The organism is Actinotalea endophytica (assembly GCF_025717005.1).
Lineage (GTDB): Bacteria > Actinomycetota > Actinomycetes > Actinomycetales > Cellulomonadaceae > Actinotalea.
The window spans coordinates 1-57,516 of the sequence record NZ_JAOVZU010000005.1 but is presented as its reverse complement, the minus strand read 5'-3'; the positions used below and the strand labels follow the sequence as shown (position 1 = coordinate 57,516).

Sequence of the window (57,516 nt, the reverse complement as noted above, 5' to 3'; positions counted from 1 at the left end):
TTGCCGACCTCGTCGATGTCCGGCGTGCGGACGCACTTCTGCACGCTCGTCGCGCGCGGCCACGGCGGGGTCTCCCGACCGAGCATGTACGGGATGAACGGGACCATGCCGGCGATCGTGAAGAGCGTCGACGGGTCGGGCGAGACGAGCGAGGCGGACGGGACCACGGTGTGTCCGCGCTGCTCGAAGAACGCCAGCCAGCGACGTCGGATCTCGGAGGTGAGCATGGTGTCCTCGTTGTCGGTGCGTGGGTGGCTCGTCGCCTCCCACCTGGGTCGGGGGTCGCGATCGCCGGTCGGGGCCCGGCCCGACCCGGCGGTCAGAAGTCGTACAACGGCTCGTCCGGGTCGACGCGGCCTGCGGGCCGCGCGCGCTCGGCCGCGGGATCCGTGGGCGCCGACGGCTGCGCGGCCGGCTTGCCCGTCCGGTGGAACACGGCGGACGGGTCGCCGCCCTCAGGAGTCACGAGGAGCTGGGCGGTGAGGTCGCGCTCGCGGGTCCGGAACGCCTGGACGAAGGTGTCCAGCGCGCTACGACCCGCCGCGACGGCCGACTCCCCTGCCTGCTCGACCTGCTCGGCGACACCCTCGGGCGTGTACTTGCGCCACGCGGTGCGCAGGCGCTGCGCGACCGCCACGGTGGCCGCCGCGCCGACGCCCATCCAGAAGAGCCGACGCATCAGCGGCGCACCTTCGCCGCCAGGTCCGACATCGCCCGGCGCACGCCGTAGCTGAACGCCGCGACCTTGATCAGCGGACCACCGACCGTCGCCGAGACGAGCGCCGTCAGCGCCGACACGTTCTGCGTGATCTCGGCCGCCGACGTGGTCATCTGGTCGACCTTGGCCAGCTGGACGTTGGTGGTCGCGATGGTCGTCGCCGCCTCGTCGATCACGGGCAGGGTGTGCTCGGTCATCTCCTTGACGGCGATCCGGGCCTCGTCGAACACCTGCGACAGGCGGATCAGCGGCAACGCGAGGAATCCCACCAGGAGCAGGAAGACGAGTGCGCCGATCAGACCGGCGACGTCACCGAGAGACACCGACATCGGAGGATCCTTCCTGGACGGGGACGACCCCCCGACCCTACTCGGGAGCGGCTCGCGCCGAGAACGCGACAGACGGGGGGAACGACGACGCCCCGCCTCCGGCACGCGGAGGCGGGGCGTCGGTTCGCGGACTCAGCGCGAGTAGTACTCGACGACCAGCTGCACGTCGCAGGTCACCGGCACCTCGGCGCGCTTCGGGCGCCGGGTCAGGACCGCGGAGAGCTTCTCGAGCTGGACGTCCAGGTAGCCGGGCACGGCGGGCAGCACGTCGCGGTGCGCGCCGGCGGCGGCGATCTGGAACGGGACGGTGGTCTGGCTGCGCGGCTTGACCTGGATGGTCTGGCCGATCTTCACCTGGGCCGACGGGCGGTCGACGATCTTGCCGTCCACCAGGATGTGGCGGTGCACCACGGCCTGGCGCGCCTGGAGGATCGTCCGGGCGAAGCCGGCGCGCAGCACGAGCGCGTCGAGACGGGTCTCGAGGTTCTCGACCAGCGCCTCACCGGTCAGACCGGAGTGCTTCTTGGCCTCCTCGAACGCACGGGCCAGCTGCTTCTCGCGCAGGCCGTACTGGGCGCGGAGCCGCTGCTTCTCACGCAGCCGGACCGCGTAGTCCGACTCGGTGCGGCGACGGGCGCGGCCGTGCTCGCCGGGCGGGTAGGGCCGCTTCTCGAAGTGCTTGACGGCCTTGGGGGTGAGCGCCAGGCCCAGGGCGCGAGAGAGGCGCACCTGACGGCGCGCGCGGGTCACCTTGGTCATGCGGTGTTCGTCCTGTCGTTGTCGTGGCACATCCCGCGACGGGCGGATTCCCGGCGGGAGTGGGACCGACCTTCGTGATGCGGCTGAGGTCCCCAGGGCGTGCCCGTGAGCGGGCAACCTCGCAATCATACCGGAACGCCGGGCGGGCGGTGCACCGGCGCCGGGTCAGCCCTGGTCGAGAACCTCGCGGATCCGGGCGAGCCGCTCGGCGACCTGGCGCTCGTAGCCACGGTCCGAGGGAGCGTAGTACCGCGCACCGCGCAGCTCGTCGGGCAGGTACTGCTGCGCCGCGACCGCGTGCGGCTCGTCGTGCGCGTACCGGTACCCCGCGCCGTGGCCGATCCGCTCGGCGCCGGCGTAGTGGGCGTCCCGCAGGTGCGCCGGGACGGCACCGATCCGGCCGGCCCGGACGTCGGCGATCGCGGCGTCGATCGCCGCGTACGACGCGTTGGACTTCGGCGCCGTCGCGACGTGCACGACCGCCTCGGCGAGCACGATCCGCGCCTCCGGCATGCCGATCAGCTGGACCGCCTGTGCCGCGGCGACGGCCGTCTGCAGCGCCGACGGGTCGGCCATCCCGACCTCCTCGGAGGCAGCGATCACGATCCGACGGGCGATGAACCGCGGGTCCTCTCCCGCGACCACCATCCGGGCGAGGTAGTGCAGCGCGGCGTCCACGTCGGAACCGCGCATCGACTTGATGAACGCGCTCGCGACGTCGTAGTGCTGGTCCCCGGCACGGTCGTAGCGCACCGCAGCCGTGTCCACCGCACGCTCGACGGTCGCCAGGTCGACCGCGGCCGGCCCCGGGTCGCGGTGGCCGTCCAGTGCGGCACCGGCCGCCGCCTCGAGGATCGTCAGGGCCTTGCGCGCATCGCCACCAGCGAGCCGGAGCAGGTGCTCCTCGGCGTCCTCGTCCAGCGTCACGGCACCGGCCAGCCCCCGGTCGTCGTCGACGGCGCGGCGGACCAGCATCCGCACGTCCTCGGTGCCGAGCGGGCGCAGCGTGAGCAGCAAGGACCGCGAGAGCAACGGCGAGACGACCGAGAAGCTCGGGTTCTCGGTGGTCGCCGCGACCAGCGTCACCCACCGGTTCTCCACGCTCGGCAGCAGCGCGTCCTGCTGGGTCGAGGAGAACCGGTGCACCTCGTCGATGAAGAGCACGGTCTCCGGCCCGCCGGTCGCCAGCACCCGACGGGCGTCCTCCACCACCGCACGGACGTCCTTGACCCCGGACGTCACGCCCGACAGCTCGACGAACCGCCGCCCGGCGACGGCCGCCACGAGGTACGCGAGCGTGGTCTTCCCGGTCCCCGGCGGGCCCCAGAGCACGACGGAGGACGGGGCGGCGCGACGGGCCTCCTCGCCAGGTGCGACGAGCCGCCTCAGCGGCGAGCCCGGCGCCAGGAGGTGACCCTGCCCGGCGACCTCGTCCAAGGTTCGCGGACGCATCCGGACGGCCAGCGGCGCTCCGTCACCGGCCGCGGGAAGACCGGCGTCGGTCGTCACCGCCGCATCGAACAGGTCCACGGGCGAAGCCTACGCACCGCCACCCACCCGCCCGCGCACGCACCCGGCCGCGCCCCGGGGACGCGGCGCAGCGCAACGGGCCGGACGCACCGCACCCCAACCGGACACGCAGTGACGTGCGCCACCTCCCCCGGACCTGGAATGCTGGCGACGTGTTCGACCGGCTGGGCGCACAGATCGCGCGTCACCCCAAGACGGTGATCCTCGTCTGGCTCGTCCTGACGCTCGGGTGCTTCGCCGTGACCCTCACCGACGTGACCGGCGAGACGCTCTTCGACCGCCTGCACACCGGTGCCCCGGGCGTCCCGGGCTCGGAGAGCGCGATCGCCAACGAGATCATCGACACCGAGACCACCACGGGCCCCTCGCTGAGCCTCGCGGTGGACGGCGTGGACCCGGCGGACCCGGCGCTCCCGGACGCGATGGCCGCGGCGCGCACCGACCTGGCGGCGATCGACGGCGTCGCCTCGGTGATCGACCCGTACGTGGTCCCGGACGGGCCCGCCAACCCCGCGGTCGCCGGCCTCCTGGCCCAGGACGGGCAGGGCTTCCTGGTCGTCGTCGAGCTCGAGCACGGCCTGGATGCGACCGTCGAGGAGACAGCGCTCGCCGCCGTCGAGGAGCAGCTGGCGGCCATCCCCGGCGAGCTGAGCGACGCCGTCGGCACCACGGTGACCGGGCAGGTCGGCGGCGAGACGCTGATCGTCAAGGAGATCACCGACCAGGTCGAGAAGGACCTGCAGACCGGCGAGCGGATCGCCCTGCCGGTCGCGCTGTTCGTCATGGTGCTCGTCTTCGGCGGTCTGCTGTCCGCGAGCATGCCGCTGATCGGCGCCATCGCCTCGATCGCAGGCGGCCTCGGCAGCGTGCTCGCACTGTCCTACTGGCTCGAGATGGACGCGTCGGTGGTCAACGTGGTGACCATCCTCGGGCTCGGCCTGTCGATCGACTACGGCCTGCTCATCGTGTCGCGGTACCGCGAGGAGCTGCACGCCCTGGTCGACGACGACGGCGGCCGGGCCGTGCGCCGACGTCGCGGGGACGGCGCCGTGCAACGCGCGATGCGCACCACGATGCACACCGCCGGCCGCACCGTGACCTTCTCCGCGCTCACCGTCGCCATCGCGATCAGCGGCCTGCTCGTGTTCAAGCCGTCGATCCTGCGCGCGGTCTCCGCCGCGGGCGTCGCGGTGATCGTGGTCGCGATCCTCTCCGCGACGACCCTGGTCCCGGCGCTGCTGGTGCTCTCCGGTCGCCGCCTGATCAAGCCCGGGCTGATCGGCCGGGTGCCCGGGCTGCGCGGGCTCATCCGCCGCACGGGCGACGTCACCTCGGAGGAAGGCGTCTTCTCCCGCCTCGCCGGCTGGGTGCAGCGCCGCCCCTGGCTCGTCATGATCGGCACGCTCGGCGTCCTCGCCGTGCTCGCCCTCCCGCTCGGGCACCTGCAGCTGCGCAACTCCTCGGTCGAGCTCCTGCCCCGCGGCTCCGACCAGAGCGAGTACCTGCAGACCATCGCGGACCAGTACCCGGCGTCGGAGTCGGCGACGGCGTGGGTCGTCGCCGAGGCGCCGCTCGAGGACGTGACCGACTGGAGCTCGGAGGTCGCCGCCCTCCCCGAGATCGCGTCGGTCGACCCGCCCCAGGCGATCGGCGGCTACGTGGTCCTCCCGGTACGGGTCGACACCGACGACCCGGGCGGTCCGGACGCGGTCGACGCCGTCCGCGCGCTGCGCGCGCTCGATGCTCCGTTCCCGACCTGGGTCACCGGTCAGGCCGCCACGCAGATCGACTTCCTCGACGCGCTGCTCGACCGCGTGTGGTGGGCGGTCGCGATCGTCGTCGTCGCGACGCTCGTGCTGCTGTTCCTGATGACCCGCTCGCTGGTGATCCCGGTCAAGGCGCTGCTCACCAACGTGCTCTCGCTCTCGGCGTCGCTCGGCGTGCTGGTGTGGGCGTTCCAGGACGGGCACCTGCAGGACCTGCTCGGTTTCACCTCGACCGGTGGGATCGAGACGTACGTGCTCGCGATGGTCGTCGCGTTCGCGTTCGGGCTGGCGATGGACTACGAGGTCTTCCTGCTCTCCCGGATCAAGGAGGCGTGGGACAAGGGCGCCGGCAACGACGAGGCCGTCCGCCGAGGCCTGCAGCGGTCCGGCCGGATCATCACCTCGGCGGCGGTGATCATCGTCGTGGTGTTCACGGGCTTCGTGTTCGGCAAGCTGCTGATCATCAAGGAGGTCGGCTTCTCGCTGGCCGTCGCGGTGATCATCGACGCCACCCTCGTGCGCATGCTGCTCGTCCCCGCGACCATGACGGTGCTCGGCCGGGCGAACTGGTGGGCGCCCGCGTGGCTGCTCCGGGCGACCCGCCGGATCGCGATCGAGCACTGACGTGCCCCAGCTGACCGGCGTCGGCGGCCTCGTGCTCTGGCTCGTCCAGATCACGGTCCCGCTGCTGGTGGTGACGTCCGTCGTCCTCGCCCTGCGGCCGCGGCCGCGCCGGACGCCCCGCGAGGCCACCCTCGGCCGGGCCCAGTGGCTGACCGTGGCCGTCGGGCTCGTGGTCGGCTACCTCGTCGCCGCCATGGTGATCCGCCACCGGGAGGGGAGCCCACTGGCGCTGCTCGTCTTCCTCACGCTGTGCGCGACCGTCGCCGCGGGCGGTGCGCTCCTGCGGTGGGCCTGGCGGGTGCACGCCACGGCGGTGCTGGACGAGCAACCCGCCGACGAGCCTCCCCCACCCCGCCCGCACGAGGGCCTGTCCGGCGGCGTGGAGCCGCCGCGGCGCTGGTGACCCCGTGGACCCTCAGTGCACGGACGGCGTGCCGACGGCGGGGGCGACCGCCCGGTAGGAGGTGAACCGCCCCTCGACCTGGAATCCCAGTCGTTCGTAGACCCGCCGTGCGACCGCGTTCGAGGCATACATGCCGAGCGACACCCAGTCGGCGCCGGAGGCGAGACCTGCACGGGTCGCAGCGCCCGTGAGGGCGCGGCCGAGACCGCCGCGGCGACCGTGCGGGCGCACCCCAAGTCCGTGGAGGTGCCACGACAGGTCGGCGCCCGCGGGGTCGCCGGCCCTGGCCCCCGCGCCGATCACGCCGATGAGCAGGTCGCCGTCGCGCACGCCGAACCACGCCGCCTCGCCCGGTGCACCGGGGTCGGCGGACGTGTCCGGGTTCGCCTGGCGCAGGCAGTCGCGGATGGCGTCACCGTCCTCGGCCGCGTCGAGGCGGACCACGTCGGCCTCGCCCGGCGCAGCAGCGGGGCGTTCGGCCGTCGCGAGCCAGTCCCAGGCGGAGACGGGCTCGAGTCCGAGCCGCCGGCGGGTCTGCGCGGGCAGGTCGTCCTCCGGCTCGACGGCGGGGCCCTCATCGTCCGGCGCGCCCTGCACCCCCGCCGGGCCCGCACCGAGCCGGGGAAGGCTCGCCCACCCGGGCGCGGCCGCGTGCACGCGGGCAGCGACCAGGCGTCGAACGAGCACCGGGTCCCCGCGGCCCAGGAGCGACGTACGGCCGTCGACGCCGAGCTCCACCAGCAGCGCCCCGTCGCAGGACGCCACGTCCTGGACGCTCCAGCGCCCTCGGTCGCCGAGCAGGAGACGGTCCGCCCGCCAGGCCTCGGGCAGGCGCTCGAGACCCGACGGTGTCACAGATCCTCGGACGCGGGCTTCTCCGGCTTGGTGTCGACGCCGGTCTCCTTGCGCTGCTCGGCGCTGATCGGCGCCGGTGCTCCGGTCAGCGGGTCGTAGCCGCCGCCCGACTTCGGGAAGGCGATCACGTCCCGGATCGACTCGCTTCCGGTCAGCAGCATGACGATCCGGTCCCAGCCGAACGCGATGCCGCCGTGCGGCGGGGCGCCGTACTGGAACGCGTCGAGCAGGAACCCGAACTTCTCCTGGGCCTCCTCGTGCCCGATGCCCATGACCGAGAAGACGCGCTCCTGCACGTCGCGCCGGTGGATACGGATCGACCCGCCACCGATCTCGTTGCCGTTGCAGACGATGTCGTACGCGTAGGCCAGCGCGCTGCCCGGGTCGGACTCGAACCGGTCGATCCAGTCCGGGTTGGGCGAGGTGAACGCGTGGTGCACGGCGGTCCACTGCCCACCGCCGACGGCGACGTCGTCGTCCTCACCGGTCGGCTTGAAGAGCGGCGCGTCGACCACCCACACGAAGGACCAGGCGGACTCGTCGACCAGACCGACGCGGCGGGCGATCTCCTCGCGGGTCGCCGCGAGCAGCCCGCGGGACTCGCTAGCCTTGCCGGCCGCGAAGAACACGCAGTCCCCCGGCTTCGCGCCGACCGCCGCGACGAGCCCGTCGCGCTCGGCGTCGGACAGGTTCTTCGCGACCGGGCCGCCGAGCTCGCCGTCCTCGCTCACGGTCACGTAGGCGAGGCCACGGGCACCGCGCTGCTTCGCCCACTCCTGCCACGCGTCGAACGTGCGCCGCGGCTGGGAGCCGCCGCCCGGCATCACGATCGCTCCGACGTACGGGGCCTGGAAGACCCGGAAGGGAGTGTTCGCGAAGTACTCGGTCAGCTCGGTCAGCTCGAGGTCGTAGCGCAGGTCGGGCTTGTCGGAGCCGTAGCGCCGCATGGCCTCGGCGTAGGTGATCCGCAGGATCGGCGTCGGGATCTCGTAGCCGATCAGCTTCCACAGCTCGACCAGGATCTCCTCGGAGACGGCGATCACGTCGTCCTGGTCGACGAAGCTCATCTCGACGTCGAGCTGGGTGAACTCCGGCTGCCGGTCGGCGCGGAAGTCCTCGTCGCGGTAGCAACGGGCGATCTGGTAGTACCGCTCGAGCCCGCCGACCATGAGCAGCTGCTTGAACAGCTGGGGCGACTGCGGCAGGGCGTACCACGAGCCGGGTGCCAGCCGTGCGGGCACGACGAAGTCGCGCGCGCCCTCGGGCGTCGAGCGGGTCAGCGTCGGGGTCTCGACCTCGACGAACCGGTGGGCGTCGAGCACCCGCCGAGCCGCCGAGCTCACCTGCGCCCGCAGACGCAGGGCCCGGGCGGTGGCCGGCCGGCGCAGGTCGAGGTATCGATGACGGAGCCGCGCCTCCTCGCCCACCTGCTCGTCCAGAGCGCTCGAGACCTGGAACGGCAGCGGCGCGGCCTCGTTGAGCACGTCGACGCCGGTCGCGACGACCTCGATCTCGCCCGTGGCCAGGTGGTCGTTCTCGTTGCCCTCCGGCCGGCGACCGACAGTTCCGGTCACTCGCAGCACGTACTCGTTGCGCAGGCCGTGGGCCACCGCCTCGTCCCGGATCACGACCTGCGCGATCCCGGAGGCGTCCCGCAGGTCGATGAACGCCACGCCGCCGTGATCGCGCCGCCGGTCCACCCAGCCGGTGAGCGTGACGGTCTGGCCGGTGTGCTCGGCTCGCAGTGAGCCGGCGTCGTGGGTGCGCAGCACGGATCGGGTCCTTCGGTTCGGGAGACGCCCGGTCGGGCGCGTCGATCCTAGTTGGCCTGCGCAACCGGTGCGGACGCGTGCAGCGCCGCTCAGCGGCGCGTCACGGGCTCCCGAGGTTCAGCGAGTCCGCGACCTGGCGGGTCAACGCCTCGAGGTCGAGCGTGATGTCGCGCCCACGGGCACCTGCACCGAGCTGGACCTCGATCGCATAGGAGCCCCAGATGACCCCGGACGACGCCCCGAGCGACGCGGTGTCGGTCGCCGGGACGACGTCACCCCACACGCCACCGTCGAGGTCCGGGAAGGTCCGGTCCGGGGGGTTGTGCCCGTCGCCGTCGATCCGAGCCCGGAGGTCGGTGCCCTCCGCGGACTGGACGGTGTCGACGCGCACCGCCGCGACGGGCGAGACCAGCGTCTCGCCGCGCAGCACGCACCAGCCTCCGCCGACGTCACCGGCCTCGGCCAGCGTGCCGTCGATGCTGTCGACGGCGTGCCCGGTCGCGAGCTCGACCGACGCGACATCGACTCCGCACTGCACCTCGGCGTCGGCGGGCGCCGAAGTGGCGAGGGCGAGGTCACCCGAGGTCGTCGGGCCCGGCTCGGGGCTCCCGTGTGCGGTGCAAGCCGCCAGGGAGACAAGGACCAGCGCCGCCGTCCCGGCCCGGATCGCGCGCCTCATGAGCCCGGCCCCGCCCACGCGGCCGCGATCGGGCCGACCACCGAGTCCTTCATCGCCGCCACGAACCCGGAGCCGTTCAACCAGCTGCGGACCGCCGGGTCGGAGTAGTCCAGCCCGACCGGGTTGCCCTGGGCGTCGGTGATGACGCCCGAGGCCGGCGGCGGCTCGACGGTCACGTGGTAGAGCTCCTGGGCCGAGGCCAGCGAGTCCTCCGTGAAGTACCCGGCCCGCACGGCCGAGTCGAGTGTCTGGTGCAGCAGGTTGCTCCGCGCGTAGTCGTCCCACGCGGCATACGCGGCCTGCGGGTCGTCGTCGCCGGCCAGGCCGTCCTCCACGGCCGAGAACGCTCGGCTCTCCGCCTCGCCGAGCGCGAGCTGCACCCACTCGTTCTTCACCTCCGGGATGAACGGCAACGACGAGGCGAGACTGAGCGCCTCCGCGACGGCGGCCGCACGTTCGGCCTTCAGGTCCGCGTCGCTCTGGTCACCGCTGTAGGCGTTCTGCATCACCCACGCCAAGGCCTCGGACGTGTTGACCACCGACGACGTCGCGTCGTCCACGGACAAGCCCGCCAGCATCGCGCCCGCGGCGGACTCCTGGGTCTCGGCGGCCGTGCTGAACCCGTAGTCCACCGCGACCGTCCCGGCCTGCATCAGGCCGGCCATCACCGGGGTGATCGTCGCCTCGTCCTCACCGAGCGTGCCGAGGACCTTCGCGAGCAGCCCCTGATCCATCCGGACCCCGTACGCGCTGCCGTCCGGGAAGAGGTACCCGCTCCCCGGTCCGGCCAGGCCGCCGGAGAGGTCGTCGCCCTCGAGAGCGACGCGGTAGACGTCGGTGCCGTAGGAGGCCAGCACGTCGGCGATGTGGGGGCGCATGCCGTCCCACATCTGCCATCCGGCGTCCTTCCACGGCCCCCAGCCGCCCGCGCCGTCCCCGGTCGTCTCGCCGATCAGGGCGAGAGTCTGGCCGGCGAGGTCGGCCGAGACGCGCCCGGACTCCTGGTTGTTCCGGTACGTGGTCGTCGCGGCCTCCAGTGCCGCACCCAGCGCGTCGCCGTTGTCCGGCAGACCCGCCCAGGTGCGCTCGGTGATCAGATAGGCCAGCCGGTCCGAGACCACCTGGTCGCTCCCTGCGATCGTCACGGTGACCTGGTCCCCGCCCGCGAAGAACTCCTGCGCCGCCGCGGGGTTGTGCCCCAGCGCCGCCAGCACGCCGACCATCGGGTCACGGAACCTGGCCCCGGTCGCGTCCGCGACGAAGAAGGCGCTTGCGGCGTCGCTCGACCGCGGGCCCCAGACCGCGCCGTTCTCCGCGCCGAACTCCCGTTCGTAGTCGTACACGCCCGTGGCCACGGTGGTGGTGAAGTCCTCGGAGAACGTTCCGGACATCAACAGCACGCCCAGCGCGTTCGCGCGGTCGGCGAACCCGGAGGCGTCGGGGTCGGCGCCGATCTGGTAGGGCACCTCCTCGGTGATCGCCTCGACCCAGCCGTCGGCATACCCGGCAGGCAGGGCGAGGTCGCCGGTGGCCCGGGTCGCCGTGCCCAGCGTGGCCGACATCGCCGTGACCAGCCGCCCGTACCAGGCGTTGGCGGCGTCGATCTCCTCGGCGGTGTGCACGTTGTCGTACTGGGTGCGGTGGTACGACAGCGCCACGGTCAGCTCGGCCAGCTCGTCGGGGCTCAGCTCGCCCGCGAAGCCCGAGGCGAAGTACGGGTCGTCCTGGTTCGCCTCGATCAGCGCGATCAGGTCCTCGTCCGGCACCCCGTCGCAGTCCCGCAGGCGTTCGGCGGCCTCGCGACCGTTCGTCACGGCTGTCTCGGGAGCCACCTGGCTGAGCAGGTCCTCGTCGATCACCGCCGTCCCCACCGGCCACTCGGGCCGTGAGCTCTCCAACGCCTCGGCCATCGCCAGGCGCCGACGCAGACCCGGGATCTGGTCCTGCGTCCAGGTGATCGGCCCCCACAGCCGAGACGGCGAACCGGTCCACACGCGGTACCCGTGCAGGGTGGACGAGAACCAGTCCTTGGCCGTGTGCAGGTCGTCCAGCGCGCACTCCATGCCCCGGACGACCTGCCGCATCCCCACCACATCGATGCTCGACGTCGCCATGTCAGCCCCAGTACGCGCGTGAGTCGGTCGCGGGCACCGTCACGGGCTCGCCGTCCCGGCGCGCGCGAAGATCCGCGACGCAGTCACCGCCGGCGTTCGCCGCCGCCGTGTCGTGCGTCGCGCAGCCGCTCGCGAAGTCGTCGGCGGCGTGGCTGGTGCTCGTCCACGCACCCTGTCGCATCGCCGCCTGCACGTCGTCGAACACCGCGGCGACGTCGTCGGCGCGACGTTCCACACTCGGCAGCGCCCGTGACATCGCCGTCCGGTAGCGGTTCTCCACCTGCTCCGGCTCGTCCTCCGCCAATCCCGTTCTCCCCCCGCATCAGCGCCGTGCGGCGCGCGTCGAAACCCTATCGGGCGTCCGGTCCGTCGATCCGGGCAACCGTCCGCCCCGCACCGTCACGGCGCGACGACCGCTTCGATCTCCGCCACCGGGACCTCCAGGGTCTGCCACCCCGAGGTCAGGGTGTCGGGCACGCCGGCCACGTCCAGGGTGGTGCCGCCCTGCGTGAACCGGACGTCGTAGACCAACCGCATCCGGGCCGTGTAGGCCGGCAGCCCGTCGGCACCGACGGGTTGACCCGCCGACGACCTCTCGTACGCGACCGCGCAGGCCGGGCCGTCCGAGACCGACCACGCACAGGTACGAGGGCCCGAACCGTCCCCGGGGTCGACCTCCAGACTCGCCGGCGTGCCGATCGCGACCACGCCCAGCGCCGCCGACCCGGTGATCTCGCCGCCGTCGGGCCCCGCCGCCCAGAACCACGTGTCCAACCCCACGACGGCACGCCGCACGGGGCTCATCCCGATCGAGAACGCCGGGGTGCGCAAGGCACCGTAGGCCTGCCGCGCCGCCTGGCCGACCGTGATCTCCGGAGGCGTGTACCAGGACCAACCTGTCAGCGTCCCGGTCGGGTCCGGAGTGCACGACTGGTACGTGTAGATCGCGTCCGGCGACGGCTGGGACTCCCACGGCCAGGAGTCCTCGGGCAGCGCCGACGGCACGTTCGCCCAGCACGCACTCGCTCCGATGCAGTACTCGGCGATCCCCGAGAGGTCGCACGTCGGCGCGTCTCCTCCCCCGTCCCCCGGGGTCGTCTCGTCGCCGTCGCCGGGGCAGACGACCTCGTACCGGATGCCGCCCTCGCCGTGCCCGGCGACCGGGACGAGCCGGCACCCCGGCGGAGTCTCCGCCCACGCGAGGCCGGCCGGCCACGCCGCCACCCAGAGGCCCACGGCCACGGCCGCACCGACGAGGCGACGACGACGGCTCAGCATGTGAAGCCCTCCGGCGCCGGCGTGGAGTCGGTCGCCAGCCAGGTGCCGTCGATCCGCTCGAGGACGAGGCCACCCGCCTGCACCGGCTCGATCTCGCCCGTGACCTCACCCTCGGCCGGAACCCACGCGGAGTTGTCCACGCAGGCGAGGACCGTGGCCCGGTCGCCGTCGATCGTCACGGTCTCGTTCGAGAACGTCGGCGCACCGGTGAGGACCAGGTCGTACTCCTCGTAGTAGCGGGCCTGGGAGAGGTTCTCCTCGACGATCGCCCCCTGCGCGACGCCGTCGTAGACCGCCGCGTCGTGGTTGCCCGCGAAGAGCGCGACGGTCGCGGCCCAGTAGGCCCGGTACGCGGCCAGGACCTCCGCCTCGGCGTCCTCGGTCGGGTCGACGGTGGCCGTCTCGGAAGGTGTCTCCACGGGACTCGTGGCCGTGCTCGTCGGCTCCGGCGCGGTGCCCGAGCACCCGGTGACCCCCAGCCCGACCACCAGTCCGACAACCATCGCGACCATCCCTGCGCGCGCAGCTCTCCGCACCGCGCTCCCCCTTCCGATCGTTCCTGCACACGGCCTCATGACGACGCTCCCGTGGGGAGCGGAACCTGCACCAGGTGCATCGCACCTGCGGCGACCAGGACGCCTCGACCGGGCACCGTGGCACCGAGCGCCGACCGCGGTAGGCGCACACCGAGCACGTCACCCTCGTTCGGGGTGCTCGGGGACAGGAAGAGCCCGCACCGCGACCGCTTGAGCGCGGGCACCGGGCCGCGGTACGCGCCGGAGAGGTCGTCGACCGACCCCGCCGCCACCACGAGGCCCGGCCGGTCTCGCACGGCGCCGAGGTGGTTCACGACGGCGTCGGCCAGCGGCCCGTCCGTACCCACGAGCTCGAGGTCGTCGACCAGGAGCAGGGTCGGCCGCGAGTCGGGAGCGAGCCTCGACAGGACCGCGCCGACCGCGTCCTTCGGCGAGTCGAGGTCGAGCACGCCCACGACCCCGCGCTCGCGCTCCAGGTCCTGAAGCGGGCTGCGGCGCGGAGTCACCAGACCGACCGCCCAGCCGCGGTCGAGGGCCGAGCGCGCCATCGTGGCCAGGGTGGTGCTCCGGCCCGAGCGTCGCGGACCGACCACCAGGACGCCTGGACCGTGCTCCTCGGCGTCCAGGCCCATCAGCCGCAGCGCGTCACCACCCACACCCGCCGGGACCGCGGTCCCGCCGAGCGGCGGCCCGCCGAGCCGTCCGGCCTCGGCCAGCGTGATCCTGGCCGGCAGCACGTCGACCCGGAACGGCACCTGGTCCGCGGACGGCGGCAGATCGACCCGCTCCGCCGCCCATCGCTGCTCCGCCAGACGCCCGAGCGACTGCAGCGCGGCGACCTGCGCCGCACCCTGCACGTCGGCGTCGAGCACCCTGACCTGGAGCTCTTCGGCGTCCGGCCCACGGAAGGCACGGCCGTCCGGCACGCGCTCGGGCACCTCGCGCGGCAGGAGGCCGACGGCGCCGTACTCCGAGCGATCGTTCATCCGCAGCATCACGCGGTCCTCGGTGAGGGTCGACACGCGGCCGGCGAGCAGCGAGCGGTCGCCACTGACCACGACCTTCACGCCCGCCCCCGGCCCTTCCTGGAGGATCTGGGTCCAGGTCTCGACCAGAGCGCCGCCGTCGTACTCCTCGAAGGCCTGGAGGAACCCCTCCCACCGGTCGAGCAGCACGAGCAGGTACGGGAGCCGGTCGCCCTCGGTCGCCCGCGCCCGCTGCTCGGTGACGTCGGCGCAGGCCAGCTCCGCGAGGAGCTGCTGGCGGCGGGAGATCTCCGCCCGCAGGCGTCGGCTCAGTCGCGCGAGCCGGTCGGGCTGGTCCCGCGGCACCACGGCACCGGTGTGCGGCAGGCCGACCAGCGGCAGCAGGGCGTTGTTGCCGCAGTCGACCCCGTACAGGTGCACGTCCCGCGGCGAGGTCCGCTCCGCGACGGCCGCTGCCAGCGCCCGCAGGACGGTCGACCGGCCGGACCGCGCGCTGCCCACCACGGCGAGCGACCCGCAGGTCTCCAGGTCGAGCACCGCGAGGTCGCGGGCCTGCTGCGCAGGCAGGTCGACCAGGCCGTACGGCAGGAGGAGCGGCCCGTCGACCGCGGGCAGCTCGACCACCACGTCCGGCAACGCGGGCAGCCACGGCGGGGGCGGCGCCGTCACACCGACGTCCAGGCAGGCAGCCTCGACCGCCCGGACCAACGACGCGAGATCGGTGGGCACATCGACGTCCTTCTCGTCGACGGCACCCACGACCACGGCCGGTCGCCCGAGCGATCGCCACGTCAGCGGCAGCACCCGGACCGCGTCTCCGGGGTCCGCGCCGGGCGGGCGACCGCCGACCCGGGACGCCTGGAACGGGACCAGGTTCTGGTGCCCCAGGCGGGCATAGGCGCGACCCGGCAGACCCTGCGGGATCTCGGCCGCGTCGGGGACCTCGATCACGTCCTGCGAGTCCTGCTTGTCGGTCACCCGCAGTGCGATCCGGAGGTTCGTGTTCGAGCGGATCTCCGCGCTCACCACGCCGGCGGGTCGCTGTGTCGCCAGCAGGAGGTGCACCCCGAGCGAGCGGCCCCGACGTGCGACGTCCACGAGACCCGTGACGAAGTCGGGCAGCTCGGAGACCAGCGCCGCGAACTCGTCGATCACGATCAGCAGGCGGGGCATCGGCGCGTCCGCCGCCCCGCGCATCGCGACGTAGTCCTCGATGTCCTTGGCGCCCAGCCGCGCGAGCTGGTGCTCCCTTCGGCGCAGCTCCGCACGCAACGACTCGAGCGCCCGGGACGTCAGGTGGGCGTCGAGGTCGGTGACCATCCCGACGGTGTGCGGCAGACGATCACAGTCCTTGAACGCGGCGCCGCCCTTGTAGTCGATGAGGACGAAGGTCATCTCGTCCGGGCGGTTCGCGACCGCGAGCGAGGCGATCAACGTCTGCAGGAGCTCGGACTTGCCCGAGCCCGTCGTCCCGGCGACGAGGCCGTGCGGTCCGTCGCCGCGCAGGTCGACCTCGAACGGCCCTTCGCCGGTCTCCCCGATGACTGCCCTGGTGGTGCGTCCGCCGCCCGCCCATCGGGCGACCACGGCCGCCCCGGAGGGGGGGTCCATCCGTAGCACCTCGAGCAGGCGGGACGCGGTCGGCAGGGTCTGCCCGAGGTCCTCGGTCGAGATGTCGCGCAGGGGCGCGAGCGCCCGCCCGAGCCGCTCGAACCAGGCGGGGTCGGGCAGGTCGGGCCGGATCCCGTCGACCGGATCGCGACCGGCGACGGTGACCGACGCCGTGCTGCCGAGCGTCACGACGGCCCGGCACTCCTCCGGGAGCTGACGCTCGTCCTCGTCAAGGCAGACGAACAGCACGCCCACACCGGGGCCGTCCCGGAGCAGGGTCACCAGGCCCTGGAGAAGGCGGATCCGCCGCGCGCCGTCGAGCACGACCACGACGGGCGCGGGAGCCACAGCCGTCCTGCCTTCGCGCTCCGCGGCTCGTCGCCGTTCGACCAGGTCCAGGAGCTCGGCGACCCGGCGCTGCGTCGTCTCGTCGTCCGTCCCCACCGACGCGAGGGCCCCGGTCTCGCGTCGCACGTGCGGCAGCCACCGCAGCCAGTGCCACCCCTGCCCGGCACCGTCGCCGAGCAGCACCACCGACACATCGGCCGGGGAGTGCTCCGCCGCCACCTGCGCGACGACCCACCCGGCCAGCCTGGTGCGCTCCTCGGCGGGCCCGGCGATGCCGGTGACGCCGACGTCGGCCAGCGGCACCGCCACCGGGACGTCGGGTGCGGTCCAGCGGAGGTCGCGCTCGTGGTCGAGGCGTGCCGGGTCGATCAGGCGGACCTCGCTCGGCAGGTCGGCCGTGCCGATCCGGCCGAGCAGCCAGTCCGGGTCGGTGCGGCGCCGCTCCCAGAGCCGGACCCGCGGACCGGTCGCTGCGAGCAGCACCGTCGCGGGGTCGGGGAGGTCGTGGCGCCGGGCGCTGCTCTCCTCCCCGAGCGCGGCGTACGCGGCCGCGGTGACCCGCGCGCTGCGCTCGGCCCAGGACCTCACCGCATCGACGTGCTGCCCGCGTCGGCTGCGTCGGTTCCCGGCCCAGTTCGCCACCGCCATCACGGGCGACAGGAGCATCAGGAGCAGGAAGCTCGGGTTGTGGAAGATCAGGAACGTCCCCGCGCCGAGGGCGACCGGCGCCAGGAGCATCACGACCGGGAACCGCACCGCGTCCGGCCGCTGGGGCTCGGCCGGCAGCCGGAAGTCCGTGGTCCGCCGGGGCGGCAGGATCCTCGGCGGCCGGTTGTAGTCGAGCGTCGCGCCACCTCGGCCCGGGGACAGCGACGCGTCCGGCGCGGTGACGGCCGAGAGCTCGAGCATCGTGTCCCCGACCACGAGCGCGGCCCCGGGGGACCACGGGGTCGGTCCGTCGAGCGGCGCGCGGTCCAGGTGGACGACCGGGCGATCGCTCTCCGGGTCGACCTCGCGCAGGGCCCCGCGCGCCGACGTGGCGCGGGCCAGGCGTGCGGCGTAGGTGCGTCCCGCCGGGCCGGGCTCGGGGTCGCCCGGCAGGACGATCGGTCCGTCCAGGGGCTTGCGGCGCGACGGTGGCGCGACCGACCCGCTCGCGGCGTCGTCGGGGTGCACCGTCACGCCGGCGTCGATGCCGATCTCGAGCACCACCGCGTGCGCCGGGCCGTCCTCGAGGAGGATCGACGCGCTCGGCCCGGAACCGACCACGTGACGACCGGCGGCCAGGCGATGCACCCGCCCGGCGCCCCGGCCGGACGAGATCCGCACCTCGACCACGCCGGTGGGCTCGGCCCACTCGCCACCGGCGTCCGCGCCGATGCCCAGCACCGCACCGTGCCGCACCGGCGAGTCCGCGACGGGCTGGTCCGGGTCCAAGGCACGTCCCTGGAACCACAGCGCGGGCGCGGGACCGGCGCCGGGTCCCACCTGCACGACGCCCAGGTGCCCGCGCCCCCGCGGCGTCACGTGCGGCGCGACCGTCGCGAGCCCGGACGCGAGGTCACGGACCAGTGCACCGGGCGCGCACTCGACGAGCACGTCGAGGTTCTGGTCGCCCGTCGCGACGCTCAGCACGAGCCGCACGTGTTCTCCTTCTCCCGGCACGGCGCGAGGCCCGCTCCAGCTGGGCGGGCCGCGCGCCGCACGCCTCAGATGCGGTCCGGCTCGCCGGTCGCGGCAGCGATGTTGTTGTGGTTGGTCTGCACGTCCTTGGCGGCACCGGTCAGGGCGTCGGCGAGGTTGTTGAGGTTCTTCTTGTACTCGACCCAGGCCGAGCGGAAGTCCTCGGAGTACTTGCCCGTCCACTGGGCGCCGTCAAGCGCGCTCTGCACCTGGGTCTGGATCTGGAGCGCCTCGTCGGCCTTCGCGACGAAGGTCTTGTGAAGGTCCTGAAGCGTGCTGAGTTCTGCACCAACGGCCACGTTCTGTCTCCCTGCTTCGTGTCGGTCCCGCCGCGCTGGTCAGCCCGGCGATCGGCCCCGGGGCCACCAGGGCCCCGGGAGTTCTGTCCGGTCGGTCATGCCTCCCGGCGACGTTCGCGCACCGTGCCCGGCACGAGGTGGTCGAGCAGCGCTGCGGTCTGGGCGTCGACCTCCACCACACCCGCGCGGTGCAGCGTCCGCTCGAGCTCGGCGGCGACCGGGAGGACGGCGTCGGTTCCCCCCTCGGCGGCCGACGCACGCAGGAGGTCACGCCACAGCAGGCCCGACAGGGGTGCCGAGCGCAGGCCGTCGCGCGCCGCACGTGCCGCACCCACGGGGTCGCCGTCCGCGAGGCAGACCGCCCCGAGCCGGTGCGCGGCGTCCTCGAGCAGCTCCTCGGAAGCGCGCTCGTCCCTGGCGCGCGCGAGCCAGGAGTACCGCCCCGGCGGCCGCTGCGACAGCACCGCCGCGGGGCTCAGGTCGAGCGCGTCGGCCAGGTCCTCTCGCTCCTGGCGTGGGTCGGCCGTGCGTCGCGACCGCTCGAGCAACCCCAGCACCACGTGCCAGTCGGTGACCACCTCGGGGCTCAAGGTCCATCGACCGTCCGCATCGGGCCGCAGACGCGGCCGCCCGTCCGCGCCCGATCCCAGCCACACCGCGACCCGCGCGAGGGTGGAGTCCACGACATCAGGGGTGACGCCGCGCGGCCACAGGTCGGCCCCGAGCACCGCCGGGTGGACCCCCTCCGGATGCATCGCGACGTGCACCACCACCTCGGTCGCCAGTGCGAGGCGCTCCACGTCGATCGGCCCCGCACCGGTGATCTCGGGCGCGCCCATCACCCGCACGGCGACCGGGGCCGCGAAGAACGCGTCGAGCGTGACCGTGCGCGGCGGCAGGGGTACGGCGGGCCGGGCCGGATCGCCGGGCCGCTCCGCAACGAGCGCCGGCGCCTCGTCGAGAAGCCCGGCGATCCCGGCGGCATCGTCCGCGCGCAACCGGTTCGCGCGCACGCTCAGGCCCAGTGCCGGGACCCGGAGCCGTTCCCCCTCGACCTCGAGCTGCCACCGCGCGCCCGGGAGGTCACCCGCGCACACGACGCCCCAGGGGGTGCGCCCGCCGCTGTGCCCCAGGGCACCGAGCGCCTCGGCCTCCGCGGCACCCGGCAACGCGCCGAGCATCAGGTAGCGGCCGGTGAGCGAGCCGCCCCCGTACGACACTCGCCCGGTCAGGACGTCGCGGTCCTCCGGGACCCGGCGCCACGCGGCCACGACGGCTGCGACCTCCGCCCGGTGCAGCCGGTCCCCGAGCTGCTCGAGTGCCGGCGGGAGGTCGACCGCGTGCACCTCGAGCTCGGCGGACCACAGGTTGGTGGCCAGCTCGGCGGCCAGCGCCGTGACCACGTCGTGCGCGCCCGCACCGACGACGGCGACCGGGCCCTGGGCAGCCTCGAGGTCGATCAGGACGTCGGCGCCCGTGTCGTCACGGCCCAGCGAGACCAGGCCCGGGAAGGCCACCCCCGCCCGCGCGCCGGCCACCACGTGGTCCAGCTCGGAGGACAGCACCCAGCGCCGCCCACCGTCCGCCTCCGTCCACGGCGACGGCGGCGCCGGCGCCGGCGGGGAGCACCACAGCTCGACCTGCTCGTCGTCGACCCGTGCGGCGTACACCGGCGGCAACGGGCGGCGCTCGGCCTGGTGCGCTGCGGCGAGGCCACGCAGAGCGGCGTCGAGGCGACGGGCGCGGGACGGGTCCGCGCCGATCCGGAGCGCGACCTCCAGCTCGGCCTCCGCCGGTTCGGGCGCCCGTCTGCGCCGCCGTCGTCGCGCACCTTCGAGGGTGGCGAGCAGACCCGCGGCGAGCAGACCGGCGCCGACCAGGCCCTCGTGCCGGGCCGCGGCCGGCGTGACCTGGACGTCAGCGGCGGCGGTGCGGTCGGCGGTGCGGTCCAGGCCGACCGGCACCGCGACGGCGCCTGCTTCGCTGAGGCTCGGCGCGGCTTCCTCGGGCTCCGCCTGCGGTGCCTGCGCAACCTGGCGGACCTCGACCCGCTCCACCCCGGTCGCGTCCTCCGGCACCGCGATCAGCCACCCCGGGTAGATCAGCCGGGCGAGGGAGAGCTCCTGACCATCGGGCTGGGCACGGCCGCGGTTCAGGTCGAAGATCTCCTGGTAGCGGCGGCCGTCACCGACCGTCCGCTCCGCGATGTCCCAGAGGTTGTCGTGGTAGCGCCCCTCGGGTGGCTGCACCACGTAGACCTTCCGACCGGCGAGGGCCTCGCCCTCCTCGGGGTCGAGCTGCAGGTCGCCGAGCCAGTACGTGGTCCGGGTCTCCTGGGCAGCGGCTTCGTCCGCGACGGCGCTCGGCTCACGACCCTCGTCCGTGCTCGCCACGGTCTGCACGACGGCCACCGGGGCGCCCGCTTGCGCGCCCTGGCCCGGCTCGAGCGCAGTGGCCTGGCCGGCCACCGTGACCAGCAGCAGGGCCGAGGCGACCAGCGTCCTGGCGAGTCGTTGACTCGCGCCGGCGAGCGGGACCCTGGGCGGCAACCCCACCCCGGACAACGCACTGCGCAGCTCGACCAGCACGCTGATCGTGAACTGCAGCCACGCGAGCCAGACCACCCACAGCAGCGCCGACATGAGCTGCGGCACGCCGATCGTCCCGGTCAGCTGGGCTCTGGTGGGCAGGCCGGTCGGGAGCCCGGGCACCCCACCGAGCGAGATCAGCAGCGCCGGGACCCCGACCACGAGCAGGACCAGCAGCAGCGCGGCCCCCAGCGGAGCCAGGCGCCGCCCGTCGGAGTCCTCGGCGACCGATCGCTGGAAGCGCTCGGGCCCGATCCGGGCGGCGTGCGGGCTGGGCGTCGGCGTCGTCATGGTCCCCCCGGGAGCGAGATCTCGTCGACGATGCCGAGCGCCGCACGGGCGCTCGCGCCACCGGACACGGCCATCGTCGGGATGAAGATCAGCTGGAGCAACGAGGTGGGCACCTCGTCGCGCACGGTCACGTGCACCGCCGTCGTGTCGGCGGCCACCGAGGCCGTCGTCGCGTCGTACCCCTGGCTCACGAGGTACGCCGCGGCCGCCGAGCGAGCGGCCGTCGGGTCGAGCGCCAGGGACCCGTTCGACCGCAGCTCGTCGACGTCGACCTGCATCGCGCCCGCCCTGGCGGCCTGCTCGGCGACGTCCGCCGCGGCGACCCGTGCGTTGAGCGCGCGGCCCCCGTCGACCACGAGACCCGCGACCACGAACAGGGCCACCACCAGGCCGATCACGAACGCCGATGCTGTGCCCTCGTCGCGGGCCGCCGGGCGCCTCACGGCGCGGTCCTTCGGTACACGTCGATCGGGGCCGAGCTGGTCCCGGTCACCCGCACCGAGCCGGGCAGACCGATGAACCCGAGCTGGTCCCAGGACACGCGGCAGTCGAGCACCACGGTGACCACCCCACCGGCGGCGAACGCGCCGTCCAGCTCCGCGGGCGAACAGGTCAACCCGCCGGGAGCGGCTGCGGCGGTCCGACGGGCGACGTCGAGTGCGCTGTCCGCATCCCGCTCGAGGCTCGCGGCCCGGACCGCGTCCCGGGCCAACGAGGTCGCGACACCCTGTGCCGACACGAACCGACCCATCGCCACGACGAGCAGCAGGAGTCCGAGCATCACCGGGACCAGGACGACGACCTCGACGGCCATCGACCCGGTGTCACGAGACGTGCGTTCACTCATCGGGGCGGAAGACCTCCACCGGCCCTTGGACCGAAGCGCTCACCCTCGGCGCGAGGCCGGCGACGATCTCGACCGAGCGACCGGTCACCGTCGCGCGAACCTCCTGGGAGAGCGGTAGCGCCACCACCTCGACCTCGACGTCGGTGAGGCCGTTGCCCCCGACGTTGGTGGCGAGTGCTGCACCGGCCGCCTCGGCGTCCGCGATCGCGGACGGCGTGCCGCCACCCACCCTGGCCACCCGCGCCGCCTCGCGTGCCGCCGCGCCGGCCACCTCGTTCCCGTACCAGGACAGGGCGAACTGGACGATCACGAAGATCGTCAGCATCAGCAGCGGCGTGTACATCACCAGCTCGACCGTGCTCGCCCCGGTGTCGCCGCGCAGCCGCCCGTGCAGCCGTCCCTGCCGGCAGGTCACGGGTTGCCGCCGCCCCCACCGCTACCGCCCCCGCCAGGGGCGTCCGGGATCGCGATCTCGCTCGCCCGGTCCCGGACGAGGTTGTAGATGATCACGCCGACCGCCGCCGCGAGGGCGACGAGCACACCGGTGATGATCACCCACTCGATCGCGGAGGCGCCGAGGTCGCCGGTGCTCCGGGCCCGGTCCAGCCGGACCCTGGCTCGGAGCCACAGGTACCCGAGCGGGTTGTCGAGTCCGAGTTCCATGCTGTTCCTTCCACTCACACCGGGCCCGCCGTCGGCGGGCCAGAACCTAGGCACCATGGAGCACCGTCACCATCGCCGGGTACACCAGGAAGACCAGGAAGCCGACCGCGAGCAGCAGCTGCGCGACGAGCATCGACTGCGACTTCTCCCCCGCCCGCCCCTCGGCCTCGGCGAGCTCGCGGCGGCGCATCGAGGCGGCCCGCGCCCTCAGCGAGTCGCGGACCTTCGCCCCGTCCTCCGCGACCAGGGCGAGCGCTGCCGAGAGATCGCGCAGCTCGTCGACGCGCAGGTCCTCCCCGAGCTGTCCGAGCGCCGTCCAGGGCGTGACGCCTCGGAGCCGCGCGGCGATCAGGGTGTCGCGGATCCGCACCATCGCCCACCCGTTGCTCAGCTCGGACGCGCTCTGCAGCGCCTCCGGCACCCCGCGGCCGCCGGCGAGGCTCATCGCCACCAGGTCCAGGAACGACCCGACGACGTGCCGGAAGTCCCGGCGGCGCTGCGCGGCGCGATGGCGGACCACGAGGCTCGGTGCGAGGCCGGCCAGCACGCCGAGGCCCACAGCGAGGACCACCGGCACCGCGGGCGCGACACCCGCGCCGACCAGCGTCCACGGCACGACCAGCACCATCGGGCTCAGGAACCCGACGAGCGCGGCCAGCGTGCTCGTCGCCAGGTGTCGCTCGTAGGAGCTGCCGGTGATCGCCAGGTCGCCACGCAGGGTCGTGAGCGGGAGCCCCAGGCCCGCCAGCAGGCTCGCGACGCGTCGGCCGAGCCGGTCGCCGGACCTCGGCGCCGCTCCCACGTCCGCCCGGCGCCGCGCAGCGCGCTCGAGGTCGAGCCGGGCCAGGGCCGAGCCGGGCTGGACCCGCGGCGGCGCAAGCACCACCGCGAGCAGGAGGGCGCCCAGCCCGGCGACCGCCCCGGCGACCAGGATCGGCGTCATCGCGAGACCTCCGGGGTCCGCACCGGGACGCCGCCCCGGTCGGTGGTCGCCACCAGGAACCGGCCCGGCAGCTCGATCCCCGACAGGCGCTTCATCCACCAGAACCCCGCCGCGAACAGCCCCGCCACGACCACGAGCACGAGCTGCCCCGTCAGGCTCTGGTACGGGGCGACGTAGGCCCGGTTCGCGACGCTCAGGCCGAGGATCACGACCAGGGAGAACACCATGACGATCTGCGCGGAGCGGCGTGTCGAGGACCTCCCGGCCGCGACCCGCTGGCGCATGTCGAGCTCCGCGCGCGCCGCCTCCGACAGCGAGCCGAGGACCTGCCGGAGCCCGGGCCCGCGGAGCTTCGCGTTCAGGATCAGCGCTGCGACGACCAGGTCGGCAGACGGGTCGTCGAGATCGTCCGCGAACCGCTGCAACGCCACGGCGAGCGGGACACGCACGCGCAGGCGGTCGACGAGCAGGCGCAGCTGCGGCCGGATCGCCGGGGACGAGGCGTAGACGGTCGCCGGGATGGCCTGCTCGAGGCCGACGGCACCGGCGATGGTGTCCCGGAGCGACTCGGTCCACGCGGCGAGCCCCTCGACGCGTGCGATGGCCTCCCGCTCGAGCCGCGCGCCGCCGAACAACGCCGGACCGGCGAGGGCAAGGGCCACCGTCCCGACCGCGGCCACCGGCCACCGGGTCGCCACGAGCACGACGAGGCCGGCCGCCAGGGCCAGGATCGCGCGCCGGCCCACCCTCGGTGCGGTGCGGCGTGGGCGCTGCTCGCGCGCCCCGGCCGGTCGGCCGACCAGCGCCAGGACGAGCAGGAACCCGCCGAGACCGATCACCAGCCCGGCGAGGACGATGCCGATCGTCGTGGCACTCACAGGTGCCCCCGAGCCATCGCGTAGCCGGGGCGGTACCCGACCGCCACGAGGTCGTCGATGCACGCGATCGGGGCCGCCGGCATCGCGACGCCGTCCGGTCCGGGCGCGAACACCTCGCTGGACAGCACACGACCGTCCACCCCGTTGACCTCACGCACCGAGGCGACGAACCGCCGCAGACGGCCGCCCTCGAGGTAGTCGTTGTGCTTCTGCACGAAGACCACGAAGTCGATCGCTCCCGCGATCAGCATCATCGTCGCGTCGACCGGCAGCCGTTCGACGGACTGGATCGCGTAGGTCGAGATCCGGTTGAACACCTCGATCGAGCTGTTGGCGTGGATGGTCGAGAGGGAGCCGTCGTTGCCCTGGCTCATCGCGTTCAGCATCGTGACGATCTCGTCGCCGAGCACCTCGCCGACGATCACCCGGCTGGGGTTCATCCGCAGCGAGCGGCGCACGAGCTCGGCCATCGTGATCGCGCCGCTGCCCTCGGAGTTCGGCAGCCGCTCCTCGAACGCCACGACGTTGGGGTGCAGGTCCGCGAACTCCCCGAGCCCGAGCTCCAGTGCCCGTTCCACCGTGATCAGGCGCTCGTGCGCGGGGATCTCGTTCGCGAGAGCGCGGAGCAGGGTCGTCTTCCCGGCGTTCGTCGCGCCTGCGATCATGATGTTCTTCCGTGCCGCGACCGCGGCCGACAGGAACGCGGCGAGGTCCGGCGTGATCGAGCCGAACCGCACCAGGTCGTCCAGGTGCACGCGCGCCAGGCGGGCACGTCGCACGGACACCGCAGGCCGAGCGCACACGTCCATCACGGCCGACAGCCGGCTGCCGTCCGGCAGACGCAGGTCCAGCTGCGGGTTCGCCGAGTCGAACGGCCGGCTCGTCAGCCCCGAGTAGGCACCGAGGATCTGGACGAGCTCCACGAGCTCGTCGTCGCTGTCCGCGACCGGCGGCATCCTGAGCTCGCGCCCGTCGGCGTACTGCACGAAGACGTGGTCGAAGCCGTTGATGTCGATGTTCTCGACGTCGCGGTCGTCGAGCAGCGGCTGGAGCCGTCCGACGCCGAACAGGGCGGCGTGGATGCCCGACGAGACCTCTTCCTCCTCCACCGGGCTCAGGGGCGTGCGACCGGCGCTCACCTCCGCCCTCGCGTGCCCGTCCAGCACGCGGTTGATCACCGCCCGGGCGAACTGCCGCTCGTCCTCCCCGGACATCGGCGGGTTCCCCGCGGCGGCGTCGTCCCGACGCTGGCGCGCGAGGACGTCCGCGACCTCCTCGCGGAGCCTGCGGACGAGGGCCTGGTCGATCGCCATGGTCACACCTGTGCGTGGGCGAACCCACGAGTGTCGGCCAGCGCCCGCAGCGAGGGCACCAGGGAGCGGACGGAACGGACCAGGAGCGAGCGGGAGAGGCCCCGGTCGAGGCGCCCCTGCACGACGTCGGCCGCGTGCCGGTCGAGCGCGATCGTGCCGAGCACCGGCACCGTGATCCCGGAGCTCGCGAGCAGCCGCTGGAGGTCGGTCGCCGAGCGTCGGTCGCTGCTCTCGGTCACGACGAGCACGCCGACGGCCGGTGCGCCGCCGGGCAGCTGCTCGAGCGACGCGAGCCACCGCAGTCGCTCGCGCAGGTGGCCGAAGGCCTCGACGCTCGGGCGCACGATCATGACCAGCGCGTCGCACGCCTGCACCAGCGGCAGCACCGGCGTGTCCGGCACCAGGCGCCCGAGGTCGGCGACGACGTTGGCCGTCGGGAGCCGATGCAGCAGCTGCGCAAGGGTCGGCCACATCGGGCCCAGACCTGTCATCTGCTCGGGCGCTCCGATCCCGCACAGCACGGCCGTACCGCCGTCGACGTGCTGCAGGTGCGCCGCCACGTCACGCGCCCCTACGCCACGCCGGGCGTCCGCGGCCAGCGAGAGGAGCCCACGGTCGGGGTCGAGCACCTCGCCGGCCGGTGTCCGCGCCAGCAGGGCCAGGTCTCCCCCGGCGGGGTCGCAGTCCGCCAGGACCACCTCCGTCGGCCAGACCGCTGCGAGCACACGGGCGGTTGTCGTGACCCCTGGCGCCCCCTTCGCCGACGCCACCCCTAGCAGCACGTCAACCCCTCGCGTCGCCGCGCGAGACGAGGACGGCGGCCAGCGACCCGTCGGCCGCCACCGCGGCCACCTCCGCACCCTCGGACTCGTCGACGATGAACGTCACGACCGTGCCACCGGAGCCGAGCTGGTCCTCGCTGCCGGTGGACGACGACGAGACGTACGCGTCCGGCACGAGCACCGTTCCGGTGCCGTCACCGACCCGGACGAGCTCGACCACGTCGCCCGGCTGCAGCCCCGAGGCCGGCATCCTCCCGGCCGCGAGGCCGGCCCCCACGGCCACCAGCCCGGGCTGCAGCGCGCCGCTCGCGGACAGCATCGTGGTGTCCAGCAGCTGCCCCGCGGCGATCGGCACCCGCGCGTACTGCCCGACGACCTGGTCGAGCTGCCCTGCCGGGATGAGGAGCGTGCCCTCCGAGGCGACAGCCGTCGTGGTGAAGTCGTCGGCGGTGAGCTGCGACCCGTTGGCGATGTCGTGCGCGGCGACGACCACCTGGACGCGCTCGTCGAGACGCAGCGCCAGCAGGCCCGCGACCGCGGCACCGCCGACGATGAGCAGGACGGCGAGGGCGGCGAGCAACGGGCGCCGCTCACGCGGTGGTGGCGGCAGACGATCGCCTCTGGGCGCGGACGCCCCGGCCACATCACGCCCGTCGCGCGCCCGACGCCGATCGAGCACGCCGACGGCAGAACTCTCCCCCATGGCCCCCTGCTTCCCCCCTGACAACGGGGTCGACTATAGGGCCGAAGATGGGATGAGTCGGACAAAACCGGAGGGAAAGACCCGAAAGAGGTCTTCTCAGCTCGTCGGGACGACCCGGGGCCGGAGGTCGTCGGCAGGCGGGTCCCAGCTGTCCGGGTCGGCCGGGACCTGCTCGCCGGACCGGATGTCCTTGACCTCGCCGGAGTCGGGGAACCACACGAACGGGATGCCCCGCCGGTCGGCGTGCCGGATCTGCTTGCCGAACTTCGCGGCGGTCGGCGCCACCTCCGTCGGGATCCCCCGTGCCCGCAGCGCCGCGGCGATGCGATCGGAGTCGGCGCGGCCGGCCTCGTCGGTCACCGCGACGAGCACGGCGCTGGGCACGGTGCGCGTCACCGTGACGAGCTCGGCCGAGAGCAGGCGGGACACCAGCCGGGACACACCCACCGAGATGCCCACACCCGGATAGGTCGTCGCGCCGTCGCTCGCGAGCGAGTCGTACCGCCCTCCGGAGCAGATCGAACCCAGGTGCTCGTGCCCCACGAGCACCGTCTCGTAGACCGATCCCGTGTAGTAGTCGAGGCCCCGGGCGATCTTCAGGTCGGCGACGAGCGTGCCGGGCGCGGTCACCGCAGCCGCCTCGAGCAGCTGCGCGAGCTCCGCGAGCCCGACCTCGAGCAGCTCGGACCCCGCACCGTGAGCCGCCGCGAGGGCGCGCACGTCGTCGACCACGGCCGTGTCGGACCCTCGGACCGCGGCCAGCGCGAGCACCGCCTCGGCCTGGACGGTGGTCGCGTCGGCCTCGGCGGCAAGGAGTTCCGCGACGACCTCGGGGCCGACCTTGTCCAGCTTGTCGACCGACCTGAGCACGGCGTCCACGTCGTCCAGGCCGAGACCGCGCGCGAAGCCCTCGACGACCTTGCGGTTGTTCACCAGCACCTGGACCGGCGGCATGCCGATCGACCGCAGCCGGCCGAACGCCTCGGCCACGACGAGCGGCACCTCGACCTCGTAGTGGTACGGCAGGTCGCCCAGGCCGACCACGTCGATGTCGGCCTGGGCGAACTCGCGGAACCGACCGTCCTGGGGCCGCTCGCCGCGCCAGACCTTCTGGATCTGGTAGCGCTTGAAGGGGAAGGTGAGTCGGCCGGCGTTCTCCAGCACGTAGCGCGCGAACGGCACGGTGAGGTCGAAGTGCAGGCCGAGCCCTTGCTCGGTCTCGCGGTGCCCGCGGTCGGCCGGCCGCTCGTCGTCCTCCTGGAGGCGGCGCAGCAGGTAGATCTCCTTCGAGGTCTCGCCCTTGCGCAGCAGCTGGTCGAGCGGCTCGACGGCGCGCGTCTCGATGCCCACGTAGCCGTGCAGCTCGAACGTGTCGCGGAGCACGTCGAGCACGTGCTGCTCGACGATCCGACCGGCGGGCAGCCACTCGGGGAAGCCGGACAGCGGGGTCGGACGTGCCATGCGTGTTCCTCTCCGGTCTGCGCCGCTCAGCGCGCGGCGCGAAGGTAGGGGTTCGTGCGGAGCTCGGCGCCGATCGTGGTGCGCGGACCGTGCCCCGGGACGACCTGGGTCAGGGGGTCCTCGCGGGCGAGCAGCCGGAGGCTCCGCGCCATCGTCGCATCGTCGCCACCGGGCAGGTCGGTCCGCCCGATCGAGCCCGCGAACAGGACATCACCGGTCAGCAGCACGGCAGCACCGTCGACCTCGACCCGGTAGGCGGTCGAGCCCTCGGTGTGCCCGGGCAGCGGGAGCGCACCGATCGCGCCGTCCCACGGCAGGTCGAGAGGCGCCGTCACCCAGGGCTCGGCCGGCGACGTCGCGACCCGCGGTGGGTCCTGCGGGTCGGGCAGCCCGGCCATGGCACGCAGCTGCGGCCCGAGCGGTCCGAGCGAGCCGAACGGGTCCGCGAGCCGGTAGGTGTCGGCCTCGTGGATGTGCAGCGGCACCCCCCACCGCTGGCAGAGCAGCCCGGCGTCCCAGGTGTGATCGACGTGGCCGTGCGTCGCGAGCACCGCGACGGGATTCCACCCCTCGGCCGCGACCATCCGCGTCACCCGGTCCGCGACGCCTCCACCGGCGTCGACGACGACCACTCCGCCGGCCTCGTCCACGAGCAGGACGCACGTGGCCCCGAGCAGGGGCGCCTCGACGGTCCGCAGGAGCACGGACGCAGCCTAGCCGCGCCGCACGCCACGTCCGGTTCGGGCGGCCGGACTGCCTAGACTGTGCGGTGCTCGCACAGCGGCGGGCCGAGGAGTCGACGGGAGCCGGAGTGTCGAGCAAGCGGGAGCGGGAGTACGCGCGTCGCCGTGCCGAGAAGTGGCAGGCCCACGTGGAGACCGCGCAGGCGAAGGAACGGCAGCGGCGTCGGTTCGGTGGCATCGTGCTGGCAGCGCTCGTGCTGGCCGGTGTGGCCTGGATCGTCTGGACGGTGATCGGGTCGTTCCGCGACCAGGCCGAGCTCAGCAGCGTGATGGACGAGCTGAACTCCGCGGCCGCGACCGCGACGGACGGCGCCACGGACACGGCGACGGACGGCGCGACGGACACTGCGACCGCGGACCCGACCGCTGCGGCTCCGGACCCCTCGATCGCCGAGGACCGCACCTGGACCGCGACGATCACCACCTCGGCCGGTGACCTGACGCTCTCGCTCGACGGCCACGCGGCGCCGCAGGCTGTCGCTGCCTTCGTGACGCTCGCGCAGGACGGATTCTTCGAGCAGACGACCTGCCACCGACTCACCACCGCCGACGCGTTCAAGCTGCTCCAGTGCGGCGACCCGAACGGTGACGGCACCGGCGGCCCGGACTTCCGGTTCGGTCCGATCGAGAACGCGCCTGCCGACGACGTGTACCCAGCCGGTACGGTGGCGATGGCTCGGGTCTCCGGTGACGCCTACAGCATGGGAAGCCAGTTCTTCCTGGTGTACGGCGACTCCACGATCCCGGCCGACAGCGCCGGCGGCTACACGGTCCTCGGCACCATCACGAGTGGCCTGGACGTGCTGCAGCAGGTGGCCGATGCCGGGGTCGAGGACGGGACCGAGACGCCGGTGACGAAGGTGACGATCGAGAAGGTGGAAGTCGAGTGAGCGAGAACCGACCCGAGGTGGACCCGGTCGCGGTCGACCCCGAGACCGCGCCCGCGCCCGAACCCGCACCCCCCACGGGCGAACCGACGGCTCCCGCCGAGGCCGAGTCCCTCCCGGCCGCAGCGGACACCGAGGCTTCCGCGGACGACTCCGCACCCGCGCAGGCCGTCGAGGACGCGTCGTCCACGGCTGACGCCGCTCCGGCGGATGTCGCCACCCCGCAGGAGGAGGCCCCTGCGACCGACGAGACCGAGAACGCGTCGCCGGGCGAGACCGTGCCGGAGCCTGCACCCGAGGCCACGGCCACCGACGAGGCCACCTCGGCAGACGAGGCGACGCCCGCCGACGAGGCTGCCCCGGCAGACGAGGCGACGCCCGCCGACGAGGCTGCCCCGGCAGACGAGGCAATCGCCACCGGGGAAGCCACCCCGGCAGACGAAGTGACGCCCGTCGAGGAGGCCGCCGCCCCCGCGGAGGAATCTGGCGCCGCGACCGCGCAGGCCGCCCCCGCGCCTCGGCCCAAGCCGGTTCCGCGTCCCAAGCCCGCCCCCCGGCCCGGCCCGCGGCCCACGCCTGCGGCGGTCGCAGCGGCCGCACCGGCGGCACCGTCGGTGCCCGCTCCGCCGGACCTCACTCCCGCCGAGGAGGCCGAGGCGGCCACCTTCGGCCGGGTGGACCCGGACGGCACCGTGTACGTCCGTGAGGCCGCCGGAGAGCGCGTGGTGGGCCAGTACCCGGACGCGGACGCCACCGAGGCACTCGCCCTGTACGTGCGGCGGTTCGCCGATCTGCGCGCCAAGGTCCTGCTCTTCGAGGCGCGGCTCGGGACGGACCTGCCCGCCAAGGAGATCGACACCACGCTCGAGCACCTCGCCGAGGAGCTCGCCGAACCGGCCGCGGTGGGCGACCTCGACGACCTGCGCGCGCGACTCGACGCGCTGCGGTCCGTCGCCGCCGAGCGCAAGGCCGCTGCCGAGGCGGAGCGCGCGGCAGCGAAGGCCGCGGCGGTCGAGGCCCGCACCGCCCTGGTGGAGGCGGCTGAGCAGATCGTCGCGACCGATCCGGCCAAGATCCAGTGGCGCCCCGCAGGTGAGCAGCTGCGCGCTCTGCTGGACCAGTGGAAGGACGCGCAGCGCAACGGTCCGCGGATCGACCGGCCGACCGAGGACGCCCTCTGGAAGCGGTTCAGCCACGCCCGTTCCGCGTTCGATCGCGAACGGCGTCGGTTCTTCAGCGAGCTGGAGAAGTCGAACGCCGCAGCCAAGGAGACCAAGGCGGCGATCGTCGCCGAGGCGGAGTCGCTGTCCACGAGCACCGACTGGGGCGCGACGTCGTCCGCCTACCGGGACCTCATGACCCGGTGGAAGGCAGCCGGCCGGGCCGGGCGCAAGGACGACGACGCGCTGTGGGCTCGGTTCCGCGCCGCCCAGGACGAGTTCTTCGCGGCACGCGACGCGGCGAACCGTGCCACGGACACCGAGTACCAGGCCAACCTCGAGGTCAAGCTCGAGCTGCTCGGGCGCGCGGAGAAGCTCGTCCCGGTGACCGACCTCGCGGCCGCGAAGTCCACGTTGCGCGAGGTCCAGGAGAAGTGGGAGCAGGCCGGCAAGGTCCCGCGCTCGGAGATTCAGCGGGTCGAGGGTCGCCTCCGCGCCGTCGAGCAGGCGGTGCGGGACGCCGAGTCCGCGCACTGGAAGCGGACCAACCCCGAGACGCGCGCCCGTGCCGAGGGCCTCGGCGCACAGCTCCAGGCGGCGATCGCCCAGCTCGAGGACGACCTCGAAGCGGCCAAGGCAGCCAAGGACTCCCGGCGCATCAAGGAGGCCACCGAGGCGCTCGCGGCCCGGCGGGCCTGGCTCGAGCAGGTCGAACGCGCGGCGGCCGAGTCCCGCTGATCGTCGCGAGGAGGCCGGGTGCCCGACGGTACCCGGCCTCCTGCGATGTCCGTGGCACGGACCGTCGCGACCTGTCCCGCGCGCCGCGATCGGTGCGCGTACGGCGCGATCGGTGCGCGCGGTCGGTACGTCCGGACTACACGCCGGCGTCGAGCTCGTGCTGGCGTGCGCCCGTGATCCGGTAGACGTCGTACACGCCGTCCACCTTGCGCACCGCGGCGAGCACGGTGTTCAGGTGCGTCGTCTCGGCCATCTCGAACACGAAGCGCGACAGCGCCACCCGGTCCCGGCTGGTGGAGACCGTGGCGGACAGGATGTTGACGTGGTGGTCGGACAGCACCCGCGTCACGTCCGAGAGCAGCCGGCTCCGGTCGATCGCCTCGACCTGGATCTGCACGAGGAACACCGACCCGGCGCCCGGCTCCCACTCGACCTCGACGATGCGTTCCGGTTGCTTGCGCAGCCCCACCACGTTCCCGCAGTCGGCGCGGTGCACGCTGATCGCGCCGCGGGTCACGAACCCGACGATGTCGTCACCCGGGACGGGGGTGCAGCACTTCGCGAGCTTCGCCCAGACGTCCCCCACCCCCTTGACCCGCACGCCCGGGTCGCCGGCCCGCGCCCGCGTGCGCGGCTGGCCCAGCCGGGTCGTCTCGGCGAGGTCCTCCTCCGCCGAGGACTCCCCGCCGAGGGACTGCACGAGCCGCTGCACCACGGTCTGGGCGGACACCTGCTGCTCGCCGACCGCCGCGTACAGCGCCGAGACGTCCGCGTAGCGCATCTCGTTGGCGAGCGTGACGAGCGACTCGTGCGAGAGCAACCGCTGGATCGGCAGGTTCTGCTTGCGCATCGCCTTCGCGATCGCATCCTTGCCGTGCTCGATGGCCTCCTCGCGACGGCCCTTCGAGAACCACTGGCGGATCTTGTTGCGTGCGCGCGGGCTCTTGACGAAGTTCAGCCAGTCCTGCGACGGGCCGGCAGTCTCCGACTTCGAGGTGAGGACCTCGACCACGTCCCCGTTCTCGAGCTCGGAGTCGAGCGGCACGAGGCGCCCGTTGACGCGCGCGCCCATCGTCCGGTGACCGACCTCGGTGTGCACCGCGTACGCGAAGTCGACCGGCGTCGACCCCGACGGCAGAGCGATGACCTCGCCCTTCGGTGTGAAGACGTAGACCTCCGAGCCGCGGATCTCGAACCGCAACGAGTCGAGGAACTCGCTCGGGTCGGCGGTCTCCTGCTGCCACTCGACCAGCTGGCGCAGCCATGCCATGTCGGTCGCGGAGTCGGGCGCTCCACCCTTGGGGTGCTTGACCTGGTCTTTGTACTTCCAGTGCGCGGCGACGCCGTACTCGGCACGACGGTGCATGTCGTGGGTCCGGATCTGGATCTCCACCGGCTTGCCGCCCGGCCCGATCACCGTGGTGTGCAGCGACTGGTACATGTTGAACTTGGGCATCGCGATGTAGTCCTTGAACCGGCCCGGCACCGGGTTCCATCGCGCGTGCAGCGCGCCGAGCGCGCCGTAGCAGTCACGGACCGTGTCCACCAGCACACGGACCCCGACGAGGTCGTAGATGTCGGAGAAGTCGCGGCCGCGGACGATCATCTTCTGGTAGATCGAGTAGTAGTGCTTGGGCCGGCTGGTCACGACGGCGCGGATCTTCGCCGCGCGCAGATCCGCGAAGACCTGCTCGCGCACCGTGGTGAGGTACTCGTCGCGTGCCGGTGCGCGCTCGGAGACCAGCCGCACGATCTCCTCGTAGATCTTCGGGTAGAGCGTCGCGAAGGACAGGTCCTCCAGCTCCCACTTGATCGTGTTCATGCCGAGCCGGTGCGCGAGCGGCGCGTAGATCTCGAGCGTCTCGCGCGCCTTGCGCTCCGCCGACGCCTGCGGCACGTACTTCCACGTCCGTGCGTTGTGCAGCCGGTCGGCCAGCTTGATCACCAGGACGCGGATGTCGCGCGCCATCGCGACGACCATCTTGCGGACCGTCTCGGCCTGCGCGGCCTCGCCGTACACGACCTTGTCGAGCTTGGTGACGCCGTCCACCAGCTTCGCGATCTCGTCTCCGAAGTCGCTCCGGAGCTGGTCCAGCGAGTAGTCGGTGTCCTCCACCGTGTCGTGCAGCAGGGCCGCGGCCAGCGTGGACGTGGTCATGCCCAGGTCGGCGAGGATCGTGGCCACCGCGATCGGGTGCGTGATGTAGGGGTCGCCGCTCTTGCGCAGCTGGCCGCGGTGCGCCCGCTCGGCCACGGCGTACGCGCGCTCCACGACGGACGTGTCGGCCTTCGGGTGGTTCGAGCGGACCGCCTGCAGCACCGGCTCGAGGGCGGGCGTCGCGCTCCCCCCGGAGCGCGGCACGAGGCGGTCGCGCCACGACCGTGCCCGCGCGGCACCGAGCTGCTGCTCACGCAGCGTCGCCGGCGTCGCCGTCACGGGCGCGCCGCCGACGGGGACGCCTGCTGCGTCGCGCTCCGCCATCGACCCTCCCGGTTGTCCGTGGATCGATTCTAGGTGCGTCGCGCGAAGGCCTCAGTACGTGAGCAAGGTCTGGACGTTGTGCCCCGCGAGGCGCTCACGGCCGTGCAGGAACGTCAGCTCCATCAGGAACGAGATCGCCGGGACGGCGCAGCCCGCGTGCTCGAGCAGCTCCACCGTCGCCGCCGCGGTGCCGCCGGTCGCCAGCACGTCGTCGACGACCAGCACGCGCGACCCGCTCGCGAACGCATCCCGGTGGACTTCGAGCACGGCGCTGCCGTACTCGAGGTCGTAGGCACCGGAGAAGGTCTCACGCGGCAGCTTCCCCGCCTTGCGCACCGGCACGAAGCCGACGCCGAGGGCGTAGGCCACCGGCGCGCCGAGGATGAACCCGCGGGCCTCCATGCCGACCACCAGGTCGACCGGCGGCGCCTGCTCGGCGAGGTGCGCGACGACCTCGGTGAAGGTCGGACCGTCGCCGAGCAGCGGAGTGATGTCCTTGAAGACGACGCCGGGCTCGGGGTAGTCCGGCACGTCGTGGATGAGCGCGCCGGCCCGCTCGACCAGCGACCCCGCCGTCACGAGGTCCTCCCCGGCCCGCGGTTGGTCTTGCGCCGCTTGGGCTGGGCGCCGACCCCGAGGTGCTGACCCGGCACCGAGGCACCGACCCGCACCGGCTCGGCGGCCACGTCCTCGGCGGTCATCCCGGCCGCGGCGCGCGCCTCGAGCACGGCCTTCGTGTGCTCGCGCACGGCCGGCTCGCGCTCACGCAGGGACACCTCGACCGGGGTCGCGATGAAGATCGACGAGAACGTCCCGGCGATGATGCCGATGAACAGCGCGAGGGCGATGTCCCGCAGCGTGCCCGCACCCAGCAGGAACGCGCCGATGAACAGGATGCCGGAGACCGGCAGCAGCGCCACGACCGAGGTGTTGATCGACCGGACCAGCGTCTGGTTGACCGCGAGGTTCGACAGCTCGGCGTGCGTGAACCGCTTCTGCTCGAGCAGGCGCTCGTTGTTCTCACGCACCTTGTCGAACACCACGACGGTGTCGTAGATCGAGTACCCGAGGATGGTCAGGAAGCCGATCACGGTCGCGGGGCTGACCTCCCAGCCGGTGCCGGTGTAGAGACCGACGGTGATGATCATGTCGTGCACGAGCGCCACCAGCGCCGCGACGGCCATCCGCCAGTTGCGGAAGTAGATCGTCATCACGAGCGTGACGAGCACGAGGAACACGATCAGGCCGCGCACGGCCTTGTCCGTGACGTCCTTGCCCCAGCTCGGGCCGATGTAGGTCGTGGAGACCTGGTCGGTCGGGATGCCGTACGCGGCGGCCAGGGCGGCCGCCACCTCCTGCGTCTGGGCGTCGTCGAGCTGGCCGGTCTGCACGCGCAGCGAGCTGCCACCCACCACCGAGACGCGCGGGACCTCGTCCGGCTGGATCGCGGTCACTGCGTCGATCGCCGGCTGCTGCGAGGTGTCGCTGACGTTCGAGAGCGTGAACTCCGAGCCCCCACGGAACTCGATGCTCAGCGTCAGGCCCTTGGTCACGAGCAGCAGCGCCGAGATCACGATGATCGTCGCCGAGATCGCATACCACCGGCGCCGGTGACCGACGATCTGGTACGACCGCTTGCCGGTGTAGAGGTCCGAGCCCCACCGGCCCATCCGCGTGCTGGCCATCAGGCGTCCTTCCCCTCGGCGCCCGACGTCCCGGTCGTGGCAGCCGCCTTCTCCGCGGCGCGCCGTTCCGCGATGGTCATCCGACGCTCACCCTCGGCGTTCTCGTCGGCTCCGACCACGCGACCGCGACCGACGTAGCGCGACCTCGCTCCGAGCTGCTCCGGGTCGAGACCGGAGAAGGCGTGACCCTCACCGAAGAACCGGGTCTTCGCGAGCAGGGCCATCACCGGGTGGGTGAACATGAACACGACCACCAGGTCGATGATCGTCGTCAGGCCGAGGGTGAACGCGAAGCCGCGCACCCCGCCGACCGCGAGGAAGTAGAGCACCACGGCCGCCAGGAAGTTCACGGTGTCCGAGGCCAGGATCGTCCGCCGGGCGCGCGACCATCCCTGAGCCACGGCGGCCGGCAGCGTACGGCCGTCCCGCAGCTCGTCTCGGACACGTTCGAAGTACACGATGAACGAGTCCGCCGTGATACCGATCGCGACGATCAGACCGGCGACGCCGGGCAGGCTCAGCCGGTAGCCCTGCGTCCACGAGAGCAGCGCGATCACGCCGTAGGTGATGGTCCCCGCCACCAGCAGGGAGGCGATCGTGACGAAGCCGAGGGCTCGGTACTGGAAGATCGAGTAGACGGCGACCAGGACCAGACCGATCAGGCCGGCGAGCAGACCCTTCTGCAGCTGCTCGGACCCGAGCGTCGCGGAGATCGTCTGCTGGCTCTGCACCTCGAAGCTCAGCGGCAGGGCGCCGAAGTTCAGCTGGCGGGCCAGGGTCGCGGCCGACTCGCGCGTGAACGACCCGGAGATCTCGGCCTTGCCGTTCGGGATCACGCTGTTGATCCGCGGCGCGGAGATCACCAGGCCGTCGAGCACGATGGCGAACTGGTTCCGCGGGGACTCCAGGTCCAGCAGACGCGTGGAGGTCTCCCGGAACGCCGTGGTGCCCTCGGCGTTGAGCTCGAGGTTCACGACCCACTCGTTCGAGATCTGGCCCGTCGAGGACACCCGTAGGCCCGACGACGCCGAGGAGATCTCGGTGCCGCTGACCTCGACCGGCCCGAGCACGTACTTCGCGGTGCCGTCGGCCGCACAGGTCACCAGGGGCGCCTCGGGGTCACCGCTGTTCGAGCCCGAGCCGGTGAGGTTGGCCGGGTCGGTGCAGTCCAGCGCCGCGAACTCGTCGAGCACGTCCTGCGTGAGCCACGCGAGGTCGGAGGCGTCCGCGGGCGTGCCCAGGTCGCTCGCGGCCGTCTCGGGGTCCGTCACCGACGGCCCGGCGACCTTGATCACCGGACGGAAGTACATCATCGCCGACTGCCGGACCAGGTCGAGCGTCTCCTGCGACGGCGTGCCGGGCAGGCCCACCACGATGTTCCGGTTCTGGCCGGAGCCCTGCGAGGTGATCTCCGCCTCGGAGACACCGGAGGCGTCCACACGCTGGCGGATGATGTCGATCGCCTGCTGGATGTCCTGGTCGGTGACCTCGGCGCCGTCCTCGGTGATCGGCCGCAGGATGAGCTGCGTACCGCCCTCGAGGTCGAGCGCGAGCTTCGGGGTCAGCGTGGCGTCCGACCACTTCACGCCGGCGAACAGCGTTCCGAAGAGGGCGACGATGATGACGCCCAACGTGATCAGGGTGCGGGCCGGCCGCTCACGGCGGGTCGGTGTGGCCAACGGTCAGTCTTCTCTCGTGTGGTGGTAGGACGGCGCGACGGTGCGCTCAGTCCCGGCGGTTGTCCTCGATCATGCCGGGCGTCTCGTCCGGGCCGTCCTCGTCCTCGGTGTCGTCCTCGACGTCGTCGTACTCGGCGTCGTCGTCGACGTCGTCCTCGTACTCATCGCCGTCGTAGTCGTCCTCGTCGTACTCGTCGTCCTCGTCGTACGACTCCTCGGCCTCGGGGTGCTCGACGAGCTTGGCGATCGCCGGCTTGTACCAGCGCGTCTCCACGCCGGGCGAGGTCTCCAGCGTGACGACGTCACCCTCGACGCCCACGACGGTGCCGTACATCCCCGAGCCGGTCATGACCTCCTGCCCGGGCTCGAGGTGGTCGCGGAACGCCGCAGCCGCCTGCTGCTGCTTGCGGGAGCGGTTCGACATGAACCACATACCGCCGAACAGCACGACGAGCATGACGAGGAGAAGGGGGTCCATGATCACGTCCTTGGTCGCGAGAAGCCGGGGGGCAGTCTAGGTGACGCCCGCTCCCCCGCCCTAACGCCGCTCCGGGCGCGGCGGTTCCCCGCGCCCCTCAGTCGAAGAGCGTAGGTGCGCCCGACGGCTCGGCGAGGCCCAGGTGCTGCCAGGCGCGCGGTGTCGCGATCCGCCCCCGCGGGGTCCGCCCCATCAGGCCCTCACGCACCAGGAACGGCTCGGCGACCGTCTCGACCGTCTCCGGCTCCTCACCCACCGCGACGGCCAGCGTGGTGAGCCCGACCGGGCCGCCGCCGAACCGCTCGCACAGGGCCGACAGCACGGCACGGTCCAGGCGGTCCAGGCCGAGCTCGTCGACCTGGTAGACCGCCAGTGCCGACTGCGCGGCGGCCAGGTCCAGCCGCCCGTCCCCGCGGACCTCCGCCCAGTCCCGCACCCGGCGAAGCAGCCGGTTCGCGATCCGCGGCGTGCCCCGCGACCGACCGGCGATCTCGGCGGCGGCATCCTCGCTCAGCTCGACGCCGAGCAGGCCCGCCGAGCGCACGAGGACCCGGCGCAGCTCGTCGGTGTCGTAGAAGTCGAGGTGGGCGGTGAACCCGAACCGGTCCCGCAGCGGGGACGGCAGCAGACCGGCCCGCGTGGTCGCGCCGACCACGGTGAACGGCGGCAGGGTCAGCCCGATCGCGTTCGCACCCGGGCCCTTGCCGACCACGACGTCGACCCGGAAGTCCTCCATCGCGACGTAGAGCAGCTCCTCCGCCGGCCGAGCGAGGCGGTGGATCTCGTCGAGGAAGAGCACCTCGCCCTCCTCGAGCGAGGAGAGCACCGCCGCCAGGTCGCCGGCGTGCTGGATCGCCGGACCCGAGGTGACCCGCACGGACGCGCCCAGCTCGGCCGCGATGATCATCGCGAGCGTGGTCTTGCCCAGGCCCGGCGGACCGGAGAGCAGCACGTGGTCCGGCGCCCGGCCGCGCCCGATCGCCGCGTGCAGAACGAGCTCGAGCTGGTCACGCACCACGCGCTGCCCCACGAACTCGGCGAGCCGCCGAGGACGTAGCGCGGCCTCCGCCGCGCGCTCGGCCTCCTCCGCGCCGGGAGCCACGATCCGCTCGGTGGTCACGTCCTCCTCGTCAGGCACGGCCGCCGCCCAAGGACCGCAGAGCCGCGCGGAGCACCGCCGCGACGTCGGTCACCGACTCGCTGTCCGGCACGACCTTGTCCACCGCGCCCTGGGCGACCTTCTGCGCCCAGCCGAGGCCGACCAGTGCCTCCACCACCTCGCCGCGCCGGTCGGCGGTCGCGGGCGCCGGTGTCGCTGCCGAGCCCGACGGCGCGCCCAGCCGGTCGGCCAGCTCGAGGACGAGCCGCTGGGCGCCCTTCCGCCCGATCCCGGGAACCCGCTGCAGTGCACCGAGGTCCTCCGTGGCCACGGCCGTGCGCAGTGCGTCCGGGCTGTGCACCGCGAGCATCGCCAACGCGAGACGCGGGCCGATCCCGCTGACGGTCTGGACCTGCTCGAACACGTCCCGCTCGTCGGGCTCGGCGAAGCCGAACAGCGTCAGCGAGTCCTCTCGGACCACCAGCGACGTCGCCAGGTTCGCGGGTTGGCCGACCCGGAGCCCGGCCAGCGTCGTGGGGGTGGCCTGCACGAGCAGGCCGACGCCGCCGACCTCCACGACGGCCGCGTCCAGCCGCACCGCGGCCACACGGCCGTTCACCGAGGCGATCACCGGGCTCCTCCAGTCCTCACGTGTGTCCCGCCGTCACGGCGCGTGACCGAACACCTGTACGACAGACGCTAGCAACCGCAGCCTCAGCGGGCACCGCGGCGCGCCGCGGCCTCGGCCGCGGCCCAGGCCGCCTGCGCCGGGGTGCGTCCGGCCGCGCCACGTCCGGTCGGTGCCGCCGGGCGCCACAGGTGACAGATCGCCAGGGCGAGCGCGTCGGCCGCGTCCGCGGGCGACGGCCGCTCGTCGAGGTCCAGGATCCTCGTGACCATCGACGTGACCTGCGCCTTGTCGGCCCGACCGCTCCCGGTCACCGCAGCCTTGACCTCGCTCGGGGTGTGCAGCGCGACCGGGATGCCACGCCTCGCCGCGGCGACCATGACCACGCCGGAGACCTGGGCCGTCCCCATCACGGTCCGCACGTTGTGCTGGGCGAACACCCGCTCCACCGCGACCGCGTCCGGGCTGTGCCGGTCGAGCCAGCGCTCCACCACGTCGCCGATCTCGACGAGGCGTAGCGCCGGGTCTGCGTCGGCCGCGGAGCGTGCCACGCCGACCTCCACCAGACGGGCGCGCCGACCCGGCAGGGCGTCGACCACCCCGAGGCCGCACCGGGTCAGCCCCGGGTCCACACCGAGCACGCGCACGCGGTCAGTCTCCCCCGCGGCCCGCAGCATCCCGCGGACCGACGCGCGAGGTCACTCCTCGTCGAGCGCAGCCATGACCTCGTCGGACGCGTCGAAGTTCGCGAACACGTTCTGCACGTCGTCGCTGTCCTCGAGGGCGTCGATCAGGCGCAGCACCTTGCGTGCGCCGTCGACGTCGACCTCGATCTGCGTCGCCGGGACGAACTGCGCCTCGGCCGAGTCGTAGTCGATCCCCGCGTCCTGCAGGGCGGTGCGCACCGCGACCACGTCGGACGCCTCGCTCATCACCTCGAACACCTCGCCGAGGTCGTTGACCTCCTCGGCGCCCGCGTCGAGCACGGCGGTCAGCACGTCGTCCTCGGTGACGGCGTCGGCCTTGGGCACGATCACCACACCACGCCGCGAGAAGAGGTAGGAGACCGAGCCCGGGTCGGCCATCTGGCCGCCGTTGCGGGTGAACGCGACCCGGACGTCGGACGCGGCCCTGTTCCGGTTGTCGGTCAGGCACTCCACCAGCACCGCGATGCCACCGGGGGCGTAGCCCTCGTACATGATCGTCTGGTAGTCGGCCCCGCCGCCCTCGGCACCGGACCCGCGCTTGACCGCGCGGTCGATGTTGTCGTTCGGGACCGACGACTTCTTGGCCTTCTGGATCGCGTCGTAGAGCGTGGGGTTGCCCGCCGGGTCACCGCCACCGACCCGGGCGGCCACCTCGATGTTCTTGATCAGCTTGGCGAAGAGCTTGCCGCGCCGGGCATCGATGACGGCCTTCTTGTGCTTGGTCGTGGCCCACTTGGAGTGACCGGACATGACTACCCCTCGACGATCTGGACGAACAGGCGGTGCAGGCGCAGGTCCCCGGTGATCTCCGGGTGGAAGGACGTGGCGACCACGTCGCGCTCACGCACCGCAACGATCCTACCGGCGGCCGGCCCGCCTTCGACCCGCGCGAGCACCTCGACGCCCGGGCCGACCTCCTCCACCCAGGGCGCCCGGATGAACACCGCGTGCACCGGGCGTGCCCGTGAGTCCGGCACGCCCGCGACCTCCAGGTCGGTCTCGAACGAGTCCACCTGACGCCCGAACGCGTTGCGCCGCACCGTGATGTCCAGCCCGCCGAGCGTCTGCTGATCGACGGTGCCACCGACGATCCGGTCCGCGAGCAGGATCATGCCCGCGCACGACCCGAGCGCCGGCATGCCCTGCGCGAGGCGCTCGCGCAACGGGTCGCGCAGGTCGAACGCACGCAGCAGCTTGTCGATCGTCGTGGACTCGCCGCCGGGGATCACCAAGCCGTCGACGCCGTCCAGCTCGCTGCGACGGCGCACCGGCACGGCGCGGGCGCCGGACGCCTCGAGCATCGCGAGGTGCTCGCGGACGTCTCCCTGCAGGGCCAGCACACCGACGGTCGTGATCACGAGGGGCGAGTCTACGGACGCAGGGAACGCCTCGTGCCGGGCCGTCCGGTCGTCAGACCGCCGAGCCGGCCGTCGACGCGTCCAGGGTGGCCTCGAGCGCCGACGAGGCCTGCGCGGCACGCTCACGCTCGAGGAACGCGACGAGCTTGCGCACGCCCGTGCGGAGCTGTTCCGGGTCGCTGGCCAGCGACAGCCGCACCCACCCGGCCGCACCGGCACCGAACGCCTCGCCGGGGGCGACCGACACGTGCTCCTCGGCCAGCAGCCTCAGCGCCGCCTCCTCGCCGTCGTCGAACGCCGACGAGACGTCGACCAGCAGGTAGAAGGCGCCCGCCGGGTGCGCGCAGCGGATCCCCGCCGCGCCGAGGGTCGCCATGGCCTCGTCCCGGCGCTCCCGGTACGCCGCCACGGCTCGCCCGACGTGGTCCTGCGGACCGCGCAGCGCGGCGAGCCCGGCGCGCTGGGTGACCGACGACGGGCAGGCGACCGTCGCCTCGGCGATCTGCGCCATCGTCTCGGCGAGCGCCTGGCTCGGTGCGACGACGTAGCCGAGCCGCCACCCGGTCATGGCGTGCGTCTTCGAGAAGCTGAAGAAGCTCAGCACGCGGCCGTCGGTGTCGAACGACGCCGGGCTGACGTGCTCGGCATCGAACGTGATGGCCTCGTAGCACTCGTCGGACAGCACCCACAGGTCGTGCACGCGCGCCAGGGCCACGATCTCGGCCAGCAGCGCGGGCGGGTACACCGCGCCCGTCGGGTTGTTCGGCGAGTTCACCAGGATCGCCCGGGTGGCCGGCGTGATCGCCGCCTCGATGTCCGCCAGGCGCGGCACGAACCCGTCCTCGGCGACGGTCGGGTAGGTCGCGACGTCGCCGCCCGCGGCCAACGCGCCCATCCGCCAGTTCGGGAACTCGGGGTCCGGCACCAGGAGCTGGTCACCGGGGCCGAGCAGCGCCTGGAAGGCCAGCATCAGCGCGTTCATCGCACCGTGCGTGACCACCACCCGCTCGGGACCGACCTCGAGCCCGTTCACGGCCGCCACCTTCTCGGCCAGGGCGCGGCGCAGCTCGAGGGTGCCCGCCGACGACGTGTAGCCGGTGTGGCCCGCCTTCGCGTCGGCGAAGGCCGCCTCGATCACGTGCTCCGGGGTCGGGACGTCCGGCTCACCGACCTCGAGCCGGATGGCCTCCGGATCCTTGAGCGCGAGCTCCATGAGGGCACGGATCCCACTGCGGGACATGCGTAGCGAGGGAGAGTTCGAGGTCGGCACGTACCAGACAGTAACGCTCGGCATGTGTCCGGCGTGTCACAAGCCGACCGGACCTGTCGGGAGGTGCTGGACCTGCGCGTCAGGGGGCGTCCGGCAGGCGCCGGAGCACGCCGTCCCACCCCGCCAGCAGGCCCCGGACCACCTCGACCAGGCGACCCGGGAACACCTCCACCCCGACGTTCTCGAGCTCGTCGAGATGCCACCAGCGCAGCTCGTCCATGAAGTCCCGCTCGATCTCGGTCCAGCCGTCCACGACCAGCTCGCCGACCTCGCCGACCCGGGTGAGGAAGAACACCTCGTCCTGGCGCACCGGCATGGCGTAGAAGTCGAACACCGCGCTGCGCTGGAGCACGGGCCCCACGAGGTCGTCGGGACGCACCACGAGGCCGGTCTCCTCGCGGAGCTCGCGCACGGCCGCGTCCCGCGGCGTCTCACCGTCATCGATCCCGCCGCCGATCGTGAACCACCACGACCGCTCGGGCTGGTCCGCGTCGTGCCCGCGGGCCATCAGCAGGCGGTCGTGCTCGTCCAGCACGAGGACCCGCGCACCGCGCCTCGACCAGCGGCCGTCCGGGCCGAGCGCCCAGTCCGGACCGAGGAAGCCGGGCCGAGGAGCTGTCGACCCGCCCGGATCGGCCGGGGTCACCAGCCGCGCTGCGCCAGGCGGTGCGGCTCGGGAACCTCTTCGACGTTGATGCCGACCATGGCCTCACCCAGGCCACGCGAGACCTCGGCGACGACGGCCGGGTCGTCGTAGAACGTCGTGGCCTTCACGATCGCCGCGGCCCGCTTCGCCGGGTCGCCGGACTTGAAGATGCCCGAACCGACGAACACGCCCTCGGCACCGAGCTGCATCATCATCGCGGCGTCGGCCGGGGTCGCGATGCCACCCGCGGTGAACAGGACGACCGGCAGCTTCCCGGTCGCGGCGACCTCCTTCACCAGGTCGTACGGCGCCTGGAGCTCCTTGGCCGCGACGTAGAGCTCGTCCTCGGGCAGCGAGGTCAACCGGCGGATCTCGTCGCGGATCTGACGCATGTGCGTCGTCGCGTTCGACACGTCACCGGTCCCGGCCTCGCCCTTGGACCGGATCATCGCCGCGCCCTCGGTGATCCGACGCAGCGCCTCGCCGAGGTTGGTCGCACCGCAGACGAAGGGGACGGTGAACGCCCACTTGTCGATGTGGTGGGCGTAGTCCGCCGGGGTGAGGACCTCGGACTCGTCGACGTAGTCGACGCCGAGGCTCTCGAGCACCTGCGCCTCGACGAAGTGCCCGATCCGCGCCTTGGCCATCACCGGGATGGAGACGGCGCCGATGATCCCGTCGATCAGGTCGGGGTCGCTCATCCGCGCGACGCCGCCCTGGGCGCGGATGTCCGCGGGCACGCGCTCGAGCGCCATGACGGCGACGGCACCGGCGTCCTCGGCGATCTTCGCCTGCTCCGCGGTGACCACGTCCATGATCACGCCGCCCTTGAGCATCTCCGCCATGCCCCGCTTGACCTTGGCGGTGCCGATCAGCTGACCGTTGTCGCTCATACGTCCTCGTCGTGTGGAAAGGGTGGGGTCCCGGCGGCTACGCGCGGGTGCAACCATCCTAGACCGGGGCGGGCGCCGGTCCCGCGCTCCGCGTACACGGCCCGCTCAGCGCAGCTGGGTGAGCGCCTCGGGTGCGTCGTCGTCGATCTCGACCGTCGCCGGGAGTGCCGCATGGCCCTGCAGCCGGAGCACGCGCACCAGGGTCTTGCGGCGAACCCGCCGCGCCTGCGCGACGGCCTCGTTGTGGAACCGGCGTGCCAGCTGCACCCGGTACCAGGCGGCCCCGAGCGCGGTGAGCAGCTCGGCGCCGTAGGGCTCGGCGCGCAGCGCGGCGACCTCCTCCGGGTCTGCGAGGGCGGCCCGCACGGTCGCCGAGAGCTCGGACTCGGCGAGGTCCCGCGAGACGTGGTCGACCCCGCCGAGCGGCACGTCCGGGTCCAGGCCGGGTCCGTTCACCTCGCCGAGCTCCTGGTCGCCCGCGCCGACGACGAGCGCCTGCCAGGCCGCCTCGCCCACGAGCACCGAGCTGGCGGGGTCAAGAAGGCCGCTCGCGGCGAGCTCGGCCGCTGCGGAGGCACGCCGGACGAGCTGGTTGTCCAGGACGGCGCGCGACGAGCCGACCTTGCGGTGCAGGCGGTCCAGGCGGCTCGCCATGACCCACACCGCCCAGCCGAGGAGCAGCAGGAGCGCGGCCGCGACGACCGTGATCTCGGACCAGGTCACGACCAGCCTCCGAACCGCCTCGACGACGGGTCCTCGCCGACCGGGGTCCGCGCCCCGGCGACCGCCATCTCGTAGACCGTCAGGATCTGCCGTGTCACGGTCGACCAGTCGTAGCGGCGCACCACGTCCGACGCGTAGGACGACGTCCGCCGGCGCAGCTCGGCGTCGCCGAGGACCCGCACGAGCGTCGCAGCGAGGTCCGCGGAGTCCTCGGTCCGGAACAGCGTGCCGGCGCGCCCGCCGTCGAGGACCCGGGAGAACGCACCGAGGTCGCTGGCGACCACTGCCGCACCGGCGCTCATCGCCTCGACGAGCACGATGCCGAAGCTCTCGCCACCGGTCTGCGGTGCGCAGTAGACGTCGACCGAGGACAGCAGCGCCGCCTTGTCCTTGTCGGAGATCCCGCCGAGGAACTCGACCGACGCGGCGCGCGGGCCCAGTGCCTCACGCGCCTCGGCCGCACCCACGTCGCCGCTGCCGGCGACCAGGAAGCGCGCGCCCGGGAACGCCTCCAGTACTGCCGGGATGGCGCCCGTGAGCACCGGGAGGCCCTTGCGGGGCTCGTCCAGGCGGCCGAGGAACGCGACCGTGGGAGCGCTCGGCGTCCCGGTCCAGCGCAGGTCGGGCGAGGCGGAGGCGAACGTGTCCACGTACACGCCGTTCGGGATCACCACGGCGTCGCCGCCGAGGTGGTCGACGAGCGTCCGCCGGGCGTCCTCCGACACGGCGATCCGGGCCGAGACCTTCTCCAGGCTCGACCGCACCATCGGGTACGCCATCTGCAGCGCGCGCGACCGGAGCAGCGCGGTGTGGAAGGTCGCGACGATCGGGCCCTCGGCGATCCACAGCGCGAGCATGCCCAGGCTCGGCGTCACCGGCTCGTGCAGGTGCAGGATGTCGAACTCACCGGCGGCCAGCCACCTCCGCACCCGGCGGGCGCTGACCGGGCCGAAGGTCATCCGGGCGACCGACCCGTTGTAGCGCACCGGGACCGCGCGCCCCGCCGGGACGAGGTAGTCGGGCACCGGGGTCTCGTCGTCCGCAGGCGCGAGCACCGAGACCTCGTGGCCGAGGCCCTGGAGGGCCTCCGCCAGGTCACGCACATGGAACTGCACGCCACCGGGGACGTCGAAGGAGTACGGGCACACGATGCCGACCCTCACCGCGCACCTCCGGCGACGCGCTCCGGGTCGAGGTCCTCCACGAACACCCGCTGCAGCATGTGCCAGTGCTCGGGGTGGGCAGCGATGTCCGCCCCGAGCAGGTCGACCCACGCCTGGGTCAGCACCGCGACCAGCTCACCGCGGGGGGTGTCGGCCGGCACCTCGACCGGGATGAAGTTGACCACCAGCCCCCAGGGCGTGCCTGCCGCCCTGCGCCGTGCGCCGTGCAGCCGTTCGTGCCGCAGCACGGTGGCGAACAGCGGAGCCCCCGTGGGGGCGGCGCGGGCCGCCGGGCCGGCGGCGCCGCGCGCCCGCCTGCCCCGCAGGTCGACCTCGATCCCGCCCGAGGTCAGGTCCCGGTCGGCCAGAAGCGGGACGACGCCGCCGCCGGCCCGCACGACCCGGACCAGCTCACGGAAGACCTCGGCACCGGAGTCGAGCGGCAGGATCCGGAGCCCGATCCCCTCCCGCAGCGCGAGGAACGCGTCGAAGACCTCGGGCGGCTCGAGTCGCTCGGCGACCGTCGTCACCGGTGCGATCGCCCTCGTGGCCCAGGCACCGGCGAGGTCCCAGTTGCCCTGGTGCGCGAGCGCCAGCACCACGGACCTGCCCGCCGCGATCGCCTCGTGCAACGCGTCGGCGCCGATCACCCGGACGCGCGCGTCGAGCTGCTCGAAGCTGCGCGCCGGGAGCGTGAAGGCCTCGGCGTAGTAGCGCAGGTAGTTGCGCATCCCGGCGCGGCTCATCGCGCGCAGCGTCGGACCGTCGAGGTCCGGTCGGACCCGACGCAGGTTCGCCTCGAGGCGGCGCACCCCCTTGCCCCGCCGGAGCCACGCCAGGTCGGCCGCGCAGGTGGCGCCGGCCCGCACGAGGGTCTCGGGGACCCGGGGCGCGAGGCGCACCGCAGCGACCATGCCGCGCGAGGCGAGCGTCACGCGGCGCCACCCGCTCCGGTCGCCGGGTCGGTGTCCGTCCGGGTCGCGCGGACCTGGCGCCGCACCACCGCCATCCGCTGCACGACGGTCACCGCGCTCGCGAAGGCGAGCAGTCCGAGCAGTACCGCAAGACCGACCGGTGCCATGCCGAACCCGACGAGGTAGCACCCGACGATCGCGACGACGAGCCGCTCACCACGTTCGGCGATCCCGACGTTCGCGTCGAAGCCGAGCGAACCGGCTCGCGCCCGCGCGTAGGACACCAGGAAACCGAGCACGAGCGAGGCGAGGGCCGCGACGACGCCGTAGGCACCCTCGAGCCCGCCCACCTGGATCCAGAAGTACCCGGCCAGACCCGTGAAGATCGCGCCGTCGGCCAACCGGTCGAGCGTCGAGTCGAGGAAGGCTCCCCACGGTCCGGACGACCCCGCCTTGCGCGCCACCGCACCGTCCAGCGCGTCACCGAGCGCGAGGACGGTCAGTGCGATCGCGCCGGCGAGCAGGTGGCCGGTCGGCAGCAGCCACAGGGCGACCACGACCACCCCGAGCGTCGCGGCGATCGTCACGGCGTCCGCGCTCACGCCGAGCCGGACGAGGAGCCCGGCCAGCGGGTCGAAGACCCGTCCGGCGAGACCCCGCAGGCGCGCGATCACGTCGTCGCCGCGCTCGGCCAGGCTGCCGCGAGCCGCGCGCGGGTGTCCGCGAGGAGCTCGGGCAGCGCCTTGGTCCGTGCCACGACCGGCAGGAAGTTCGCGTCCCCGGTCCATCGCGGCACGACGTGCTGGTGCAGGTGCGCCGCGATCCCGGCGCCCGCGACCTGCCCGAGGTTCATCCCGAGGTTGAACCCCTGCGGCGCCATCACGGCCCGGAGCACCTCGATCGACGTGCGGGTCATGCGGTTCAGCTCGTCCAGCTCGTCGTCCCGCAGGTCGGTGAGGTCGGCGACGTGCCGGTGCGGCACGACCATGAGGTGCCCCGAGTTGTAGGGGTACTTGTTCAGCAGCGCGAGGCACGTGCGTCCCCGGCCCACCACGAGCCCCGCTGCGTCGTCGCCGCCGACCGCGCGGCAGAACGGGCACAGCTCGACGGCGGGCCCGGCCGGCTTGTCCTCGCCCTGGATGTACACCATCCGGTGCGGTGTCCACAGCCGCTGGAAGCCGTCGGGCTCACCGGCGAGGTCGTCCCCGGCGTCCACGGTCGCGGGCGCCTCGGGCTCCTCGCCCGGTGCGCCACCGCCCACGGGATGCGTCACGTCAGACCTGCACGCGGTCGCGCACCGCTGCCAGGATCCGCTCCACCGCGTCGTCGACCGGCACCCCGTTGTCCTGGCTGCCGTCGCGGAACCGGAACGAGACGGCACCGGCCGATCGGTCCTCCTCCCCCGCGATCAGCACGAACGGCACCTTGGCCTTGCTCGCGTTGCGGATCTTCTTCGGGAACCGGTCGTCGGACTCGTCGACCTCCACCCGGATCCCCGCGGCCTTGAGCCGTGCCGCGACGTCGTTCAGGTAGGGGGCGAACTCCTCGGCGACCGGGACGCCGAGCACCTGCACCGGCGCGAGCCAGGGCGGGAAGGCACCCGCGTAGTGCTCGACGAGGACGCCCATGAAGCGCTCGATCGAGCCGAACTTCGCGGAGTGGATCATCACGGGCTGCTGGCGGGAGCCGTCGGCCGCGGTGTACTCCAGGCCGAACCGCTCCGGCTGGTTGAAGTCGTACTGGATGGTCGACATCTGCCAGGTCCGGCCGATCGCGTCCTTGGCCTGGACGGAGATCTTCGGCCCGTAGAACGCCGCACCACCCGGGTCGAGCACGGGGTCGACCCCGAACTTCTCCGCGGTCTCCAGCAGGATCCGGGTCGCGCTCTCCCACTGCTCGTCCGAGCCGATGAACTTGTCCTTCTTGTCGCCCTCGGTCTCCCGGGTCGACAGCTCGAAGTAGTAGTCGTCCAACCCGAAGTCCTTGAGCAGCCCGGTGACGAACTTCAGCAGGTGCTCGACCTCGGCCGAGGCCTGCTCCTGGGTCACGTACGAGTGCGAGTCGTCCTGGGTCATGGCCCGGACCCGGGTCAGGCCATGCACGACGCCCGACTTCTCGAACCGGTAGACCGAGCCGAACTCGAACAGCCGCAGCGGCAGCTCGCGGTACGAGCGTCCGCGCGAACGGTAGATGAGGTTGTGCATCGGGCAGTTCATCGCCTTGAGCCGGTACTCGGCGTGCTCCAGCTCCATCGGCGGGAACATGGTGTCCGCGTAGTACGGCAGGTGGCCCGAGGTGTGGAACAGGCCGTCCTTGCTGATGTGCGGGGTCGAGACGTACTCGAAGCCCTCCTCGATGTGCCGCCGGCGGACGTAGTCCTCCATCTCACGCTTGATCACGCCACCGCGCGGGTGGAACACGACCATGCCGGAGCCGAGCTCTTCGGGGAAGGAGTAGAGGTCGAGCTCGACGCCGAGCCGCCGGTGGTCCCGGCGCTCGGCCTCGGCCAGGCGCTCGAGGTACGCGCGCAGCTCGTCCTTGGTCGGCCAGGCGGTGCCGTAGACCCGCTGCAGCTGCGGGTTCTTCTCCGATCCCCGCCAGTAGGCCGCGGCCGACCGGGTCAGCTGGAACCCGTTGCCGATCAGCCTGGTGCTGGGCAGGTGCGGGCCACGGCAGAGGTCCTGCCAGGCGACCGAGCCGTCGCGGCGCAGGTTCTGGTAGATCGACAGCCCGCCGAGGCCCACCTCGACGTTCGCGCCGTCCTCGTCGGCACCCGGGTTCCCCTTGAGGCCGATCAGCTCGAGCTTGTACGGCTCGGCCGCGAGCTCGGAGCGTGCCTCCGCCTCGGACAGGTCCCAGCGCCGGAAGGTCTGCCCTTCCTTGATGATCCGCTGCATCGCCTTCTCGAGGGCCTTGAGGTCCTCGGGGGTGAACGGGGTCTCGACGTCGAAGTCGTAGTAGAACCCGTCGGTGATCGGCGGGCCGATCCCGAGCCGGGCGCTCGGGTTCACCGCCTGCACCGCCTGCGCGAGCACGTGCGCGGCGGAGTGGCGCAGCACGGCGAGCCCGTCCGGGGAGTCGATGGTCACACCCTCGACGACGGCACCCTCGGGCAGCTCGGCGGCGAGGTCGCGGAGCTCGCCGTCCACGCGGACCACCACCACGTCGCGGCGGTCGGCGAAGAGCGTCGCACCGGTCACCGGGCCCTCGACGATCCGGGTAGCGCCGTCGACGGTGAGGCTGATCTGGGACACGGGACTCCTTCGGGTGGTCGGCCGGATCGATGCTACCGACCCGCCCGGGTGCGACCGACCTCATTCGCTCCCCGCGCGGCTCACGTCACCGCTTGATCACGGCTCGGTCACGGCCGTGCGCGCACCTGTGGATGCGACACGCCGGACTGCTCCGTCCGGGTGACGGCTGGGCTCTTCACCCCGACTGCGAACGGGTGAGCCCGAGACGCCCCGAAACCGGCAATGACCTGGGCCTATACACCATCTGGAGGGGCCCTATACGGACAAAAGCCCCCTTTCGGGGGATGGGTCTGCGATACCTGTGTGGGCGATACTGGGTTCGAACCAGTGACCTCCTCGGTGTGAACGAGGCGCTCTACCACTGAGCCAATCGCCCGCCGGCCGGTCGAGGTTCAACCGCACGACGCGACCTGCATGCTACCCGGAACCCGACTGTTTGCCGAAACCGCTCGGATCTCGGTCCCCCATCGAGATCCCAGAAGGTCGGTAACGCCACCTGAGAGGGGTGACACCATGGCCGACACCCCCCAAGCGGTTCATGAGGCCGTCCCCATGCACCTGGTGCTCCCCGACGCCAGCGTGCTGCCGATCCGAGCCGATCTGACGTTCGACCCCGCTGATCCCTACACCGTGCGAGTGGACTTCGTAGGCACCCACTCGACCTCCACCTGGCTGATCGGACGTGAGCTGTTCGCGCACGGCGTGCTCGCCGACGCCAACGCCCCCGCCGGCACCGGTGACGTCCGCATCTGGCGGGACGAGGACCCGACCTACCTGCTGGTCGCGTTGAGCGGTGTCGAGGGCGACGCGCTCCTCGCGGGTCCCGCCGAGAACTTCATGCGATTCCTGTCCGCCACGGTCACGCTGGTGCCGTTCGGCTCGGAGAGCCCGCACATGGAGAGCGAGATCTCCCGGCTCATCGACTCGCTCCTGGAGGCCTGAGCCACCCGAAGGACACCCGAGACCCCGCTGGCCGATCGAGGCGGCGGGGTCTCGTGGCGTCCGGGCCCACAGCGCGACCCTGTGCCTACGGCCTCCCGCAACCCGCGGAACCCGCGGAACCTGCGGCAGCGGAGTCAGGGGTCGATGTCGTCGGCGGCACGCCGCCGGTAGAGCTCCGCGACCTCGAGCGTCAGCGGGAAGGGCTCGAGCGCGACCCCGTCCAGCTCGACCACCGGCACGAAGGTGCGGATCGACCCGCACAGCGCCAGTCCCGCGTCGCCGGCGGTCACGGTGTCGAGGACGCTCCAGGGCAGCGTCTGCTCGCGGACCGGCAGCCCGGCCTGCGCCGACCACTCGAGGACCAGCTCGCGCGTGATGCCCGCGAGGCACCCGCTCGACAGGGGCGGGGTGAGCAGCTCGCCGCCCACCTCGACGAACACGTTCGACCCGGTGCCCTCGCACAGCTCGCCACGCGTGTTTGCCAACCAGGACTCGTCCGCACCGACCTTCGTGGCCGCCGCCACCGCGACGACGTTCTCGGCGTACGACGTCGTCTTCAGGCCGGTCAGCGGTGACCGTTCGTTGCGGACCCACGGCACGCGCACGCTGCGGACCGGGCGCGGCGCCCCGGCGGCTCCGGCCACCACGACCACCGTCTGCCGCCCGCCGGACCTGGTCGACCCGAGCGGCCCGACGCCCGCCGTCACGGTGATCCGGATCCGCCCGAGGTCGGGGCGTCCGTCGAGCACCGCCGCGATCCCCGCTCTGACCTCGTCGAGATCCGGGTCGTCCAGGCCGAGCCCCCGCGCCGAGCGCGTCAGCCGGCGCAGGTGCCGGGAGAGCGCGAACGCCTGCCCGTCGACCGCCTGGCACGTCTCGAAGACCCCGTCACCGACCGTGATCCCGTGGTCGACCGCGCTGATCGCCGGCTCGGCAGGGTCGCGCAGCCGCCCGTCGACCCACACCACGATGTCGTCCACACCGCTCCTTCCCTCACCGCCATCCTGGCCGATCCCCCGGGCACGCGTCCCGACCACGGTCACGTGTCGCTCGCGAGCGACACGAGGCGGGCTGCCTTGAGCTCGGTCTCCGCCCACTCGGCCGCCGGGTCCGACGCCCACGTGATGCCTGCGCCGGTGCCGAACCGCAGCGTCCCGCCCTCGGCCGGCGTCCACCAGAAGGTCCGGATGCCGACCGCGAGCTCGGCCCGCCCCTCGTCGGCGTCGATCCAGCCGACGGCGCCGCAGTAGGGGCCGCGGGGTTCCGGCTCGAGCCGGCGGATCACGCCGAGCGCCGACTGCTTCGGCGCCCCGGAGACGGACGCCGGCGGGTAGGTCGCCGCCAGGAGCGCGGACCAGTCGGGCTGTGGGTGCTCCAGCCGCCCCTGGACCGTCGTGACGAGGTGCACCAGGCCCGGGTGGTGCTCGAGCGCAAGCAGGTCGACGACCTCCACGGTCCCCGGCCCGCAGACCCGCTGCAGGTCGTTGCGCACCATGTCCGCGATCATCACGTTCTCCGCCCGGTCCTTCGTGGTGAGCCCGTCGGCGGTCGCTGCGGTGCCCTTGATCGGCCCGGACGTGACGAGACCCTCACCCACCCTGAGGAACAGCTCCGGAGACGCCGTGACGACCCACACCCCGGGCACCGGCTCGGCCGGCCGGCCGGGTTCCGGCGAGGCGACCGGGACGTGCACCCAACCGGCGTACGGCGCCGGGTTGCCCACGGCCAGCCCGTCCGCCAAGGCCTGCGCATCCGGCTCTGCCCCGGGCCTACCCGGGAGCGGAGCCGACAGCACCCGGCAGAGGTTCACCTGGTACACGTCTCCGTCGCGCACGGCGGCGCGCACCGCCTCGACACCCGCCAGGTACTCCGGGCGGTCCAGCGTGCTCACCCACGTGTCCCGGGCGGGGCCGCGCCATGCCGGGGCGGGGCGCGGTCCGGCGCCCGGCTCTGCCGCCGTCGGCGACACCTCGGCGAAGCGCCAGGCGTGGACGACCCCCTCGAAGTCACCCACGACCGCCCAGAACCCGCCGTCCAGGTGGGCACCGGGCTCGCTCAGGACGACGTGATCGACGACACCCGCGGCGCGCCGACCGCCGAGGACCGCACGCCCGGGCGACGCGCCACGGGCCCGCGCGTTCGGCTCGACCCTGCTCGACCTCATGCCAGGAACGCTAGCGACGCGCCACGCGACGGGCCGGTTGGACGATCGGTCCGGCCGTCGACTACAGTTCCGGATGCGCACGGCGCCCCGGCGAACGTGCAGCGCGGACGTGGCTCAGTTGGTAGAGCATCACCTTGCCAAGGTGAGGGTCGCGGGTTCGAGTCCCGTCGTCCGCTCGGAGGCGATATCCACCACGTGGACTCAGGCCTCACCGGTGGAGTGGCCGAGAGGCGAGGCAGCGGCCTGCAAAGCCGTATACACGGGTTCGAATCCCGTCTCCACCTCGCAAGAGCAGGACAGCAGGACACGGGCGATTGGCGCAGCGGGAGCGCGCTTCCCTGACACGGAAGAGGTCACTGGTTCGATCCCAGTATCGCCCACCAGCATCACCGCAGGTCATAGGCCGTCTCGGACAGGTTCCGGGGCGGCCTTGATCGTCCTCGTACGCCAACGCGCACGCCAACCCAGGCTTCGCGTGGCGTGCCCAGCCGGACCACGTCCGCCCACGCCACTCGCCCGTTCACCACGTTCCCCCCGGTCAGCGACCTGAGCCATCGCGCCACCCGGTCCGCACGCGGCCTGCCCTTCCGGCAAGCGGAAGCGGTCACTGACCTTCGCACGTCGGCCCCGGACCCCACAGAACTCATGCCGGAGCTCGAAGATCAAGCGGATGAGGCAGAAGCCCGGCGGCCACCAGATGCACCAGCAGCCCCATGCCACGGGCACCAACCACCGTGCCGACCACGAGGCACCAGCAGGAAGAGTCTGCGCAGTGAGCGGACGACGCTATGCCGCCATGCCATCAGCGGCATGACCGGGCGGCACCCGGAGGGTACGCGCTCAGTGCGGCGGATGACGCTGTCGGGACCTCAGGCGTCAGGGTCGTCGGCGGCGAGCATCTCCCGGAGGTTCTGCTCGGCGAGGGCGTCGCCTTTGTCGGCACCGATGCGGAACTGGTCTGCGGCGGAGCGCTCGTCGCCGCGTTCGAGGTAGAGGGTGGCGAGGTTGTTGTGGCCGAAGATGTCGCCGGACGCGATGTCCTTGAGGTAGGCGTCCTCGGCGGCCGCGAACTCGCCGAGCCTGGCGCACAGGTTGCCGAGGGGCAGCAGAGGCTCGACCTCCCCGAGTTCGACACCGCGTTCCAGGACCGCTCGTCCCTCGGCGGTCCGGCCGGTCTGGATGAGCAGGTCGGCCAGGTCGGTGCGCGCGGCGGGGAACAGGTCCGCCCCGGCGCGCAGCGCCGGTTCGAGCGCCGGGTCGTGCGAGGTGCACCAGTCCCAGCACGCGACCACCGCGGCGGCGGTCGCGTCACCTTCATCGGCAGCGGCGGTGGCGACCTCGTGGGCGGCCGCGCGGTCACCCTGCTCGCGCAGCGCGAACGCCAGGGCCAAAGGTGCGTTGGGGTCCCCGGCATCCTTGGCCGCCCGGTAGGCGCGCACCGCTGCTTCGCCGTCACCCAGCTCGGACAGCACGTGACCGAGATTCAGCCAGGCGTCAGGCTCGCCGCCCTCGCCCGCACGTTCCAGAACCTCTGCCGCGGCGGGCAGCCGCCCCAGATCAACCAGGACGTTGCCCAGGTCGAACCACCCGACCGGGGAGCCCAGCAGCCCCGCTCGCTGGAAGCAGGCGGCCGCCTCTTCATTGAGGCCGGCATCGGCCAGATCGCACCCCAGCCCCAGCAGCGCGTCGACGTCCTCGCTTCCTACGAGTTCCTCGAAGCGCCGCAGCAGGATTTGTGTCACCAGAAGATCCTCGCGCACTCGCCAGCCGGACGAACAGCTGAATCGAAGGCCCGCCAGGACCAGCACAAGGCGACCCATCAGCGGGATGACCGCGCGGCACCCGGAGGGTACGCGCTCAGTGCGGCATGAGCGGACATGTCGGCGCTGGCAGTCGTGTGCTGGTGACGGCGCGTGGTCGGGGATTATTGCCCCGTGGATTGGAGCGAGGCCGAGCGTTCGCGCCTGGAGACTGCGCTGAACGAGTCGGATGTCGTCGGTGTCCGGCTGGAGCCATCTGGCGACGTGGACATCCTCCTCCACGTGCTCTCACTGCCGCCGTCTGGCCCGCTGCCCAGGGACGGACGCCGGGTCCTGCGCCTGACGTCCGCCCACGAACTGAGGTTCCTGCTTCGCGCTGACCGGGTTGGTGAGCAGCTCGCGGATCAGCAGGCGATCCCCCTCGCCGATCTCGCGGCCGTCGAGGCGTTCTTTGCCTCACTGGTCTGGGGAGGATCGATCTACGGGTGGCGGTTCTTCGACGATCCCGAGCTGACCGCCGACTGGCCGGCCGAGCCCAGCCTGACGGTCCGGCCACGAGGCGCCACGCCGGGCGATCACACCTTCTACTGGTTCAACGAGTGTGGCGCCGCGGACGGCGAGGCCACCGTCGGGTACTGCCTCGAGGGCACCGTCACCTTCCGCGACGTCCAGGTGCTCGACGCGCTCGGCAACGAACTGCCCATCGAAACCTTCATCACCGACGGCATCCGCCACTGGGACGCCCTCTTCGCCCGCGACGAACGGCTGTCGCCCGAGGCGCAACAGGCAGCGCAGCGCGACGCCCCGAAGTGGCGCGCCTGGGCCGAAGGCAGCCACGGCACGCCCGGATCCACCTGACGACCGGACGGCGGCATGTCCGTGCGGGTTCGGCGGCCGACTTCGCTGATCGGCGCCGAGTTCGCTGACCACACCCAGCGAACTCGCACACAGCCAGCGAACTCGCGGAGAGGGCGAGCGCTCATCGGCATGAGCGAGCATGTCGACTGGCTCGGCACCGTCAGGCATGGAAGGGATGGGGGACGACCTGGGCTCCCGATCCCGTGCGCCGCGAAAGCCAACTGCGTACGCCGACCAGCCACCTGCCGCCGGTGTCCGCGAACGTCCGCGCGCGACCGGACGAGCGTCTGATCTGCACAGACGGACACGACCGAATTCCCCGGACCCCATTCCGCTCACTGACACAGAAGAGGTCCCTGGTTCGATCCCAGTCTCGCCCACCAGGATCACCGCAGCTCAGTGAACCGCCCCGGGTTCAGTGGAGGCTCGGTTCTTTGGTTTCCAGGGTCGTCGAGGTGCTGATCTGACGGTAGTGGTTGGTCTCGTGCTCGCTCGGTGGGATGTCGCCGAGCTCGGTGTGCAGGCG

54 protein-coding genes and 4 tRNA genes (1 of these 58 only partly in view) are annotated in these 57,516 nt (G+C 73.0%); 9 read left to right on the top strand and 49 right to left on the bottom strand.

Annotation, left to right across the window (positions count from 1 at the left end; translation table 11 throughout):
* From alaS to OEB99_RS09615, 5 genes are all read right to left on the bottom strand, one after another.
* Positions 1–227: the start of an alanine--tRNA ligase gene (gene alaS, locus OEB99_RS09635; protein ID WP_263509840.1), read on the bottom strand. 2,434 nt of this gene lie to the left of the window's left edge; 227 of the gene's 2,661 nt are visible here — the first part of the coding sequence; the start codon lies at positions 225–227; its stop codon lies off the left edge, out of view.
* Between the two features lie 92 nt (positions 228–319).
* The gene (locus OEB99_RS09630; RefSeq protein ID WP_263509839.1) at positions 320–679 is read right to left on the bottom strand and encodes a hypothetical protein; all 360 of its coding nucleotides are present in this window, start codon (positions 677–679) and stop codon (positions 320–322) included.
* Complete coding sequence (locus tag OEB99_RS09625) at positions 679–1,047, bottom strand: DUF948 domain-containing protein (protein WP_263509838.1); 369 nt, start codon at positions 1,045–1,047, stop codon at positions 679–681. The genes OEB99_RS09630 and OEB99_RS09625 overlap by 1 nt, the downstream gene beginning before the upstream one ends.
* A gap of 132 nt (positions 1,048–1,179) precedes the next feature.
* A complete protein-coding gene (gene rpsD / locus OEB99_RS09620; RefSeq protein ID WP_263509837.1) occupies positions 1,180–1,806 on the bottom strand; it encodes a 30S ribosomal protein S4 in 627 nt (208 codons plus the stop codon).
* Positions 1,807–1,971: 165 nt separating this feature from the next.
* On the bottom strand, positions 1,972–3,336 hold the full coding sequence (locus tag OEB99_RS09615) for a replication-associated recombination protein A (RefSeq protein ID WP_263509836.1): 1,365 nt from the start codon (positions 3,334–3,336) through the stop codon (positions 1,972–1,974).
* Between the two features lie 152 nt (positions 3,337–3,488).
* Between OEB99_RS09615 and OEB99_RS09610 the strand changes: the two genes are divergently transcribed.
* Both OEB99_RS09610 and OEB99_RS09605 read left to right on the top strand, forming a co-directional pair.
* Positions 3,489–5,726, top strand: a complete 2,238-nt coding sequence (locus OEB99_RS09610) for an MMPL family transporter (RefSeq protein ID WP_263509835.1) — start codon at positions 3,489–3,491, stop codon at positions 5,724–5,726.
* 1 nt (position 5,727) lies between these two features.
* Positions 5,728–6,129: a hypothetical protein gene (locus OEB99_RS09605; RefSeq protein WP_263509834.1), complete on the top strand. Its 402-nt coding sequence runs from the start codon at positions 5,728–5,730 to the stop codon at positions 6,127–6,129.
* Between the two features lie 12 nt (positions 6,130–6,141).
* On the opposite strand, the gene OEB99_RS09600 is transcribed toward OEB99_RS09605, so the two are convergent.
* The 21 genes from OEB99_RS09600 to OEB99_RS09500 form a co-directional block, all read right to left on the bottom strand.
* Positions 6,142–6,984, bottom strand: coding sequence for a GNAT family N-acetyltransferase (locus tag OEB99_RS09600; RefSeq protein ID WP_263509833.1), 843 nt, complete (start codon positions 6,982–6,984; stop codon positions 6,142–6,144).
* Positions 6,981–8,756: an aspartate--tRNA ligase gene (gene aspS, locus OEB99_RS09595; protein WP_263509832.1), complete on the bottom strand. Its 1,776-nt coding sequence runs from the start codon at positions 8,754–8,756 to the stop codon at positions 6,981–6,983. The genes OEB99_RS09600 and aspS overlap by 4 nt, the downstream gene beginning before the upstream one ends.
* A gap of 100 nt (positions 8,757–8,856) precedes the next feature.
* Positions 8,857–9,435, bottom strand: a complete 579-nt coding sequence (locus OEB99_RS09590; protein ID WP_263509831.1) for a hypothetical protein — start codon at positions 9,433–9,435, stop codon at positions 8,857–8,859.
* Positions 9,432–11,519 (bottom strand): DUF6571 family protein, encoded by a 2,088-nt coding sequence (locus OEB99_RS09585; protein WP_318011407.1) that lies wholly within the window; start codon positions 11,517–11,519, stop codon positions 9,432–9,434. The genes OEB99_RS09590 and OEB99_RS09585 overlap by 4 nt, the downstream gene beginning before the upstream one ends.
* 31 nt (positions 11,520–11,550) lie before the next feature.
* Complete coding sequence (locus OEB99_RS09580) at positions 11,551–11,853, bottom strand: hypothetical protein (protein ID WP_263509829.1); 303 nt, start codon at positions 11,851–11,853, stop codon at positions 11,551–11,553.
* A gap of 95 nt (positions 11,854–11,948) precedes the next feature.
* Positions 11,949–12,827: a hypothetical protein gene (locus OEB99_RS09575; protein ID WP_263509828.1), complete on the bottom strand. Its 879-nt coding sequence runs from the start codon at positions 12,825–12,827 to the stop codon at positions 11,949–11,951.
* Positions 12,821–13,330 (bottom strand): nuclear transport factor 2 family protein, encoded by a 510-nt coding sequence (locus OEB99_RS09570; protein ID WP_263509827.1) that lies wholly within the window; start codon positions 13,328–13,330, stop codon positions 12,821–12,823. Before OEB99_RS09570 ends, OEB99_RS09575 begins: the two co-directional genes overlap by 7 nt.
* Before the next feature lie 68 nt (positions 13,331–13,398).
* Positions 13,399–17,952 carry an FtsK/SpoIIIE domain-containing protein gene (locus OEB99_RS09565; protein ID WP_263509826.1) on the bottom strand — a complete coding sequence of 1,518 codons (4,554 nt, stop codon included), beginning with the start codon at positions 17,950–17,952 and terminating at the stop codon, positions 13,399–13,401.
* A 65-nt stretch (positions 17,953–18,017) separates the two neighbouring features.
* Positions 18,018–18,290, bottom strand: a complete 273-nt coding sequence (locus tag OEB99_RS09560; protein WP_263509825.1) for a WXG100 family type VII secretion target — start codon at positions 18,288–18,290, stop codon at positions 18,018–18,020.
* A gap of 95 nt (positions 18,291–18,385) precedes the next feature.
* Complete coding sequence (locus OEB99_RS09555; protein WP_263509824.1) at positions 18,386–21,169, bottom strand: LysM peptidoglycan-binding domain-containing protein; 2,784 nt, start codon at positions 21,167–21,169, stop codon at positions 18,386–18,388.
* A complete protein-coding gene (locus tag OEB99_RS09550; protein ID WP_263509823.1) occupies positions 21,166–21,612 on the bottom strand; it encodes a pilus assembly protein TadG-related protein in 447 nt (148 codons plus the stop codon). The genes OEB99_RS09555 and OEB99_RS09550 overlap by 4 nt, the downstream gene beginning before the upstream one ends.
* Entirely contained in the window at positions 21,609–21,983 is a 375-nt protein-coding gene (locus OEB99_RS09545; RefSeq protein ID WP_263509822.1) for a TadE/TadG family type IV pilus assembly protein, read from the bottom strand. Before OEB99_RS09545 ends, OEB99_RS09550 begins: the two co-directional genes overlap by 4 nt.
* Before the next feature lie 25 nt (positions 21,984–22,008).
* The gene (locus tag OEB99_RS09540) at positions 22,009–22,431 is read right to left on the bottom strand and encodes a TadE/TadG family type IV pilus assembly protein (protein ID WP_263509821.1); all 423 of its coding nucleotides are present in this window, start codon (positions 22,429–22,431) and stop codon (positions 22,009–22,011) included.
* Positions 22,428–22,679, bottom strand: coding sequence for a hypothetical protein (locus tag OEB99_RS09535; RefSeq protein WP_263509820.1), 252 nt, complete (start codon positions 22,677–22,679; stop codon positions 22,428–22,430). The genes OEB99_RS09540 and OEB99_RS09535 overlap by 4 nt, the downstream gene beginning before the upstream one ends.
* A 46-nt stretch (positions 22,680–22,725) precedes the next feature.
* Positions 22,726–23,622 carry a type II secretion system F family protein gene (locus tag OEB99_RS09530; protein ID WP_263509819.1) on the bottom strand — a complete coding sequence of 299 codons (897 nt, stop codon included), beginning with the start codon at positions 23,620–23,622 and terminating at the stop codon, positions 22,726–22,728.
* Positions 23,619–24,500, bottom strand: coding sequence for a type II secretion system F family protein (locus OEB99_RS09525; RefSeq protein WP_263509818.1), 882 nt, complete (start codon positions 24,498–24,500; stop codon positions 23,619–23,621). The genes OEB99_RS09530 and OEB99_RS09525 overlap by 4 nt, the downstream gene beginning before the upstream one ends.
* Positions 24,497–25,813 (bottom strand): TadA family conjugal transfer-associated ATPase, encoded by a 1,317-nt coding sequence (locus OEB99_RS09520; RefSeq protein ID WP_263509817.1) that lies wholly within the window; start codon positions 25,811–25,813, stop codon positions 24,497–24,499. The genes OEB99_RS09525 and OEB99_RS09520 overlap by 4 nt, the downstream gene beginning before the upstream one ends.
* A gap of 2 nt (positions 25,814–25,815) precedes the next feature.
* The gene (locus OEB99_RS09515; protein WP_263509816.1) at positions 25,816–26,538 is read right to left on the bottom strand and encodes a CpaE/TadZ family protein; all 723 of its coding nucleotides are present in this window, start codon (positions 26,536–26,538) and stop codon (positions 25,816–25,818) included.
* 58 nt (positions 26,539–26,596) lie between these two features.
* Positions 26,597–27,298 carry an SAF domain-containing protein gene (locus OEB99_RS09510; protein ID WP_263509815.1) on the bottom strand — a complete coding sequence of 234 codons (702 nt, stop codon included), beginning with the start codon at positions 27,296–27,298 and terminating at the stop codon, positions 26,597–26,599.
* Between the two features lie 96 nt (positions 27,299–27,394).
* Positions 27,395–28,759 carry a histidine--tRNA ligase gene (hisS, locus tag OEB99_RS09505; protein WP_263509814.1) on the bottom strand — a complete coding sequence of 455 codons (1,365 nt, stop codon included), beginning with the start codon at positions 28,757–28,759 and terminating at the stop codon, positions 27,395–27,397.
* Between the two features lie 26 nt (positions 28,760–28,785).
* Positions 28,786–29,463, bottom strand: coding sequence for an MBL fold metallo-hydrolase (locus tag OEB99_RS09500; protein WP_263509813.1), 678 nt, complete (start codon positions 29,461–29,463; stop codon positions 28,786–28,788).
* A 65-nt stretch (positions 29,464–29,528) separates the two neighbouring features.
* On the opposite strand from OEB99_RS09500, the gene OEB99_RS09495 reads away from it, so the two are divergent.
* Positions 29,529–30,392 (top strand): peptidylprolyl isomerase, encoded by an 864-nt coding sequence (locus OEB99_RS09495; protein ID WP_263509812.1) that lies wholly within the window; start codon positions 29,529–29,531, stop codon positions 30,390–30,392.
* Complete coding sequence (locus OEB99_RS09490) at positions 30,389–32,287, top strand: DUF349 domain-containing protein (protein WP_263509811.1); 1,899 nt, start codon at positions 30,389–30,391, stop codon at positions 32,285–32,287. The genes OEB99_RS09495 and OEB99_RS09490 overlap by 4 nt, the downstream gene beginning before the upstream one ends.
* Before the next feature lie 136 nt (positions 32,288–32,423).
* Here the strand turns inward: OEB99_RS09490 and OEB99_RS09485 are convergent, their stop codons facing one another.
* The 20 genes from OEB99_RS09485 to OEB99_RS09390 form a co-directional block, all read right to left on the bottom strand.
* A complete protein-coding gene (locus OEB99_RS09485; protein ID WP_263509810.1) occupies positions 32,424–34,769 on the bottom strand; it encodes a RelA/SpoT family protein in 2,346 nt (781 codons plus the stop codon).
* A 51-nt stretch (positions 34,770–34,820) separates the two neighbouring features.
* Entirely contained in the window at positions 34,821–35,348 is a 528-nt protein-coding gene (locus OEB99_RS09480) for an adenine phosphoribosyltransferase (RefSeq protein ID WP_263509809.1), read from the bottom strand.
* Positions 35,345–36,454, bottom strand: a complete 1,110-nt coding sequence (secF, locus tag OEB99_RS09475; RefSeq protein ID WP_263509808.1) for a protein translocase subunit SecF — start codon at positions 36,452–36,454, stop codon at positions 35,345–35,347. The genes OEB99_RS09480 and secF overlap by 4 nt, the downstream gene beginning before the upstream one ends.
* Positions 36,454–38,133: a protein translocase subunit SecD gene (gene secD, locus OEB99_RS09470; RefSeq protein WP_263509807.1), complete on the bottom strand. Its 1,680-nt coding sequence runs from the start codon at positions 38,131–38,133 to the stop codon at positions 36,454–36,456. Before secD ends, secF begins: the two co-directional genes overlap by 1 nt.
* Positions 38,134–38,179: 46 nt before the next feature.
* Positions 38,180–38,611, bottom strand: coding sequence for a preprotein translocase subunit YajC (yajC, locus tag OEB99_RS09465; protein WP_263509806.1), 432 nt, complete (start codon positions 38,609–38,611; stop codon positions 38,180–38,182).
* Between the two features lie 97 nt (positions 38,612–38,708).
* The gene (gene ruvB / locus OEB99_RS09460; RefSeq protein ID WP_263509805.1) at positions 38,709–39,749 is read right to left on the bottom strand and encodes a Holliday junction branch migration DNA helicase RuvB; all 1,041 of its coding nucleotides are present in this window, start codon (positions 39,747–39,749) and stop codon (positions 38,709–38,711) included.
* Positions 39,742–40,341 (bottom strand): Holliday junction branch migration protein RuvA, encoded by a 600-nt coding sequence (ruvA, locus tag OEB99_RS09455; RefSeq protein WP_263509804.1) that lies wholly within the window; start codon positions 40,339–40,341, stop codon positions 39,742–39,744. Before ruvA ends, ruvB begins: the two co-directional genes overlap by 8 nt.
* A gap of 83 nt (positions 40,342–40,424) precedes the next feature.
* On the bottom strand, positions 40,425–40,985 hold the full coding sequence (gene ruvC, locus OEB99_RS09450) for a crossover junction endodeoxyribonuclease RuvC (RefSeq protein ID WP_263509803.1): 561 nt from the start codon (positions 40,983–40,985) through the stop codon (positions 40,425–40,427).
* Between the two features lie 51 nt (positions 40,986–41,036).
* On the bottom strand, positions 41,037–41,795 hold the full coding sequence (locus tag OEB99_RS09445) for a YebC/PmpR family DNA-binding transcriptional regulator (protein WP_263509802.1): 759 nt from the start codon (positions 41,793–41,795) through the stop codon (positions 41,037–41,039).
* Between the two features lie 2 nt (positions 41,796–41,797).
* Entirely contained in the window at positions 41,798–42,403 is a 606-nt protein-coding gene (pdxT, locus tag OEB99_RS09440) for a pyridoxal 5'-phosphate synthase glutaminase subunit PdxT (protein ID WP_318011398.1), read from the bottom strand.
* A gap of 52 nt (positions 42,404–42,455) precedes the next feature.
* On the bottom strand, positions 42,456–43,643 hold the full coding sequence (locus tag OEB99_RS09435) for a pyridoxal phosphate-dependent aminotransferase (RefSeq protein WP_263509801.1): 1,188 nt from the start codon (positions 43,641–43,643) through the stop codon (positions 42,456–42,458).
* A gap of 109 nt (positions 43,644–43,752) precedes the next feature.
* Positions 43,753–44,319 (bottom strand): NUDIX hydrolase, encoded by a 567-nt coding sequence (locus tag OEB99_RS09430; RefSeq protein ID WP_263509800.1) that lies wholly within the window; start codon positions 44,317–44,319, stop codon positions 43,753–43,755.
* On the bottom strand, positions 44,316–45,212 hold the full coding sequence (gene pdxS / locus OEB99_RS09425; protein ID WP_263509799.1) for a pyridoxal 5'-phosphate synthase lyase subunit PdxS: 897 nt from the start codon (positions 45,210–45,212) through the stop codon (positions 44,316–44,318). Before pdxS ends, OEB99_RS09430 begins: the two co-directional genes overlap by 4 nt.
* A 105-nt stretch (positions 45,213–45,317) precedes the next feature.
* Positions 45,318–45,935: a hypothetical protein gene (locus OEB99_RS09420; protein ID WP_263509798.1), complete on the bottom strand. Its 618-nt coding sequence runs from the start codon at positions 45,933–45,935 to the stop codon at positions 45,318–45,320.
* Entirely contained in the window at positions 45,932–47,098 is a 1,167-nt protein-coding gene (locus OEB99_RS09415; RefSeq protein WP_263509797.1) for a glycosyltransferase family 4 protein, read from the bottom strand. Before OEB99_RS09415 ends, OEB99_RS09420 begins: the two co-directional genes overlap by 4 nt.
* Positions 47,095–48,033, bottom strand: coding sequence for a phosphatidylinositol mannoside acyltransferase (locus tag OEB99_RS09410; RefSeq protein WP_263509796.1), 939 nt, complete (start codon positions 48,031–48,033; stop codon positions 47,095–47,097). The genes OEB99_RS09415 and OEB99_RS09410 overlap by 4 nt, the downstream gene beginning before the upstream one ends.
* Positions 48,030–48,686 carry a phosphatidylinositol phosphate synthase gene (gene pgsA / locus OEB99_RS09405; protein WP_263509795.1) on the bottom strand — a complete coding sequence of 219 codons (657 nt, stop codon included), beginning with the start codon at positions 48,684–48,686 and terminating at the stop codon, positions 48,030–48,032. The genes OEB99_RS09410 and pgsA overlap by 4 nt, the downstream gene beginning before the upstream one ends.
* Positions 48,683–49,285 (bottom strand): HIT family protein, encoded by a 603-nt coding sequence (locus tag OEB99_RS09400; protein WP_411910680.1) that lies wholly within the window; start codon positions 49,283–49,285, stop codon positions 48,683–48,685. The genes pgsA and OEB99_RS09400 overlap by 4 nt, the downstream gene beginning before the upstream one ends.
* 1 nt (position 49,286) lies before the next feature.
* Complete coding sequence (gene thrS, locus OEB99_RS09395; RefSeq protein WP_263509794.1) at positions 49,287–51,266, bottom strand: threonine--tRNA ligase; 1,980 nt, start codon at positions 51,264–51,266, stop codon at positions 49,287–49,289.
* 304 nt (positions 51,267–51,570) lie between these two features.
* Positions 51,571–51,642, bottom strand: a tRNA-Val gene (locus tag OEB99_RS09390).
* Positions 51,643–51,818: 176 nt separating this feature from the next.
* On the opposite strand from OEB99_RS09390, the gene OEB99_RS09385 reads away from it, so the two are divergent.
* Entirely contained in the window at positions 51,819–52,208 is a 390-nt protein-coding gene (locus OEB99_RS09385) for an SsgA family sporulation/cell division regulator (RefSeq protein WP_263509793.1), read from the top strand.
* A gap of 134 nt (positions 52,209–52,342) precedes the next feature.
* Here OEB99_RS09385 and OEB99_RS09380 read toward each other — a convergent pair whose 3' ends face one another.
* Together OEB99_RS09380 and OEB99_RS09375 are read right to left on the bottom strand one after the other, a co-directional pair.
* Positions 52,343–53,188 carry an aminotransferase class IV gene (locus OEB99_RS09380; protein WP_263509792.1) on the bottom strand — a complete coding sequence of 282 codons (846 nt, stop codon included), beginning with the start codon at positions 53,186–53,188 and terminating at the stop codon, positions 52,343–52,345.
* 59 nt (positions 53,189–53,247) lie between these two features.
* Positions 53,248–54,372 (bottom strand): chorismate-binding protein, encoded by a 1,125-nt coding sequence (locus OEB99_RS09375; protein ID WP_263509791.1) that lies wholly within the window; start codon positions 54,370–54,372, stop codon positions 53,248–53,250.
* A gap of 103 nt (positions 54,373–54,475) precedes the next feature.
* Between OEB99_RS09375 and OEB99_RS09370 the strand changes: the two genes are divergently transcribed.
* The 3 genes from OEB99_RS09370 (at position 54,476) to OEB99_RS09360 (ending at position 54,755) form a co-directional block, all read left to right on the top strand.
* Positions 54,476–54,548: transfer RNA gene (locus OEB99_RS09370), tRNA-Gly, on the top strand.
* A gap of 37 nt (positions 54,549–54,585) precedes the next feature.
* Positions 54,586–54,656: transfer RNA gene (locus tag OEB99_RS09365), tRNA-Cys, on the top strand.
* A gap of 24 nt (positions 54,657–54,680) precedes the next feature.
* Positions 54,681–54,755 (top strand) — tRNA-Val (locus OEB99_RS09360).
* Positions 54,756–55,241: 486 nt separating this feature from the next.
* On the opposite strand, the gene OEB99_RS09355 is transcribed toward OEB99_RS09360, so the two are convergent.
* A complete protein-coding gene (locus OEB99_RS09355; RefSeq protein WP_263509790.1) occupies positions 55,242–56,192 on the bottom strand; it encodes a tetratricopeptide repeat protein in 951 nt (316 codons plus the stop codon).
* A 114-nt stretch (positions 56,193–56,306) separates the two neighbouring features.
* On the opposite strand from OEB99_RS09355, the gene OEB99_RS09350 reads away from it, so the two are divergent.
* Positions 56,307–56,990, top strand: coding sequence for a hypothetical protein (locus OEB99_RS09350; protein WP_263509789.1), 684 nt, complete (start codon positions 56,307–56,309; stop codon positions 56,988–56,990).
* Positions 56,991–57,516: the final 526 nt, after the last annotated feature.

Coding starts and splice junctions, on each gene's coding strand:
- OEB99_RS09630 (WP_263509839.1), bottom strand. CDS start 679: ATGCGTCGGCTCTTCTGGATGGGCGTCGGCGCGGCGGCCACCGTGGCG.
- OEB99_RS09625 (WP_263509838.1), bottom strand. CDS start 1,047: ATGTCGGTGTCTCTCGGTGACGTCGCCGGTCTGATCGGCGCACTCGTC.
- rpsD (WP_263509837.1), bottom strand. CDS start 1,806: ATGACCAAGGTGACCCGCGCGCGCCGTCAGGTGCGCCTCTCTCGCGCC.
- OEB99_RS09590 (WP_263509831.1), bottom strand. CDS start 9,435: ATGAGGCGCGCGATCCGGGCCGGGACGGCGGCGCTGGTCCTTGTCTCC.
- OEB99_RS09585 (WP_318011407.1), bottom strand. CDS start 11,519: ATGCGGCAGGTCGTCCGGGGCATGGAGTGCGCGCTGGACGACCTGCAC.
- OEB99_RS09575 (WP_263509828.1), bottom strand. CDS start 12,827: ATGCTGAGCCGTCGTCGTCGCCTCGTCGGTGCGGCCGTGGCCGTGGGC.
- OEB99_RS09570 (WP_263509827.1), bottom strand. CDS start 13,330: ATGGTTGTCGGACTGGTGGTCGGGCTGGGGGTCACCGGGTGCTCGGGC.
- OEB99_RS09555 (WP_263509824.1), bottom strand. CDS start 21,169: ATGACGACGCCGACGCCCAGCCCGCACGCCGCCCGGATCGGGCCCGAG.
- OEB99_RS09545 (WP_263509822.1), bottom strand. CDS start 21,983: ATGGCCGTCGAGGTCGTCGTCCTGGTCCCGGTGATGCTCGGACTCCTG.
- OEB99_RS09535 (WP_263509820.1), bottom strand. CDS start 22,679: ATGGAACTCGGACTCGACAACCCGCTCGGGTACCTGTGGCTCCGAGCC.
- OEB99_RS09530 (WP_263509819.1), bottom strand. CDS start 23,622: ATGACGCCGATCCTGGTCGCCGGGGCGGTCGCCGGGCTGGGCGCCCTC.
- OEB99_RS09520 (WP_263509817.1), bottom strand. CDS start 25,813: ATGGCGATCGACCAGGCCCTCGTCCGCAGGCTCCGCGAGGAGGTCGCG.
- OEB99_RS09510 (WP_263509815.1), bottom strand. CDS start 27,298: ATGGGGGAGAGTTCTGCCGTCGGCGTGCTCGATCGGCGTCGGGCGCGC.
- hisS (WP_263509814.1), bottom strand. CDS start 28,759: ATGGCACGTCCGACCCCGCTGTCCGGCTTCCCCGAGTGGCTGCCCGCC.
- OEB99_RS09485 (WP_263509810.1), bottom strand. CDS start 34,769: ATGGCGGAGCGCGACGCAGCAGGCGTCCCCGTCGGCGGCGCGCCCGTG.
- secF (WP_263509808.1), bottom strand. CDS start 36,454: ATGGCCAGCACGCGGATGGGCCGGTGGGGCTCGGACCTCTACACCGGC.
- yajC (WP_263509806.1), bottom strand. CDS start 38,611: ATGGACCCCCTTCTCCTCGTCATGCTCGTCGTGCTGTTCGGCGGTATG.
- OEB99_RS09445 (WP_263509802.1), bottom strand. CDS start 41,795: ATGTCCGGTCACTCCAAGTGGGCCACGACCAAGCACAAGAAGGCCGTC.
- OEB99_RS09435 (WP_263509801.1), bottom strand. CDS start 43,643: ATGTCCCGCAGTGGGATCCGTGCCCTCATGGAGCTCGCGCTCAAGGAT.
- pdxS (WP_263509799.1), bottom strand. CDS start 45,212: ATGAGCGACAACGGTCAGCTGATCGGCACCGCCAAGGTCAAGCGGGGC.
- OEB99_RS09385 (WP_263509793.1), top strand. CDS start 51,819: ATGCACCTGGTGCTCCCCGACGCCAGCGTGCTGCCGATCCGAGCCGAT.
- OEB99_RS09375 (WP_263509791.1), bottom strand. CDS start 54,372: ATGAGGTCGAGCAGGGTCGAGCCGAACGCGCGGGCCCGTGGCGCGTCG.
- OEB99_RS09355 (WP_263509790.1), bottom strand. CDS start 56,192: ATGGGTCGCCTTGTGCTGGTCCTGGCGGGCCTTCGATTCAGCTGTTCG.